Origin of the sequence: Candidatus Rickettsia barbarica (assembly GCF_041477405.1) — a bacterium.
GTDB lineage: Bacteria > Pseudomonadota > Alphaproteobacteria > Rickettsiales > Rickettsiaceae > Rickettsia > Rickettsia rickettsii.
Genome location: NZ_JBEWYL010000005.1, coordinates 1 through 57,671, shown reverse-complemented (window position 1 = coordinate 57,671; position 57,671 = coordinate 1). Strand labels below are relative to the sequence as shown.

Below are 57,671 nucleotides of genomic sequence, written 5' to 3'. Positions count from 1 at the left end.
CGCTGATACTTGTTAAGACTCGTGCCGATCAAGCCGAAGTGGCTTTAATTAGTAGATTACCGAAAGAGCATGTGGTTATAAAGGCTGATCCAAAAAGGCTAAAACAAGTATTCTTAAATCTTTTATCAAATGCCGTGAAATTTACGAATTCCGGAGGAAGTGTTACTATTGCACTTGAAAAAGATGAGTTAGCAAAATTAGTATATATAAAAGTTATAGATACCGGTATCGGTATTGAGGAAAAAGATATCCCAAAAACTTTATCGGCGTTCGGTCAAATTGATAGTGAGCTTAGTAGAAAATATGAAGGTACCGGTCTTGGGTTGCCGCTTACTAAAAAGCTGGTTGAACTTATGAACGGTAAATTTGATTTGCAAAGTAAGATAAATGAAGGTACCACCATAACAATAACGTTTACATATGACTGTAGTATTGAAATATAAAAAATTGTGTGGAATATTAAAAAAATTTCGGTATTATAAAAAAATTATAAATTTTTAAAAAATATATGAAACTGATTGTCTTATTAGTTACTTTTTTATTTTCTATGTTTTCTTTCGGAGAAAGCGAAACTATTAAAGGAAAGCCTTTAAAATATGTAGCAAATAATGATTTTGAAAATAGACTAGATGAACAGGAACAAGAAATCAGAAGGCTAATCGGTAAAGTTGAGGTTTTACAGCATAAAATTGATATGCTAACACAGAACTCAAATATTTCAAATCAAGAAAAAAATACTGAAGTTTTAGAAGCCGGTGATTCAAAAAAACAAGATGTTTTTGATATAGCTTTGCTTAAAGATATGCCGGATAATGCGCCTAAAAAACCTATTGCGGTTAATAAGGATATAGCTCCTGATAAGCAAGCCTACGATTTGGCTCTTGCTGCTTATAAAGATAATAAACTTACTGAAGCAAAAGATAAGTTTAAACATTTTATCCAAAAATATCCTAACAGTTTGCTAATTAGTAATGCTTATTTCTGGTATGGGGAATGCTTTTTTAAACAAAAAGACTATAACGGGGCAGCGGTTAACTATTTAAAAGGCTATAAAGAGTTACCGAAAGGGGCAAAATCTTCCGATGGGTTATTGAAGTTAGCGCTTTCCTTAGGCGAACTAAAAAAAACTCAGGAAGCATGTAATATGCTCGCTAAGTTTGATAAGGAATTTCCAACTAATAGAACTGTCGCATCCAAGAAAATGGCAGAAGATGCTAAGATTAAATTTGGCTGTAAAAATAAATAAAAATAATAAAATATGACTGATATTTTGGATGAAGTACTGAGTGATAACAATGAAGCAAAAAGGTTAATTTTTTTCAAAAAGCTTTTACCTATAATAATAATCATTTCTATAATAGCTATTACTATAATGGTTGTTATTAATAATAATAAAGATAAAAGAATTAAAAATAACCAAAAAAACGGAGATATTCTTGTTAAGACTGTTGGTTTGGAAACAACAAAAGATAATGAAGAATTAGCTTTTAATACTTTAGAGAATTTAGTTACTACTAGTAATACTAAAATCAAAGAAATAGCTGCATTAGAACAAGTAGCCATAAAGATTTCAAAAAAAAAATATTCAGAAGCGAAAGACCTGTTTAATAAAATTATTGAAAATAAAGAATATTCCGAAATTTCTACTTCTTATGCACGTATTTCATGGTGTAGTCTTGTTATTGATGATCACAATCTAGATATTCAAGATAAAGAGAAATTAACCAAATATTTAAATTATTTTGATGACAAGAAAAAACCTTTTTGGGCTACAGCAACTATTATAAAAGCTATGTGGGATATTAAGAATAATATGAAACCGCAAGCAGAAAAAAATCTAAAAAATTTATTAATTTCAAATAATGTATCTGATCTAATAAAAGATCAGGCTAAAGCATTGCTTGTAAATTTAAATAAATAATAATTCGTACTTAAGGAAAAATATGACAAAAAAAATAGCACTTCTGTTATTACCGTTTATTTTAATTTCATGTAACGGGCTTGGACCAAAAAGGGTAAAAAATATTGTTGAGTTGACTTCTAAATTAGCAATTCAGACTCATGAGCCTATATATTTAGATTCTAATGCAAATATATATGCATTTAATGCAAATATGCTTAAGAATAAACAGTATAGTTTCGCTAGAAGTAAAACGATTACCGAGCCGGTTTTTATAGGCGATATGATTTATGCATTGGATATTAGATCGAATATTTCTGCATTTTCTATAGAGAAAAATAAGATTATTTGGTCTTATAATTTAAGTAGACATAAAAAAGATAATTATATAGGCGGCGGAATTTTACACCATAACGGAAAATTATACGTAACATACGGTTCAAGGTTGTTAGTAGTGCTAGATGCAAAATCAGGTTATGAAATAATTCGAAAAGAACTTCCAGATATTATTAGAATTAAGCCTATTGTGCTCAATGATAATACTGTCTTAGTGCAAACTATCAGTAATCAAACTATTGCTTTAAATGCAGAAACTTTAAAAACCGTATGGGAACATGAAAGCCTAGCGGAAGTTTTGTCGGCTAGTTATTTTATGACGCCGATAGTACAGTATGACAATGTAATAGTAACTTATAATTCCGGGCAAATACTTGCCTTAAATATAACAAACGGTGAAGTAAAATGGAATTTTGAGTTTACAAATCTTAATGATCGTACAGCTATACCAAATTTTGACGAATCAAGTATTTTATGTACTCCCGTTCATGATAATATGAATCTGTATATAGCAACCGGTCTTGGTAAGCTTATTAAGCTTAATGTAGCAACCGGCAGTGTGATTTGGCAGGTAAATGCCGAGGATATTCAATCAATGTCTTTAATCGGTAATAGTCTATTTGTAACAAATAATGCTAGACAAATAGCAGCATTTAATCCTGAAACAGGGAAAGTAAAGTTTGTAGCTGATTTAAATGATGGACAAGATCCTAAGAAACTAAAATCTGCTGCTTTTTTAGTGCCTTTTGTTGGAGTTAATAATAACAATAAGCGAAGTTTAAATGTTATTTCCGTTAACGGTGTTTTATATAGTTTTGATGTTGATAATAATGGATTAAACATGATACCTCATGTTGTCAAAATTATAAAAAATATTCGTTATTATGGGCTAAGCGCAAATAATAATTTATATTTTGTTACCGATAGAAAAATAATATTCGGAAGTAAATAAATTATATTTAGCTTGACAGATAGCGGGTATTAATGCTATTAAGCATGTTGCTTGATTCTTTAATTTTAAATTCTAATTAAAAAGATACTATTGTGAAAACTTACTCGGCAAAGCCATCGGAAATTGAAAAGAAATGGTGGGTCATAGACGCAAAAAATATTGTACTAGGACGACTCGCTAGCAGAGTTGCTAATATGCTATGTGGTAAGCATAAGCCTAGCTTTACACCTCATTTAGATTGTGGTGATAATATAATCATAATAAATGCGGAGCATGTAAAATTAACAGGTAAAAAAGCAAATCCCAAAGACGGAAAAATATATTACAGATATACAGGATTTCCAGGTGGGATAAAAGATACTACGGCAGGTAAAATCTTAAGTGGTAAACACCCTGAGAGAGTTATTAAAATGGCCGTAAAAAGAATGATTACAAGAAATACTTTAGGTGCTAAGCAAATGAGTAATTTGTATGTTTATGCAAATGGTGATCATCCTCATATGGCACAGCAACCTACTGTTTATGATTTTGCAAGCCAAAATCCAAAAAATAAAAAGTAGTAGAATATGCCCGAGTTAAAAATTAAAACAGAAAAAGTAGAAAAGCAGTTAGCTAAAGCACCTTTAGTATTAAAAACTCCTAAAGAAAAAATAGATAATTTAGGCAAGTTTTATGCTACAGGTAAAAGAAAAAATGCTATAGCACGAGTATGGCTTAAAGTAGGAAAAGGAAAAATAGTTGTTAATAAAAAAACAATAGCCCAGTACTTTCCTTCTGAAACTTATGTAAAAACTATCTTAAAGCCGTTTGTCTTAACAAAAACTATTGATCAGTATGATATAATTTGTACTGTTAGAGGTGGAGGAATTTCAGGACAGAAAGGTGCTATTTTACATGGAATTTCTAAAGCTTTAGATAAATCTGCTCCGGATTTTCATGCTATTTTGCGTAAAGATGGTCTTTTAACACGTGATTCTAGGGTAGTAGAGCGTAAGAAATACGGACAACGTAAAGCACGTAAGAAAACACAATTCTCTAAACGTTAAGATACAATTTGAGAAGTTGCTAGTCAATTGTTGCATGGATCAATTTTTTATGGTCATCCCGCGACTTGATTGTGGGACCCAGCTTAAAATATTTAAATTAATTAATATCTTAAGTTATTTTTTGGGATACCGTGGTCAAGCCACGGTATGACACTAAGTACATTTTCCAAGCCATGCAACCGCTTTTATCTAGAATGACACTTCTTAACAAATTATATAAACACTTTTCCCCTGGCGGGGTAGCTCAGCTGGTTAGAGCGACGGAATCATAATCCGTGTGTCGGGGGTTCAAATCCCTCCCTCGCTACCATTCATCCGTCTTTTTGACAGTTCTATAGTAAACTGATTTGAACTTTGTGCTTCGTTGTTCATCCTCTCGTCTATTATATATATAGGCTCTACCTTCGTGCCTGGCACAAAATGGGGGTGAGTTTACTATAGTACTGTTAATAGTCCCATAGTTTTTAATAAAATTTTGTATAAGATAAATATTAGACTTCGTGCATAACCTATTTTATAAAGAGGAATTTGAAGGAGGCACGGAACATAGAACCGGAGCGTAGCCAACAAATCTATGTAAGGATTCGAGTACCAGATCCAAATTACCTTTAGAAAGAGATTATGCCAAGGAGTCTATTTTATATTAGGTTCTGTGAAGATCTCTAAAACGATTTGATTTGCACTAAAAAATATCTCAAAATAAAGTCAATTAGAAATCTTTACAAAGTCTAGCATTTTATGAAATTGATTTTAACAAGTTTAATTTTTATATTTATGAGCTTTCTTCCAATATATGCTAAATCCTTACTTAAAGGGTTCATGTATCTGAAAGATATCGACCCTACAATTATTCAAAATATGCATTATTATTCAGATGAAAATTTTGTTGGTAAAAAGGTAGATGGTTATAAAGCACCGGAAGCAATTTTAACCATATAAGCTGTTAAGGCTCTTAAAGTAGTACAAGCTGAGGTACAAAAAGATGGTTATTCACTGATTATATGCATATAGACCACAAAAAGCTGTACAACATTTTTAAGATGGAGCAAAGATAATATTGATCAAAAAAATAAGGAAAGCTTTTACCCATATACAGATAAGTCTAAATGTTTTATATTATGTTATATAACTGAAAGATCTAGTCATAGTAGGAGTACTGTAGATTGATCAATAATAAAGCTTCAGAAGGAAGTTAATAATAATTCTGAAGTCATTATTAAGAGAAAGCTGAAAGACGCGCGTGTTATAAAATCCTCTTTAGATGACAATACGGTAGACATGTGTACTTCTTTTGACTTATTTGATGAAGCTTTACCTCATGATAGTAAATTAATTGATACGCAATATTTAGCAAAACGTAATTATTTATGTTCTAAGATGCAAAACCATAATTTTAAAGCATGTAAAATTGAGTGGTGGCATTATACAACTTGCAGATGAGCCTTATAAAGATCAATATTTTAACTTTGATATAGAAAAAAAACTATGACAGTATTAAGTGATAATAATAAGACATGTTATAATAAACAGAAAGTAACGTTATGCCAAATTATCATATTAAATTTTTACCAAATAGAGTTAAGTTAATCGGTTATTTTTGTAGACTTATTTTATTACCAAATTTAATATCAGCTGATTCTAGTGAAAATAGTTATGACCAAAGCCTTGATAGAAATAAGGTATATTCTGTACATTTAAAACCTTTTTCTAATACCTCTACATATTTTTTAGATGAGCATCCTGATCATACCTTTGTACATATTGCTGATAAAAAATATATTTTATATGGATTGGTTAGAGAGCTAAAATTTGCGTTTGAAGATATAAATTCATGATTTTTAATGCCGGAAACTCAAATTGATACGGTTAATTGGGAAACTGAAACAACAACAAATTACTGTCTAAGTAATTTCATTATAAACTTATTTCATATAAGAGAAGTAAAAGATTTTATTGCTAATATAACTATATCTAATCTAGCAAATGCATTTACTGCACATATAATCGGTGATAATAATTATAACCTAATAAAGAATGATAGTACGTACATATTATATGATTGAATCTAGTTGCGATAAAGATTAGTTTATTGTCTAGAGGAACAAATGAGTGTGCTGTATTTACTTTAGGCAATAATACGGATATTTCATTATTTAGTGCTATAAATGAATGAATTGAAGGTGATAAAGAGGTAAATAGTGCTGTTCTACAAGTACTATATATATAAAATTTTTACTGAATTAATGATTCAAATTCTTTTACGACGGCTTGGTAAAGTTTACGTTTAAACGGTATTATAATAGATAAGAGTTCATCAAGTGATGCCCAACGCCATTGGTCAAATTCCGGATTAGAGGTATTTATATTAATATCTTCGTTATTTCCGGTAAACCTAATTAAAAACCAGCGTTGTTTTTGTCCACGAAAATTACCGTTCCACAGTTTAGGTATTAAAAAGCTTGGTACATCATAACTATACCAGAATTTGCTTTCGGCAATAATATATCCTTTATCGCTGCCTATTTCTTCTAACATCTCACGCATTGCTGCAATACTTGGTGTTTCGCCGGGAACTATCCCACCTTGCGGCATTTGCCATGCAGATATTTTTGTATCTATTCTTTTACCGACGAATATATGGTTATCGGCATTTAATATCATCATGCCGACCCCTGGTCTATATGGTAAATCAAGATGTTTTTTGGAAGAATTGCTCATTATTTTTTTACTTTAAAAAATCAATTATAATTTTACTACTTTATTTTTACCCGTTGTTTTAGCTTCATACATAGCTTTGTCAGCACGTTCAATGAAAGATTCTATTGATTCTTCTTTTTTATATTTCGTAACTCCGATTGAAATAGTTGTTTTTAAAGGTTCAATTTGATCTTCAATGTGAAAATTCATACATTCTATTTTAACTCTAACTCTCTCCGCAGTTTCAATTGCTTTAGAAATATCTATATCCGTTAAGAGTATAGTAAATTCTTCACCGCCGAATCTTGCTATTAAGTCTGTTACTCTGAGAGTATTCTTCAAAATACGGGATACAATTGTTAAAACCTTATCGCCTGCTTGATGACCGTAAGTATCGTTTACATGTTTAAAATTGTCGATATCGCACATAAGTAAATATAATGTAATACTTTCTTTATTAGTTTTCTCAATAATTTGTTTGAGATGTATATCGAAATAGCGACGATTAAATAAGCCGGTTAGATCGTCTTTAACTGCTAAATTGACACTTTGTTCAAGATCATTACGTAAATTATCTTGATATTGCTTACGTCTTAATTGTGTTCTAATTCTAGCAAGCAATTCGCTTTCCTCTATAGGATAAACGAAATAATCATTAATACCGAGTTCAATACCTTTCACAACCAAAGGCATACCGTCTTCATCAATTTGTAAAATTATTACTACGCCGCTTATTTCTGCTTTACCTCTTAAAATAACACTGATCCTCAAAGGATCGTCATTTTCGAGCGTACTACTGATAATTACTAAATCGGGGGTATATTCATTTATAATATCTAATTCATCGGAATTACTTATTACCTTTACGTTTTGGGTAAGCTTAAGTAACATTTTTTTTATATTTTTAGCTTGTACCATATCATCATTAATTAGTAATATTTTTTTATCTGCAAAAGTGTCATGCATTTCGATATTTGTTACGCCTAATAATGCATTAGTGCTATTACGAAGCTTTAACTCATCAATTAAGCTTTTCATTCTAGATAGCGATTTAAGTCTTACAAATAGAGCAGTATCGTTAATCGGCTTTGTTAAAAACTCATCAGCTCCTGCCTCAAGACCTTTAACTCGATCATCAATATCGGAAAGTGCAGTTACCATTACAACCGGTATATGAGTAGTTTCCGGATCGGTTTTTATCGTTTTACATACCTCACATCCATCCATTTCCGGCATCATAACATCAAGTAGTATAATATCAATTTTTTCTTTTTTAAGAATTGCTAGTGCTTCTTTACCGCTATTTGCAGTAAGAACCGTATAATACTCTTTTAAAAGTTTGGCTGTTAGTAACTTAATATTGGGTTCTATATCATCTACTACTAATATTGTGGTCATAAGATTAAATTCTTGTTTTTAAAGGAAATAATTTGTATATTTATACTTTAATTTTAAGTCTTAAATGTAAGATATATGAAAATTTCAGTAAATTCAATTAGAACAGGTAACATATTAGTGTATAATAATGATTTATGGGTTGTCAGCAAAACACCGGAACATACTCAACCCGGGAAAGGTGGAGCTTATGTACAAGTTGAGATGAAAAATTTAAAAACAGGGACAAAGCGTAACGAAAGATTCAGTTCTGCCAATTATTTAGAAAAAGCTGAACTTGAACAAAAAGATTATCAATTTTTATATTTTGAAGGTGATGATTTGGTATTAATGGATACCAAACATTTTGATCAAATAAATATTTCCAAGGAAATGTTAGAAGAAAAATTATCTTTCTTAACTGAAAATATGATTGTTAAAGTCGAATTTTATAATGACAAGCCTTTAAATATTGAGCTTCCTCCAACTGTTATACTTGAAATTAGTGAAACTGATCCGGTAATAAAAGGAGCAACCGCTACCGCTTCTTATAAACCAGCAATTTTAGAAAACGGTATTAAAGTTAAGGTCCCGCAATATTTAGAAATAGGAGAAAAAATTGTGGTTAAAACTGATGATATGACATATGTCGAGCGAGCGAAGTAAGCTGTTTTATTGAACTATGGATACCACCCCGTCATTGCGAGCAGCCGTAGGCTGCGTGGCAATCTCGTCAAATATCCTGAGATTGCTTAGTCAAAACTTACAGTTTTGCCTCGCAATGACGACTTTCAGCATCCACTCAGGCAATGCTTTTAGCTAGGAATGGTATCAATTTTTTAAAGCCATACGACATAATTTCTAAAACTAATAATTAAAAATATCAAATGCAACCTATAACTAATTTATTAATTAATGCCCTGCGTAAAGCTGTTAAGTTTTTGCATAGAGATTTTTTAGAACTTGAAATGCTACAAAAAAACTCTGTAAGAAATGAAGAATTTTGTAAGCGATCTTATTTAAAATTAAAAACTTTATTATGTGAAGAATTACAAAAATATACACAATATTTATTTTTTCCGGAGGATAAATTCGATTTAAATAATAATTATGAGAGTGTTTTTTTAATTAATCCTATAGATAGCCCAAATAATTTCGCCAGAAGCATACCTTTTTTTGCGATATCCGTAACTTATTTAAAAAGGAATCAAGAAGTTTTAATTCCTACTTCTACAGTAATATATTTTCCTGCTCTTAATGAAATTTATTATGCTGAAAAAGGTAAGGGAGCTTGGATAGAAAAAAATAATTTAAACTCTAATTATCAAGGATTAAGACTTAGAGTTTCCGATAATGCCGATTTAAAAAACTGTTTAGCAATTATTGAAGGTGTAAATCATAATGATTTGGAGGAGATAGAGGTCGCTAATATTAGATCTTTTGGTTCTCTTTGCTATGGGGCTACGCTTGTAGCGTCAGGTAAAGCGGATTTAATATGTTTATCATTATTAAATTTTACATTATATTATGCATTTGAGCTTTTTATTAAGGAAGCAGGTGGGATAATTATAGATTCTAGCGATAAATTTCTATATTCAAATCGTTATATTGCTAAAAAACTTAAAAAATATTAGACAAGAAGTTATTTTAGATTTGCATTTTTATTGTTATAATAATATTAATATAATTATTAATTCATAAAGTTATGGCACATTATAAAGAGTTTGAATTTGACTGCGATTTTAGTGGACAAAGAGCCAAGTTTAAGTTTTATATAGGTACGCCTCAAGAAGGGCATCATCCGCTACAATTTCAGGCAAAATGGTTATCTGACGAAAGAGGCGGTACTATTCCTGATGATGTTATGAAAGCAATATCACAGCTAAATGATCTTGCCAAAAAAAATGGTGTTCCACTCCCGGATTTATGTGTATATGCTCTTGGTTCTGCGCAAGAAGTCTAAGCTACTCCTCAAGACGAAGATGAAAACGAGAGTGAGAACCAAGAGGATAAAGCAGAGCAGGCATAGTTAAAAATAATAAGGAGATTCATAGAGATTAAAATGAAACAATATAATGATTTATTTAAAATGATTCACCGCGAAGGATATATATTTATTGCTAGCTTTGCATTAGTAAGTTTTTTATTAGCATCATTTAATGAAAAACTTGGCTGTATTGGATGTATTGCTACTGCTTGGTGTATTTATTTTTTCCGTAATCCTGATCGCTTTGTGCCTATAAGTGATGATCTGGTAATAAGTCCTGCAGATGGAATAATTCAAGAAATTAAGGAAGCATTGCCGCCTCCGGAATTAGGACTTGGTGATGTGGAAATGATTAGAGTTAGTATTTTTCTAAATATTTTTAATGTCCATGTTAATAGAATCCCGGCAAACGGAAAAATTTTAGCACTTCATTATAATCCAGGAAAATTTTTTAATGCTTCACTCGATAAAGCTAGTATTTATAATGAGCGTCAATCAGTATTAATGGAAACTGCTCAAGGTCAGAAAATTGTTTTTGTTCAAATAGCCGGACTTATAGCAAGGCGTATAGTTTGTGATTTAGAAGAGGGTAATGAAGTTAAAACGGGCGAGCGATACGGTATAATTCGTTTCGGTAGCAGAGTAGATGTTTATTTACCTTTGAAAACAGCTTTATTAGTGAGTAAAGGGCAGACTGCTATAGGCGGTGAAACTATCATTGCTGATTTTGGACGTAAAAAGACAACAGAATTTAAGTTTGAGAGGCAGTAGCCTCATCACTTTAAAACCGTCATTGCAAGCAGCTGTAGGCATGGTTTGTTTATGTCATTCCCGCATAGGCGGGAGGGGGAATCGAGTGAAACGTATAAAAAACAAGTTTTTTATCTGTTTATTTTATCAAATTAAGATTATTTTTTGCTGGATTCCTGCTTTTGCAGGAAGTGAGACATTGACAGCCATGCAACCACACTGTTTTTTCCTTGCAATGACGTGATAAATACATTTTGAGTATAAAAATTGTTAAAAATTCGTAAATCTATAATAACTAAGCCTGTACCTCTAATAAAATTAATTCCCAACTTTATTACGTTGCTTGGTTTAGTAACCGGTATGAGTTCTATAAAATTTGCTTTGGATAGCAGATGGGAACTTGCGGTATATTGCATTATAGTAGCGGCAATTATTGACGGTATCGACGGTAGAATAGCAAGGATGCTAAATTCAGTTAGTCCATTTGGTGCAGAGCTTGATTCATTATGCGATTTTGCTAATTTCGGTATAGCTCCTGCCTATCTGATATATTTATGGTCTTTTCAACAATATGAGTATAAGGTATTTTCATCAGCGGTAATGTTATTATTTATAGTGTGTATGGCACTACGTTTAGCTCGCTTTAACGTTGGTATTTATCAACCGCAACAAGATAAAACTGACTATTTTTTTACCGGTGTACCTGCCCCATGCGGTGCTTTACTTGCTTTAATGCCTGTAATGATAGATTTTGAAATCGGTACGTTATTAAATATCCATACCCGTACTCATACTATAACAATTAATATATATTTGGCTATTATAGCTTTTCTACTTGCTAGTAGGCTTCCTACAATCTCAACAAAAAATTTGAGTATTAAACCTGAATATTTATCGCTTGCAATGATTTTAGTTGCTATTGTTATTATAAATCTTATCATATATCCATGGTATTCACTGCCGTTAATTGCAGTTATATATATTCTTTCTATACCAATTTGTTATTTTTTTAAACATAGAGGGTATTGGTAAAGTTAATTATGCCGAGTGTATTACAACAAGCTATCGACAAATATAAACATCATCCATTTACTAAATATGTAATTATTATAGCCTTAATCATATTTATTTATTTGGGATATAGAATTTATGTTTGGGCAAATACACAATCTACTGATAATGCTTACATAGATGCAGATATTTCAAATGTTAGTGCTGAAGTTAGCGGTGTTTTAACAAAGTTATTTGTTACCGATAATACTAAAGTTAATAAAGGCGATCTGATAGGTGAAATTGACGATAGAGATTATAAGGCAAAACTTGCAGTACTTGAAGCATCTATTGAAGCTTGCATAAAAAATATAGAAATTATAGAGCAAAAAATCTCAATAGGGCAGATTAGTCTAGAGCAAGCAGCTGAAAAATTAAAGCTTAATAAAATAAGCTTTGATATTGTTGCAACAGATTTTATGAGAGTACAGGAGTTAAATAAGGCAAAATTTGCTAGCTCTAAAACGTTAGATGATTCTAAAAACGCATATCAAAAAGCCAAAACGGATTATAAACAAGCACAGTTAGCTTTAGATATATCTAAGCAACATTTACAGCTTCTTGAGCTTGAAAAAGCAGCAGAACAGGAAAAACTTAAAGAGCTAACAGAAAATAAAAAAGTAACCTTAAGGAGCTTACAAAATACTAAACTTATTGCTATGGTACCCGGAATAGTAGTTTAGAAGTCGGAAATTACATAGTACCGGGTAGGGCGTTGTTTTCTATAGTTCAAGATAATACTATGTATATTCAGGCTAATTTTAAAGAAACACAAATTCAGAAATTTAAGTCCGGTATGAAAGTCAAAATTGAATTTGATGCTTTGCCTAAAAAGGTAATTTACGGGAAGATTCGTAATATTGCTCCTGCGACCGGCTCTAAATTTAGCTTAATCCCACCAGATCATGCTACCGGTAATTTTACTAAAAGCGTACAACGTGTACCTGTTTAATAGATTTTGAATCCCCAAATGCTAAGCTAGTTCCCGGCATGTCAGCAATCGTATCCATTAGAACAGATCAAAGTACTTAATTTTTGTTAAAAAATAGCAATAATTATTCTATTAAAAGTACATATTCTAGTATTATTTACTGATTACTTAAAAAGCTATATAATATGAGTAATACCAAAAGTAATAATTAATATGCAAAGATATTTAGATCCCACTAATTGATAGTGTGTTTAAAAAAATCTTTCGTGATTTAGAGAGGTTCAAGGAATTTATCAATGCAGTTTTTGAACTACCTGAGGGGCTTAGAATTAAAGCAATAGAATTTATACCTGTAGAGCAAGTACCTATGCGCGATAAAGGGAACAAAAAGCATATTTGATTTAAAGGTTAAAGATGAAGCCGGTAGTTGGTATATAATCGAGCTTACAACTTATACAAGGAATAAAGCATAAAGAGTTATTACCGAAACAAATAAGCAATATTTATTTGATTTTTCCTATGTATTTATAGAGCTTAAAATTTTGATAAAGATAAGCTTGAAACTACTATAGATGAGTGGCTACATTTATTTAAGTGTGCAGAAACAGAAAACAGCCCACCTGCAAATATAAAGAGCGAGAAGGTATTAGATGCATACAATATAATAGAAATGCATTACCTCACCGCCGAAGAATATGATGCCTATATAAGAGCGAAATTAATGGAAGATGCCCCGAGGAAATAGCTTTAGGAAGAACAGTGTGAAAAAGGGAAAGAAAGAAGCATAGAAATAGCAAAGAACTTGTGACTTAAAGATATAGATGTCACAATATAATAGCAGATTCAACAGGGCTAACTATAGAAGAAATAGAAGAGTTAAAAGCAAAAATAGAAAATTCTGAAACTAGTTGATTAATTATTTGCTCTTTAACTCTGCTAATTCTTTCTTGAGTTTTATTACTAAAGTTTGTAATTTTTCAAATTCTTCGCGAGTGACGTAATTACCTTTAAGTATTTTATCCTCAATTATGCCACAGCTTTTATCCGTTATACTATTTAAGGCTTTTTGTGCTACGCTGCTAGCTCCAACGACTACTTTTAAAATATTATTTGTTTTCATAGTACCTCTATCGATAAAGCATGCAAGCCGCTATTAAATTCATCGGCAAGTAAGTTATTAATAGTGCGATGATTGGCAATTAGGCTTTTCCCCTGTAATGTTTCTGCAGAAATTCTTATTTTTATATGGCTGTGAATTCCGTTATAATGACTAGCATGTTTATAGCTTTCATCTATTATTTCTTGAAAATGTGGTTTTAACACACTTAATTTGTCGTGTATCCTTTCTATACGGTTCATATTTTTATTTCATTTACAGTAAAAATACCCTAATATTCTTAAGTATATAATTTTATGATACACATGGCAATGTCGGAATTAAGAACGAATTATAAAGATTTACAAGATGCGATAGATAAATTGGAAAAAGGCGTATGTTTTGCTTGTAGATTAGTTAATTATGATGAAATAGAATTTATAGAGCAGGGTAAGCATTTTATAATTGAAGATTTAGATCAAATCATTGAAGATGTAAGCAAAGAACTTAATATTTTTTCAAAGTTTAAGAAAATAAAGAAAGATAGAATATTATTTATCCTAAATACTACTGATTCTGACTTAATTAAAAATTTTGCTAGAAAATTATATTTATTTTTGCAGCTTTATATTAATGAACAGAAGCCGGCAATTTATATGAATTGTTATATTGCTAGTATTAAATTTCCAAAAAAAGTAAGTAATAATGCTAAAGAAATTGAAAAAACATTAAATATGTTACTTTCACAAAATAATAATTATTATTACCGTGAATATAGCAGTACAGAACATGATTTGGAAAATATAAGAAAATCTAATCTTCAGCTTAACTTACTACGACAAGCCTTAGCAAAAAAGACTATGCGATTTGCTTATCAGCCTATAATAGATCGTAATACTATGAAGATTCATTATTATGAATGTCTGCTTCGTATACCTGACGAGAACGGTGTTTATATTTCCGTAGGTCCTATAATCCCTATTGCTGAAAATAAAGGATTAATTTTTATAATTGATCAAATTGTTTTAGAAATGACTGTGAATGAACTTGCCCGTAACCCAAACTTAATGTTAGCCGTTAATATTTCAAATATAGGAACATGCGATGAAGCTTTATGGGAAATAGCAGAAAACTTATTAAAAGCTCATAATGTTGGGGATCGTTTAATTATTGAAATTACGGAAACTTCTTTCAATCAGAATTACGATAAAATAACTTTATTTATTAATAAAATACATAAGTACGGATGTAAATTTGCATTAGACGATTTTGGTGCGGGTTTTACTTCTTTTAAACAACTTCAAAGCTTACCAATTGATATTATCAAAATTGACGGTAAATATGTGCGTAGTATTACAAGTGATGTACAAAGTAGGTATTTCGTAGAAAGATTAATTAAAATTTCAGAAGATTTAGGTATTGAAACGGTAGCTGAATTCGTAGAAAACGGAGAAATAGCTAAATTTTTAATTGATCTAAAAGTCGGTGGGCTACAAGGAAACTTCTATTCCGAACCAAAATTTGATAGGGTGGATGAGGTTTAATGATTGTCATACTGAACCGGTTTTGTTGTATGGCTCTTGAAAAAGACTCCGATGTCATGCCGTGATTTGACCACGGTATCCATAAAAATAACTTTTAATATCAATGATTTTAATATTTTAAACTGGATACCGCGATCAAGTCGTGGTATGATACAGTTAGTGCTTGACAATGTTACTTAAAACCTATATGCAGAACTCAATTTTAAATGATTAAACTTAAATGCTGTTACTTGAATTAAAAAAAACTCATCAAACCTTAGAAACTATACATTTTATAGGTATCGGCGGCGTTGGCATGAGCGGTATTGCCGAGATATTATATAATCTAGGTTATAAAGTACAAGGTTCCGATTTAGTAGAAAATTATAATACTAAAAGACTTGAGTCATACGGTATTAAAATATTTTTAGGACACGCCGAGCAGAACATTACCAATGTGTCGTATGTTGTTATTTCATCGGCAATTAATCCAAAGAATCCTGAAATAAAAGAAGCTTTGGAGCGTAAAATTCCAATTATTAGACGTGCGGATATGCTTGCTGAACTTATGAGATTAAAATATTCAGTAGCAGTTTCGGGATCGCACGGTAAAACTACTACTACTTCTTTAGTTGCTTGTTTATTTGAGGCAGCTGGTTTATGTCCTACGGTTATTAATGGTGGGATCATCAATAATAAATCGACTAATGCATATCTTGGTTCAAGTAATTATTTAATTGCGGAGGCCGATGAATCGGATGCAACGTTTATTCATATTCCATCAACTATTGCGATAATAACTAACATTGATCCTGAACATTTAGATTATTATAGAGATTTTGAAACATTAATTGGTGCTTTTAGAAGCTTTATTACTAATTTGCCGTTTTACGGTTTTGCCGTTTGTTGTATCGATCATAAAATAGTTCGTAAGTTAGTAGACGATATTACTGAAAGGAAGATTGTTACTTATGGCATCGATTCGGAAGATGCTCATATTATAGCGTTTAATATTAACACTGATATTGCCTCCTCTACTTTTGACGTAAAAATTAGTCTACCAAATGTACTAGGTATAACGATTATTGAAAAAATTACTATTCCAACGCCCGGAAGACATAATATTTTAAATAGTCTTGCTGCAATTGCCGTTGGGATAGAATTAGATTTCGGTATTAAAGCTATTAAAAACGGTTTTAATAATTTTAAAGGAGTGAAGAGGAGATTTACCAAAGTAGCTGAATATAATAACGCTTCAATTATCGATGATTACGCTCATCACCCTGAGGAAATCAAAGCAACGCTTGCGACGGCTAAAAATATAGCAAATAAACAAAACGGTAAAGTTATTGCTATTTTTCAGCCTCACAGATATTCAAGAATGCAGTATTTATTTGATGATTTTATGTTGTGCTTTGCTGATGCCGATATACTCTATATTACTGATATATATGCTGCAGGTGAAAACCCTATAGAGGGAATTACAGGACGAAGTTTAGTTAATAAGATTACTAAGCGTAAACATCACGATAAAGCAAATTTTCTAGCAGAGCTAGATGATGCGGTTGGAGTTATTATAGATAATGCAGCTTCTGGTGATATGATAATTATGATGGGAGCAGGTAATATTTCAAGTTTTGCTAATGAATTAGAGGGGAGATTGTCATCCCGTGGCTTTAGCTGTCATACCGTGGTTTGACTGGTATTGTTGCATAGCTCTTATGTCATTCCTGCGAAAGCGGGAATGACATCTGTTCGTATAACATAGGGTCAAGCGAACTAAGGGACAAAAGAGTGAAGATAACAGTAAAGCAAATAGCAGGACTAAATATGTTAATTTTACCGATAGTAAAAGGTGAGTATAAAAAAGATTATAATTTAAAACACTTAACATGGTTTAAAGTAGGCGGTAATGCTGAAATTTTCTTTAAACCTTTAGATAGCGAAGATTTAAAAAGTTTCTTAATACAAAATAAGCAAAAATTACCTATAAAGACTTTTGGAGCAGGCTCAAATGTTATTATAAGAGACGGCGGCATAGAAGGGGTCGTTATAAAACTTGGTCAGAATTTTAGCAATATTGAGTTTATAGATAATTATTTAATAGTAGGTAGTAGCTGCCTTAATTATAATTTAGCAAAATTTTGTCAAGCAAATGCTATTTCCGGTTTTGAGTTTTTAGTAGGTATTCCAGGGACTATCGGCGGTGGTGTTGCTATGAATGCCGGTGCTTACGGCTCTGAATTTAAAGATATTGTAGTGCAGATTGAAGCGATTGACTTTGCAGGAAACTTTTTAACATTCACAAATGAAGAAATCGGTTTTAAATATCGCAGTAATAATTTACCAAAGAATTTAATTATTCTCAAAGCTGTTTTTAAAATAAATAAAGGCGATAGTGAAAATATATTATTACGGATGAATGAAATAAATAATGCAAGATCATCTACACAGCCTATTAAAGAGCGTACGGGCGGTAGTACTTTTGCAAATCCTGAAGGGCGTAAAGCTTGGGAACTTATTGACAAAGTGGGGCTTAGAGGTTATAGAATAGGCGGTGCTTCGATGTCAGAACTTCATTGTAATTTTATGATAAATAATGGTGATGCTACCGCTAAGGATTTAGAAGATTTAGGTGATTTTGTCCGGCAGAAAGTATGTGAAGATAGCGAGGTTAAGTTAGAGTGGGAGATTAAGAGAATCGGACGTCATCCCTAATTAAAAAGGGCGTTGTTGCAGCTAGTTTTATGTCATTCCTGCGGAAGGCGGGAATCCAGTAAAACATATAAAAAACAAGTTTTTTATATGTTTATTTTATAATATGTAACTTCTATATCAATATTGAAGTTATTTTTCTGGATCCCCGCGTAGGCGGGGATGACATCGAGTAGGTTTTTCGAGCTATGCAACAAGGCCGCTTTTAGTTAGGAATTACAATGGATTTAATAAGAAAGGAAAAAACATGCATAAATATCAAACACATTGGGTAGAACACTCTATAGTCAAAATATTAAGTAGTACCGGTAAAAAGCATATAGCATTAATGGCAGGCGGTATGTCTGCTGAGCGTGAAGTATCGTTAGTGTCAAGTGAAGGAGTTAGTAAAGCTTTAATTGAATTAGGATATAGAGTTACCTTTATTGATATGGGAGCGGATATTGCAGTTAGATTACAAGAAATAAAACCTGATATCGTTTTTAATTGCCTGCACGGTACATATGGTGAAGACGGTTGTTTACCAGGATTACTTAATATAATGCGGATTCCTTATACTCATAGCGGCGTGTTATCTTCAGCTTTAGCATTCGCTAAAATACATTCTAGGAGCTGGTTTTTAACGAATAATATTAATATGGCAGAAAGCATTGTTGTAAATAAAAGCGATAATATAAAAAATGATCCTATGAAACGACCGTACGTTATTAAGCCTCTTACGCAAGGTTCAAGTATTGGTGTTGAGGTGATATTTGCAGAAGACGATTTTAACTTTGCCGATTATGATTTTCCTTACGGTGATCAGGTAATAATAGAACAATATATAAAAGGGCGAGAATTGCAAGTAGTGGTATTAAACGGCAAAGCTCTTGGAGCTTTAGAGATTAAATTACTAAAGAATCGTTTCTATGATTATGAAACTAAATATACCGAAGGATTTGCTGATCATCTTTGTCCTGCTCCGCTACCTGCTAATTTATATGAGAAATTACTTATAGAGTCAGAAAAAATTTATAAAACAATGAATTGTAAAGGTCCTGCTAGAGCAGAGTTTATTTTAGAAGAGCAGACAAACAAGTTATATGCTTTGGAGGTAAATACTCACCCAGGTATGATGCCTTTATCAATAGTGCCGGAAATTGCAGCTTATGCAGGGATAAATTTTACTAACTTAATTGAAGAAATTATAAAGACGGCAAGCTTTGAATCATGAGAAAAAAAACAAGCTCCAATAAAAAAAAACAAACAAAAAAAACTAATAATATCTCATTACGCCGAAAATTAGGACTAATTTACAAAAAAGCAATATTAGGGCTTAAGATTGCTTTAATTATCTTTGTATGTCTATTTGTTTTTACAAAATATTTTGCCGGCATAAAAACCTACTTAACAACAAATATATACCAAACAACAACAAAACTTGGGTTTAAACTTGAGAATGTTATCATTGAAGGACAGCAAAATGTTGATGAGCCTACAATATTAAAGGTTTTAAATGCGAATAAGGGCAGTCCTATTTTTGCTCTTAAATTAGACGAAATTAGAAATAATTTAAAGAAAAATAAATGGATCAAGGAAGTATATGTCAGTAGAAGATTACCAAATACGGTATATATAAAATTATTTGAAAGAGAACCTATTGCTATTTGGCAAATTAATAATCAGCTTTTCTTAGTCGATGAAGAAGGTTACGAAATTAGTAAAAATATTCAACCTTTTCCTCATTTATTACATGTTGTAGGGGAAGGGGCGAATATCTATGCAGGTACATTAGTATTAGAGCTGCAGAAATATCCGGCATTAATGAATAAAACTTCAGCTGTTGTAAGACTCGGAGATAGAAGGTGGGATTTAAAGCTTAAAGGTAATATAAGTATTAAGTTACCTGAAAAAGAGTTTGAAGAAGCATTAAAATATGTCGATGCACTAAATAAAGCTAATAAGCTATTTAACCAAAATTATAAGGTTTTGGATTTAAGGGATAAGAATAAGTATTATATAGAGAAGTACTGAGAATCGTCATTGCGAAGAGAAACGTAGTTTCGACGTGGTACTCTTGTCAAGCATCCTGAGCTTGCTTCGTCTCATTACTTTGTAATTCTTCGCGCAATGACGTTTTTGGAATAACAAGCATAAAAAAATGAAAGACAAAATATCAAATTTTGTTACACTTGATTGCGGTAGTAGTAAGATTGCCGTAATTGCTGCCTATATTAGTAAAAAAGGTGAAATTAAAGTAGCTAGCCAAAATTTGCATCATTCTAAAGGTATTAAATCAGGAGTTATATCAGATTTAAAAAATGCTGAAACTAGCATTGTTTCAGCAATTTACGCACTTGAAAAAGATTGCAGTAAAAATGTAAAAAAAGTTATATTATCGTTATCAGGTGCCGACACTAAATCTTATTATATTAATTATACCATTAAAGTTAACGGGCAAACCGTAACGCAGCAGGATATTAAAAAGTTACTACAAAAAGCATTACTTGAATTTAAAGTTAAAAACCAGGAAATTATTCATTATTTTCCTCTTGAATTTACCCTTGATAATAATTCAGTCGAGAATCCTATAGGTATGTACGGTAGAGAACTTAGTTGTGAATTACATATTATTGCTGCTAGTTCAAATATGTTATCAAATATTGTACAATGCTTCGCTAAATGTCATGTTGAAGTCACAAATATTACTCTAGCAATTTATGCTTCTGCTATTAGCTGTCTTACGAATGATGAAAAAAATCTAGGTTCGCTTATCATCGACATGGGGGATAAAACTACCTCTTTCGGCATTTTTTTTGCCGGTAAATTAATATATACGGGGCATGTAAATATAGGTAGTTTTCATATTAGCTCGGATATTGCTAAAGTCTTTGGTATTGATCTTGTTACGGCAGAGAAATTAAAAATTTTATACGGTAATGCAATGATACCTTTATTTGAGAAAGATAGTATTGTAAATATGGAGGATTTTCAGGTTGATACTCATCATACTTTAAATACTTCCGTAACAATTTATAAATTGGCTGAGGTAATAAGAGCAAGAGCCGAAGAAATATTATCAATGGTAAAAGCCGAATATAATAAAGCAACAAAAGGGCAGGTTGAAGTTTTTAGAGTTGTAATTACCGGCGGCGGGTCTCAGCTTAGAGGACTTAAAGAGCTTTCAAATAAAATTTTTGAAAAACAGAGTAGAATCGGTAAACCGGAGATTATTGCCGGTTTTATAGAAGACTATAATCCGGCTATGTATTCAGCAACTATAGGAATGCTAAAAATTCATGCTCTAAAACAGCAAAAAGAATTTGCTCATATTAGACTTGATGCAAATAGTAGCTTCTTTAAAAAAGTTTTTGATTGGTTTAAAGAGAATATTTAGAGAGGTTGCCCGCGTTGGACTGGAAAATGCATTTAGTGTCATTCCCGCTTCCGTGGGAATGACATAAAATGATCCACGCAACAATACCTACTTGCAATGAGGAATTGTATTTACGCGGGCAATGTCATTTAGAAATATTTTGCTAAGAATTATTATTAGGTTTTTCTCTAGAACAAATTAGTACATTCCCTTTAACTTCGATAATAAAAAGTCGGTCGCCTGTTTTTGCATCGATTTCATTTGGAACAAGGTAAGCATTCATAATAGCACCGGACCATCTTACTTGTCCTATAGTATCAGAAGAAACTGTAGCACTATAAACCTCTACCGTTTTGCCTATCAGATCCGAGTAATTTTTTGTTTTATCAGTTTTATTATAAACATATTTTTTAAGAGGATAATATAATATGCAAAACCAAATAAGTGATAATATACCAAAAAATGTTATTTGATTTGTTAAGCTAACTAGAGGGTAATTATATACCACAAGCGTGTTTGATAACGCTCCAAGCCCAAAGAATAAGAATCCAATACTTGGAACTGTAAAGAATTCAACAACTATGCAAATTATACCTATTATTAACCATATTTCGGTGAGATAATTATTTATCATGAACATAAGTTTTTAAAAATAATATTACGTCAGCTATGTCTTGTGGTTTTGAGATACCGGCAAAGGACATTTTAGTTCCTGGTGCATAGCTACTTGGTTTATGTAAGAAAGCAAATAAACTATCATCATCCCATACGTCGCCAAGTTTTGATAGAGCAGGGGAATATTTATAGTTTGCTATGCTTGCTTTTGGTCTGCCTGCGACATCCCAAAGATGCGGTCCTAGTTTATTTGGACCGTCTTTATCAAGAGAATGACACATTAAACATTTCTTGGCTATTTCACGACCGTTATCGGTGTTAGCAGTCTTCATTAATTCCGGTATATTTACCGGTGCTTGCTCTAGTGCGGTAGTATTTTGATTTTCTGATGATTCTTGAACCGCAACGCTATAGCCGCGATGTTGTAACTCTAGAGTGGGCTTGTATAATATATTTGCAACAAAGCTAACCATCATAGCAATTAAACTAGCAAATAAGATGGCTGCAACAATTTTATTTAATTCTTTTCCAGACATTTATTTTGTTTTTTTATTAGAGTTTATACTATAATTTCAGTTGTAAGAGAAGTTAATTAAATAAATAAAAGAAAAATTTATAAAAATATTTGTTCTTTGGAGAGAAAAATAAATGTCAAAAAAATCAAGGGTTAGAAAAATATTTAATAAGTTAAAATCTTATTGGACTAGTTTTAGACAAAGTAAAATCGGTAAAATATTATTTAGCAATAGTTTAAGTTATGCAGTTTCCATAGCTTCTATAGCAATTACAGTTTCTGGACTTTTTACTCCTATATCACCGATAATTATAGCTGTAGCTGTTGTTTCAGGAGTTAGCGTAGGAATTCAAGCTGTAAATGAGACTTTGAAAGTGCATGATTTGCGTAAACTTCATAAAGAGAATAATTTATTAGTACATAACAGAAATGCTAAAAGTCAGCAAGATTATATATTATCATTAGAACCGAGCTTAAAAGATATTTTGAAAAATGAATTATATACGCCGCAAACGGCAGGTAAGGATGCTACTCAAGATAAGTATGAGTTAAATGTAAATAAATTGAAAAGTACAGGACGAATATTTGGCAATAATTTAGGTGGAGCCGCAAATGGGGCCGCTTCTATTATTAAAGGTGCGAGCGGTAATATGCTTGATATATTAAAAGCTATGGGTTACGGTGTAGTTACGACCGCATCATTAATTATCGACGGTCTTACTGAAAAGGAAAAAATAGAAATAAAAGCAATTTTAAATTAAATATAAATGAAGAATATAAAAAACAAGATACTCCTATATATAAAAATTTAGAACAATTAGAGAATTATACTAAGAATCAAGTATTGCAAACATTAGCTTTAAAAAAATTAATAACGGATAAGAATTATTGGAGTATGAATAAAGACCAAACAATACAAAAATTTCGAGAAATAATAGGCAGTTTTAATTCTGAAATAAAAAGAAACGGTTTAGAAGAATTTTTTAGAGAAAATAAAATAACAATGGATAATAGCGAAGAGAGCTATGTTAAAGATATTAAAAATGTAATGAATCCATTTTATGAAAATCCTAGTAAAGCCGAAGGATATAATCCTTTAACTAAAGCTATGGATAAAGATAACGTTAATAATGCTGAAATAAAAACGACAAAAAGTGAAAATTTAAAAAGGATGCAAAAAAGAAAGCGAAATTTAACAATATGAAATGATTATTATAACTCACTGCTAGTTACAAATTTGTAAGAGGTAGTATCGCTAAATATTCTATGCAATAGTTCATTATTAAGAGCATGGCTAGTTTTGTAGCCTTTAATTGCACTTACAATGCTAGTGCCGTTGGTATATAAATCACCGAATAAATCTAATAGTTTATGGCGAACAAATTCATCTTTATAACGTAAGCCGTTTGGGTTTAAGATTTTATCCTGCTCATCTATTCCTATAGCATTCTCAAATGAGGCACCTTGGGCAAGCCCTTTGCTTTTCAAATAATCAACATCTCTTATAAAGCCAAAAGTTCTAGCATCCGCAATATTTTTAGTAAAAGATTCTTGATCCCTAAAACTTAGATTTTGTCTGCCTATAGCTTTACTACTAAAATCAATGGTTAAATCTACAGTCATGTGATCGGAAGGAGTACAATATAATTCACAATCTTTATGAACTACTTTTATATCTTTTAAAATTTTTAGATATTTTTTAGGAGCATTTTGTAATTTTTGTCCTGCACACTCAATCATAAACACAAAAGGTTTACTACTGCCGTCCATAATTGGTACTTCAGGACCGTCAATTTTAATAATTGCATTATCAATGCTGCATCCCCAAAGTGCTGCCATTAAATGTTCAATTGTTGAAATTTGAACTTTATGATCATTACTGATAGTGGTAGATAACAAGGTATCGGAAACATTGAAATAGCTAGCTTCAATATAATTATTTTCAGAAGATATATCGGTTCTAATGAATATAATTCCGGTATTTTCTTTAGCGGGCTCTATAGTTAACTGGGTACGTTTTCCTGAGTGGACCCCGATTCCGTAACAACTAACCGGTTTTAATAATGTACTTTGCTGCATTTTAGGCATTGTAAAAATATATTTAGATATTAATATTTAATGCCAAATTATACAAGTTATAGTATGTTACAGAATATTACACATATACTCGATGAACTTCAAAAATTGGCTGTGTCATCCTACAAGAGTTGCGATACTCACGTATTAATTATACGCGCTGCTCCTCACCTTGTGGATTCCTTGCTCTTTTTGAAGTTGATCTTCGTCTGTTAGTATAAGACTTCTTGCATAACTTGCTAATAAGGAGAAATTTGAAGGAGACACAGAACGCAGAACCGCAGCGTACACGTAAGTAACGTGACGATTCGAGTACCGGATCGACGTACAAATTACCTTTATTAGCAAGTTATGCAAGAAGTCTTATTAAAATCTATATAATGTATACTTAATACAATACCAAAAATGATAAGCTACAAAACTACCGACTACGGCAAAAATAGAAAATAAGAAATCACTGCCGTTAATAGTGCCGTAAGGTACATGAGATGATAAAGCTCCGGCATATGTACCGATGCTGCACATTGAAAAATACGAAAATAAAGCTGTTCTAAGTTCGTAATCCCTAAATTTATCAATTAGTATTAAAATATTGCAAATATAAATAGATCCTAAACAACTACCGATTAGTATTATATATAATATATTAAGGTTTTTATTAGTTCCATGAAGCGGTAGTAAAATAAAGCAGACGAGCAGAATTATAGTTAGTGATAAATTAGCCAAATATTTATTTACTTTGCTTAATATATAGCATATAGGAATTATAGAAAAACATATTGCTAGAAAAATATATTTTAGTATAAGTCTTAAATTAATTAATGCTAATTCTTTCTTTAATGCAAAAGCTTCATAATACCATAATATATCCAAGGTGACATAAGCAACTACGAAGCCTGTCAATAATTGTAATTCGACATTTTTTATTAAGGATGAAAATTTGGAATTTAAATTTAATTTATGAGATGTAGGATTATAATGCAGAAATTCGGTTAGTATATTGATACAATATAACAATGCACAAATTACTATAGTATTATTTGTCGGTGTTATAAATGGATTTAATAAATCTACCATTAAGTTTCCACCCGCCCATAACAACATTATACAAGCTAAAAAAAAATATTTCTTTTCTTTGCTACTCTCAATAATGTCTAATGTTATAGAAGTGAAATATGAAAATGTTCCAAAATTAATTACAATAAAATTAATTTTAATTAGAGTATAATTATTTAATAAAGTTAGGTTTATTGTACAAATAATTAATAAAGATAAGCTAATTAAAATAATTTTTTGATTACTTAACTTATTAATTAACTGTGTTAAGGCAAAGCCTGCGATTATCGAACCTATAAATTTAGTTTGATTGATATGATTTATTTGTTCTCCGCCTAGATTTTTATTTAGCAGTAAAAAGATTTTAAAATTATAAAAATTTATAGCATTGATACAGGAAAAAATAAATATTCCCAAAAGTGAGAAAAAAATAGTTTTGTAATCGTTTTTTAAAGTCATAAATTAAGTGTTTGCTAAACATAAATACATGGTATATAACTCATAATTATAATGATTAAGCTTACTATCTTAAAAATTAAAGAGATTCATAATTCCATTATTTAAGTATATATGGATAGTTATTAGATTATCAGCTTTTAATCAAGTATGGTAGTCTTATTTGTAATTTGTATATAATTATTGTTGAATTTTTAAAAAAATTAATGAATTAAATAATATGAAAATATTTTAATGTAAGGAAAATAATAATATATTTTTTAGTATTTTAAAGAGGTGTTATTTGAAGTTTATCTAGAATTTCATTTTTGCTCTTTACTCATAGATAAATTATCTATTTAAATAAATTAATACAAGATAAACAATGATTTTTCTTAAGATGCAAGTATTATATTAATTATTTGTTCTTCAAGTTAGTGAGCAAGATAAATGAATAAAAAGATTATAATTGATGCTAATTTTCCAAGCGAAACAAGAGTAGTTTTATTAGGACAAAGCAACAATATAGAAGATATTGAATTTCAAACAACCGTAAGACAACAAAATAAAGGTAACATTTATTTAGCAAAAGTTACAAGAATAGAACCGTCGCTACAAGCTGTTTTTATAGAGTACGGAATGGATAAAAGCGGTTTTTTACCGTTTAGTGAAATCCATCCTAACTATTACAATTTGTCTACCTCGGAGAGAAATTTTCCGGTTAATGCTTTTCCTGAAATAGCTCTTTCAAATATTACGGTTGAGGATGATAAAGAGAAACCGGCTGTTATATATGATGCTTTGGTTGATAGTGAAGAAATTGACCTAAAAACCATAGAAGATTTAGTAGAGAGTACGTTCCAGTCAGAACTTAATTTAGAAGCGGCTGATGATATTGAAATGATTCAAAGCGGTACCCCTGAGTCAAATATTCCACAATATAAACAATATAAAGTTCAAGAAGTAATAAGAAAAAACCAAATATTATTAGTGCAGGTTACTAAGGAAGAACGAGGAAATAAGTGCGCCGCTTTTACTACTTATATATCCTTGGCTGGTAAATATTGTGTTTTAATGCCTAATAAAGGTTTGCAAAACGGTATATCGCGTAAAATATCAAACGGGGAAGAAAGAAAAAGACTGAAAGATATTTTAAATAAAATAGTAAGCGGTGACAAAAATGCTTATAGCGTCATTGTTAGAACCGCAGGTAGAGGAAGTAGCACCTTAGATTTAAAGAAAGACTATAATTATTTAGCAAGGTTATGGAATAAAATTCGTAAAAGTACTATTAAATTTCCGGCTCCGTGTTTTATTCATGAGGAAGATAGTATAATACGTAAAACCATACGTGATATGTGCGATCACAATGTTAAAGAGGTGGTAATTCAAGGACAAGAGGGTTATGCAGATGCTTCAAAATTTATGCAGGATTTATTACCTTCAGAGCTTGTAAAGCTGAAAGAGCATAAAAGTAAAACTCCTATATTTACTAAGTTTCAAGTAGAAGAGCAATTAGTTAAATTATATCAGCCTGTAGTGACGTTACCTTCAGGAGGATATATCGTTATTAATCCCACGGAAGCTCTTATTGCAATTGATGTAAATTCCGGTAAATCAACTTCTGAACAAAATATTGAAGAAACGGCACTAAAAACTAATTTAGAAGCAGCCAAAGAAGTAGCAAAGCAAGTAAAGCTTAGAGATCTATCAGGTTTGATAGTTGTTGATTTTATAGACATGAGCGAAGCTAAGAATCGTAAAATTATTGAACGATCCTTTAAAGAGTTTTTAAGTCGTGATCGTGCTCGTATACAAACCGGTAATATTAGTCAGTTTGGACTACTTGAATTCTCAAGGCAGAGATTACGTTCTTCTTTCTTAGAAACTAATGCGGCAATTTGTTCTCATTGTAACGGTAAAGGAGTCATTAGAGCAAGTGACGCTAATGCTATGTTAATTTTACGTACTATAGAGAATGAAATTTTTGAAGAAAGAATTGATGTAATAAATGTTTTTACCAATATCGTTTCAGTTCTTTATCTACTTAATAATAAACGTGCTGAGATAAAATTTATTGAAGAAAAATATAATATAAAGCTTAATTTTTATTCCGATCCTAATGCTACATCAGATAGTTATTCGATTGAAAAAGTGAAGCTGTTTAAGAAGAATAACAATAATTTTAATTCTGTTAAGCCGGTAATTCAGAATCATAATGCCGATTATACTGAAGAAGATCTGAAAAAAGAACAGTTACGCAAAAATAAACATAAATGGAAAACAGCTAATAATAGTAATAATGTTGCTAATGAAGTAAAAGATAAGAGTTTAGAGGTAGAAGAATCGGTGGAGCAAACCGTAAGCGTTGTGGAAGAGGTGCAAGTTGTGGAAAGTAATGCCGGCTTAGAAGAAGCACAAGCTGCTCCAAAAAAGACAAAACGTAGATATCGTAATAAAACATCAAATAAGAAATGTCCTTCTAATACCGTCGAAGATATGGAAACGAATGCAGAGTCTTGATTTGAGGGCTAATATGTCATTCCTGCGAAAGCAGGAATCCAGTAATCCTTAATGTCACCCCGTGGTCAAGCCCACGGGGTCCATAAAAATAATAAAAAATACTAATAATATTAGTATTTTTAGCTGGATCCCGCGATCAAGTTGCGGGATGATAAATGATAAACCTATCCACGCCACAAGGCCTACGCGGGGATGACATAGTAATGCTGTAATGACGCGATAAAAAACATAAACTTAAAATAAAAGTGCAGAAAAGTTTAATTACAAAATGGTTGTGTATAAGTTGTATAATGGTCATAGCGACGATTGTTATAGGGGGGATAACAAGGCTTACCGGTGCTGGTTTATCTATAGTTGAGTGGCGTCCGGTAACCGGTATTTTGCCGCCTTTTAGTTTTGAAAGCTGGCAATCGGAATTTGCTAAATATAAAGCTTTTCCTGAATATAACTCTGTTAATTACGGAATTACTTTATCACAGTTTAAGTTTATTTATCTGTTAGAGTTTATACATCGATTACTCGGTAGAATTACAGCTTTAATATATATTGTACCTTTAATATATTTTTATTTTAAAGATGTTATAAAAAATCGTGACATGCTACCTTATATAATTGCTTTGTTGTTATTTTGCGTACAAGGCTTTATAGGGTGGTATATGGTTAAAAGCGGTTTGTTGAATAGCCCGTATGTTAGTCATTTTCGACTTGCTTTTCATTTAATGATCGCCGTAATTATTTATCACATACTTTTTTATCAACTAATAAAAAATCGTTGTGATATGTTGTTAATCCTGTCACAAACAGATTTTAAATTACCATTAATATTTTCCGGTATTGCTATTACTGTAGTATATGTGCAAATTTTTTTAGGTGCTTTAGTTGCAGGGCTTGATGCAGGGCTGATATATAATAGTTTTCCGCTAATGGATGATAGATTTATTCCGATGGAGATAAAAGATAATTTCTTTGATCTTAAAAATTGGTATGATCCGGTTTTTATACAATTCATACATCGTTTAGTCGGCTATAGCGTATTTTTGGTTGTTGTAGTTTTGATAATTTGCTTGTTAAAAATAGAGCATCCGAAATTAAATAAGATAGCGTATTTTCTAATGATTGCATTATTTATGCAGGTATCTACCGGAATAATTACTCTTTTATACTCTGTACCTATAATAATTGCCTCTATACATCAGCTTTTTGCTATAATCCTTTTATCTATAATAATTTGGTGCTATTTTTTAATAAAAAGTTCCTAATTTATTAAAAATATGATCATCGATGTCAATACTCCTATTTCTTCTAGATTAGATAAATATTTAAAACGTCTATATCCCTTATTGACTCAAGGAGTAATAGAGAAAGCATTACGTCAAAAACAAATTACCGTTAATGCTCAGAAAGCAGAAGCGAGTTTAAGAGTAAAGGGCGGCGATAAAATTTTTATTAACGATAAGTTTAATTTACCTGTTAAGCAACCTGAAAAATTAGTTTTTACCGACGCTGAAATTAAGCTAGCGAAGAAAATTACTACCGATTATTTGATATATGCAGATGATAATTTAATAGCTATAAATAAACCTGCAGGTCTTGCTACTCAAGGTGGCACTAAAATAAATTTATCTATTGACTCTGCATTAAAATATTTGAATTATAAAGGTGCTGATTTTAAGCTAGTACATAGATTAGATAAAAAAACAAGTGGTTTGCTCTTAATAGCCAAAAATTATTTAAGTAGTGTAAAACTTCATGATGCTTTTAAAGAAAAATTGGTTGTAAAAACATATTTTGCCGTAACCTATGGGAAGCCAATTAAAAATGTAGGCGAAGTTAGAAGTAATATAGAAAAGAGTAAAGGAAGTACACCTAAAATTACTGATATTGATGGTGAAAATGGTAAACTTGCCATTACTTATTATAAAGTACTTAAATCACTTGATAATAACTTATTTTTAATTGAATTTACGCCGGTTACAGGTAGAATGCATCAATTAAGGTTGCATGCTAAATTATTAGGTTGTCCGATACTGGGAGATGATAAATATGGTAATAAAGAAATAATGCCATATAGTAAATATATGTTCTTGCATGCTAATAATATATGTTTATCTGAAAAAATTTTTGGTCAAGAGAGTAAGTTAGAAGCAAAATTACCGTTTTATTTTACTAGACGTCTTACATAACTTGCTTCTAAAGGTAATTTGTACGTCGATCCGGTACTCGAATCCTCATGTCAAGTGTATACGCTGTGGTTCTGCGTTCCGTGTCTCCTTCAAGTTTCTTTTTATTAGCTGCGTTATGTAAGACGTCTATTGATAAGTTTGTGGAGTGTTGCAGTTATGATGTATAGATATTTGTTATTGTTGCTTTTTTTTATTACTAATTGTATTGATTGTTTTGCAGATATACAGCAAAGAATCAATGAAGCAGAAAAAGAATATATCAGTAATAGATTTTTAAATGCCGTTTTTATGTTTGCCGATGATTATAAACCTTTATTAACCGGTGCTAAAGGAATTTTTGCTTTAAATGGTGAGCAATTAAAAGCAAATGAAATGATGCCTATTGCTTCTGCTACAAAGCCTTTTACAGCAGCGGGAATCTTAAAATTACAAGAACAGGCATTATTAAATATTAACGATAAAATTTATAAATATCTTGATCCAGAAATGTGGGGTGGAAAAGTGCCGGATTGGGCATATAAAATATCTATCCATAATTTATTAACGCATAGTAGCGGTATTGCTGAATATTTTAGTTTTGTTAAACTTGATTTAAATATGCCTAAGAAAGAGATTCACAAGAAAATATTACAATTTGTTTCTTCTAAGCCTTTAGAAATATCTATAGGGAAAAAATTTAAATATAGTAATACTAATTTTGTTATACTCGGTATGATTATAGAAAAGCTGGCTAAAAAAGATTTAGCTAACTTTTTTTATGATGAATTTTTTAAACCGCTTAATATGAAATCTACTAGTTGTGCTTCATATAGTGAAGCCGCTAGAATCCAAAAAAACGTTATTAGTTCTAATTATCCGGTAAGATATTTTTTAACGCCTAATAATAGTAATAAACCTATATTTACTCCTGTAACTGCTGATTTTTTAGCAGTTCCTTGTGCTGACGGTGGTATAATATCAACACCGGTTGATCTTATTAGATGGTATAGGGCATTAAATGAGGAGAAAATTCTTGCTAAGAAGTCGTATAAACTTATGACTACTAAATATTTTTTAGCACAAGATATAGAAGGGCGTAAGTCTTATATGGGCTACGGTATTTTTCTTACTGATCTTGATTCTAAGCGTTTAATGATTCATTATACGGGAAAGGCCCTTGGAATACAAAGTGAAGCAGGATATGTTTTGCCTGATAATCTTTATTTTGCTATACTCAGTAATACTATGATAAAAATTCCTGAAGAAGAAAAAGATAAAATTGACATGAAAAATCCTTTAAATCAACTTGGAATAAGTTATTTTAGAGATGCAATAATAGGGGCAGCTATAAAAAATTAAATAGACTTGTTGTGTAACCTATCGTATAAAGAGGAATTTGAAAGCAACACGGAACGCAGCACCGCAGCGTACACTTAGTACGTGAGGATGCGAGTACCGGATTGACATACAAATTACCTTTAGAAGGAGGTTATACAACAAGTCTAATGAAGATAGTTACTTGGAATATTAATTCATTGCGTCTACGGATCGATTTATTAAGAAAATTAGCATATGAACATAAGCCGGATATTATTTTACTTCAAGAAACAAAGGTAGCTGACTCATTATTTCCTCTTGAAGTTATTAAAAATATAGGCTATGAACATGTAATATATTCAGGGCAGAAATCATATAACGGTGTTGCTATTATTTCAAAATTTCCTTTGAATAATGTTTTTTCATTGGAGTTATATAATAGTGATAAAAGGCATATAGCAGCTATAGTTAATGATATAGAAATACATAATTTTTATGTTCCTGCCGGCGGTGATATACCTGATATCGAGGTAAATACAAAATTTAAGCATAAGCTCGAATATGTAAGGTTAATGCAGGAATGGTTAACGACTAACCGTACTAAAAACGATAAAATGATTATTGTTGGGGACTTGAACATTGCTCCGCATGAACATGATGTATGGTCTAGTAAGCAGTTGCGAAATGTTATCAGCCATACCGATATTGAACGCTCGTTATTGGTAGAGCTACAAAATGTGTTAGGTTTTATTGATAGTAGCAGACATTTCGTATCGCTTGACGAAAAATTTTATACTTGGTGGAGTTATAGAAATATAGATTGGAAAAAATCTAGCAGAGGTAGAAGACTTGATCATATTTGGGTTAGCGATAATTTAAAAGGTGCATTATTTTCTATGCATTTACTATCAGAAGCACGTGATTGGTCTTCACCTTCGGATCATGTACCATATTTTGTGACTTTTAATTTACAGATGTCATCCCGTGGTCAAGCCACGGGATGACAATAGTCTTAAGGAGTAATTAGTGGATATTAAGTTAGGAAAATATAAGCCGACAAAGGAAGAATATATAAAAAGCTTTAAAGATATGCTCCTACTGCGTCGTTTTGAAGAAAAATGCGGTCAGTTATACGGAATGGGAGAAATCGGTGGTTTTTGTCATTTATATATAGGGCAAGAAGCAGTAATTGCTGCGGTAGATATGGTTAAACAAAAAGGTGATAGCACTATTACTAGCTATCGTGACCATGCTCATATTATTTTAGCAGGCACTGAGCCTAAGTATGTTCTTGCCGAGCTTATGGGGCGTGCTACAGGTTGTTCGAAAGGTAAGGGTGGCTCGATGCATTTATTTAATGTACCAAACAAATTTTACGGTGGACACGGTATAGTAGGGGCTCAAGTACCGATAGGCACAGGGCTTGCGTTTGCTGAAAAATATAACGATACGCATAATATCTGTTTTACTTTTTTAGGTGACGGTGCCGTTAATCAAGGTCAGGTATATGAAGCTTTTAATATGGCTGCTTTATGGGGTTTGCCGGTAGTTTATATTATTGAAAATAACGAATATTCGATGGGGACGTCTGTAGCACGTTCTACCTTTATGCGTGATTTATATACGAAAGGGGCATCGTTTGGGATTAAAGGATTTCAGCTAGACGGTATGGATTTTGAAGAAATGTATGACGGCTCTAAGCAAGCAGCCGAGTATGTTAGAGAAAATAGCTTTCCTCTGATATTAGAGGTAAAAACTTATCGTTATCGTGGGCATTCGATGTCCGACCCGGCAAAATATCGTAGTAAAGAAGAAGTTGAGCAATATAAAGAGCGTGATCCGTTGGTAATAATAAGAAAAACGATACTCGACAATAAATATGTAACCGAAGCGGATTTAAAAGCAATAGAACAGTCGGTAAAAGAAATTGTGAAAGAAGCAGTAGCATTCTCAGAAAATTCACCGCTACCTGATGAAGGGGAGTTGTATACACAGGTGTACTGTTAAGGCGTCATTGCGAGGAAAAACTGTAAGTTTTGACGAAGCAATCTCAGGAATTTGTTATTATTTCATGAGATTGTCACGCAGCCTACGGCTGCTCGCAATGACGTTCACATAGGCAAGCCTCCTTGCAATAACGTTTAATTTAATCAAATAATAAAAAAGAAAAATGCAAATAACGGTACGTGAAGCATTGCGTGATGCCATGCAAGAAGAGATGATAAGAGACGACAAGGTTTTCGTCATAGGTGAGGAAGTTGCAGAATATCAAGGAGCTTATAAGGTAACTCAAGGATTACTAGAGCAATTTGGTCCTAAGAGGGTAATTGATACACCGATAACGGAATATGGTTTTGCAGGGCTTGCAGTCGGAGCAGCTTTTGCAGGACTGCGCCCGATCGTAGAGTTTATGACTTTTAACTTTGCTATGCAAGCATTCGATCACATAGTTAATTCAGCTGCAAAAACGCATTACATGTCAGGCGGGCAGGTCAAATGTCCGATAGTATTTAGAGGACCAAACGGAGCAGCAAGTAGAGTAGCTGCACAACATAGCCAAAATTATACAGCTTGCTATTCCCACATTCCGGGATTAAAAGTAGTAGCTCCTTATAGTGCAGAAGATCATAAAGGACTTATGCTTACAGCTATTAGGGACGATAATCCCGTTGTTTTTTTAGAAAATGAAATTTTATACGGTCATAGTTTTGACGTGCCGAAAACAATCGAGCCTATACCCTTTGGTCAGGCAAAAATTTTAAGAGAGGGTAGTAGTGTCACTATAGTAACTTTCTCGATTCAAGTAAAACTTGCCTTAGATGCTGCAAATGTTGTGCAGAATGATAATATTGATTGTGAGGTTATTGATCTTCGCACTATTAAACCGCTTGATACTGAGACAATAATAGAATCAGTGAAAAAAACTAATCGTTTAGTTGTAGTGGAAGAAGGGTGGTTTTTTGCAGGTGTTGGTGCAAGTATAGCTTCTATTGTTATGAAAGAAGCATTTGATTATTTAGATGCTCCAATAGAGATTGTAAGCGGCAAAAATCTTCCCCTTCCTTATGCTGTTAATTTAGAAACACTAGCTCTGCCGAGTGAGAGCGATGTAATAGAAGCCGTTAAAAAGGTTTGTTATTATAGTATTTAATGTATTAGCTTAGTTTTTTCGTCATTGTGAGCAACTGAAAGAAGCGTAGCAATCTCATAAAGCAAGATTCCAGAGATTGCTTTGTCAAAACTTACAGTTTTTCCTCGCAATGACGATGTCAACTTTTTTAGGCATATCTACTTTGCAGCTCTTTTACGGTCGTTAGGGTCAAGTAGAGCTTTACGTAAACGAATAGATTTCGGTGTGACTTCAACTCGCTCGTCATCTTGTATATAGCTGATTGCCTGCTCTAACGTTAAAAGCATTGGCGGAGTTAGCCTTATGGCTTCGTCTTTACCTGTTGCTCTAACGTTGCTCAGTTGTTTCGCTTTTAGTGGGTTTACCTCTAAATCATTATCACGATTATGTTCGCCGATAATCATGCCTCTATATACTTTGTCACTAGGGTTTATAAACATTTTGCCCCTTTCTTCTAGATTCCATAGAGCATATGCGACTGCTGCCCCGTCACCGTTAGAGATAAGCACACCGTTACGTCTTCCCTCGATATTTCCTTTATAATCAGCATATCCATGGAAAATACGATTCATAATCCCTGTGCCTCGTGTTTCGGTTAAAAACTGGCTGTGATAGCCGATTAACCCTCTAGACGGTCCGATAAACGTAACACGGCTTTTACCGCCGCCTGACGGTCTCATATCAGTCATTTCGGCTTTTCTCAGTGCTAAAGATTTTACGACTACTCCAACATAATCATCATCAACGTCAACTTGGAGTTCTTCCATCGGTTCTTGCTTATTACCTTTCTCATCAGTTTGGAATAATACTTCGGGTCTGCTAATAGATAGCTCAAATCCTTCACGACGCATAGTTTCAATTAAGATACCAAGTTGTAACTCACCACGTCCTGCAACTTGGAAAGCATTTTTCTCGGCAGCTTCAGTAACTTTTAAGGCAATGTTACTTTCAAGCTCACGCATTAACCTAGCTCCAATTAAGCTCGACGTAACTTTTGTCCCTTCACTTCCTGCAAGCGGTGAGTCATTAACGCTAAAAGTCATGGATAAAGTCGGCGGATCGATAGGTAGAGACGGTACGGCCTCGGTTACCTCAGGGGAGCAGATAGTATCGGCAACGTTGGCGTTTTCAACGCCTGCTACGGCAATAATATCGCCGGCTGTAGCATCATTTATAGCGATTCGCTCTAAGCCTCTAAAGGCTAATATTTTAGTGATACGTCCGGTTTCAAGTACTTTATTCTCACGATTTAATACTTTTACGTTTTGGTTAATTTTGACAGTGCCGCTTTGTACACGACCTGTTAAAACCCTACCGAAGAAAGAGTTATATTCTCTAGTAGTCACAAGCATAGAAAACGGTGCTTTGTCATCGGCTAAGGGTTTTGGTACATGCTGTACTATAAGATCGAAAAGCGGTGCTAAATCATCTGCTAAATTGTCTAAAGGATTAATTTTATCATCAAAGGTTAAAGATGCTCTACCTGCTCTACCTGATGCATAAACTATAGGGAAGTCAAGTTGATCGTTGTTTGCTTCAAGTGCCACAAATAGCTCAAATACTTCATCGATAACTTCTTTAATTCTTTGGTCATCTCTATCGATTTTATTAATAACGACAATAGGTTTTAAGCTGAGATTTAACGCTTTAGAAAGCACGAATTTTGTTTGCGGCATTGGTCCTTCCGATGCATCGACAAGTAGCACTACACCGTCAACCATGCTAAGGATGCGTTCTACTTCACCGCCAAAATCGGCGTGTCCTGGCGTATCAACTATATTGATACGGATATCGTTCCACATAAGAGCAGTGCATTTGGCAAGTATCGTGATTCCACGCTCACGCTCAAGATCGTTAGAGTCCATAGCACGCTCAGCAACTGCTTGGTTAGCTCTAAATGTTCCGCTTTGTTTAAGCATGTTATCAACAAGCGTAGTTTTTCCATGATCAACGTGGGCAATAATTGCTATATTACGAATAGATGTCATCTTTAAAAATTCTCACAAGTTTACAATAGTTTTTCGTATTATACACTAAAATACCAAAAATTGGAATATAAGTTCTTGAAAAAGAAATTGATTTAACTGTAGAATAAAAATTACTAAGAATTTTTAAACTTTAAAATAAGAGAAATTAATGAACGATAATACAGTTTTATTTATATTTGATTGTAACAATACTTTAGTTGGACATTTGCATAATTATATTGGAGAGAGGTTAGGAGGTTTAATAGCACGTAATATATACAACATCGCTTTTTTAGCTCCTATGAAGAACGAGAGCAAGAAAAAGTTAGGCTTGAGCAAAAATTTGCTATAGAGCTGATGGAGAAATTCCTAGATAATGAAAATTTAGGTTGGAAAATGAAGAGCAAATAACACGCCTAAGAATATTATATTATCCGGTCATAAAATAGCTATAGCATTATTTAATGATTATCCTCATGCTGTAAAATATGCATTAGCAAGGTTACTAGGAAAGGAAGATGCAGCAAAAATTTATATAAAATCAGCTTTACCTTCTAATAATTTTGAAGAAATACAAAATTGTACTAAAAAAGAATATATAAGAGCAATAATTAATAATACCGCAATAACTGTCAATGCTGCAAAAGATTATGGTATTACAGTAGTTTTGGTTAAGAACAAAGGAACAGAGCATATTCATGAAGCTTTTTGTATATGAATTTAATGAAATGAACAGCATGAAATTTATGTTGAGCTAGAAGAACCGGCTACTGAACCTTTGCTTAGTGATGGAGAGAGTACCTATTTAAGTCCTGAAGCAATAAAAGCTATTTCGTTTGAACCTATTTCTAGTGATTATTATTCGGATGGCGAATATATACCATGGGGAGGTGGGAATGTGCCAATGTTAGGTAAAGGTTAAGTTTTTAATTATAGACAAATTGCTTGATATTATTTATTCTTAGATTAATAAGGGTGTTGCTCCAGTGTCATTCCCACATAGGCGGGAATCCAGTCATCTTGAATGTCATCCTGCGACTTGATTGCGGAATTTCAGGATACTGCCTGTGATACAAGATCCCGTGGTCAAGCCACGGGATGACAATTCTAGCCGATACCGTTTAACCTAAAAGGATCAAAGGATGATATACCGAATATTATGTTTATGCATATTCATAATAAATTTCTCAACGATTACGGAGGCACAAAGTGTGCCAATTAAAGAAGATAATTTTAAAGTTAGAGTAGCTGTTGCTGATGTACAATCTATATTGGAAGGTTCGATCGCTATAAAAGATTTGCGTAATAAAATCGAAAAGCTTAATCATAAAATTCAAGAGAATATTGCTGCAAAAGAAGCAGAATTTAAACCGCTGGAAGAGAAGCTGCTAAATGAGCGTTCTCATTTAAGTGAAACTGAATTTGAGCATAAAGTAAACGCATTTAATGCAAAAGTTAGCCACGTTAGAAAAGAAATTCAGATTAAGAAAACAAAGCTTGAACAAGCTCACGCTGAGGCTATGAGTAGAGTCCATGAAACAACTATTACAATAATTAGTGAACTTGCCGAGAAATATAACCTTAATTTGGTAATTCCAAGTGCTCAAGTCTTATATGCCAAAAATAATTTGAATATAACTTCCGAAGTGACTTTTATGTTGAATGAGAGATTAAAAGAAGTAACGATAAACTATTGATAGTGTTTTATGGATTTTTGTGTATCATTCCCGCGTAGGTGGTAATTCAGAAAAATAACTTCAATATTGATACAGAAGTTACATATTTGATAAAATAAATCTATAAAAACTAGTTTTTATAGATTTTACTGGATTCCCGCCTACGCGGGAATGATATAAACAAGAGAGTATTTAATTTAATATGGCAGAATTTACACCGATTACAATTGCATACGGGGACGGTATAGGTCCTGAAATAATGGAGGCAGTGCTTTATATATTACGTAAAGCCAAGGCTCGTATTTGTTTAGAAACCATTGAAGTAGGTGAAAAGCTTTACAAGAAGCATTATACTTCAGGCATAAGCGAGGAAAGCTGGGAATCAATACAACGCACCGGTATTATACTTAAAGCCCCGATTACTACTCCGCAAGGTGGAGGATATAAAAGTTTAAATGTCACGATTCGTAAAACATTACAGCTTTTTGCTAATATTCGTCCTGCCGTTTCGTTTCATCCTTTTACTAGAACATTACATCCAAATTTGAACCTAACTATTATACGTGAGAATGAGGAAGATTTATACGCAGGTATAGAGTACCGTCAAACGCATAATATGTATGAGTCAATGAAGTTGATAAGTCATACAGGATGTGAGAAGATTATTAGATATGCTTTTGAATATGCAGTAAAAAATAACCGTAAAAAAGTCATGTGTTTAAGCAAAGATAATATTATGAAATTTTCCGATGGGATTTTGCATAAAGTATTTAATGAGATTGCAAAAGAATACCCGCAAATTAATAACGCGCATTATATTATCGATATTGGGACGGCAAGGCTTGCTACCAAACCGGAAATATTTGACGTTATCGTAACTTCTAATTTATACGGTGATATCATATCTGACGTAGCTGCTGAAATTTCAGGCTCGGTAGGTCTTGCAGGTTCTGCAAATATTGGGCAGCATTATGCGATGTTTGAAGCGGTACATGGAAGTGCTCCCGATATTGCCGGTAAAGATATCGCAAATCCTTCAGGGCTTTTAAATGCTGCAATAATGATGCTAGTACATATAGGGCAGGGTGATATCGCTACATTAATCGAAAATGCTTGGAAAAAAACTATAGAGGATGGCGTTCATACAGCCGATATATATAACGAGCAGAGTTCTAGTAAAAAAGTCGGTACAAAAGAATTTGCCGCAGAAGTAACGAAAAGATTAGGACAGTTACCGACAAAGCTACCTAAAGCAGATTATCCCTTAATTGCTGAGCAGCAAGAAAGCAATATAGATTATAAAATTGATACTAAAGAAGTTAAGAAATTGGTTGGTACGGATATATTTGTGAATATGAATGTATCTTCCGCTCATGATATAGCAGATAAAATTAATAAACTTGATCTTGGCAATTTTGAGTTAAAAACAATCTCGTCAAAAGGATTAAAGCTGTGGCCTCGTGATACAAGGTTTGAAACTGTTTCCGATCATTGGTGTTGTCGTTTTATGAATAAAGACGGCACAGAAATAAAGCATTTAGATATAACAAGATTGCTTGAAGCTTTAAGCACAGCAAATATCGATTTTATCAAAGTAGAGAATCTGTTTGAATTTGACGGGGTTGCAGGTTATAGCTTGGCTCAAGGTGAGTAAAAACGTCATTGCGAGTGAACTTTAGTTCGTGAGGCAATCTCAGGACTTGTGCATGAGATTGCTTCGTCAATTATTTCATAATTTCCTCGCAATGATGAAAAAAGGATAAACACAATGACACTATACTATATAGGAATTTTATTAGTAATTATTGGATTATTTGCTATATTTTCAGGAATAATCGGTTTTTTTAGATTTCCTGATTTTTATACTAAATTACATGCAGCAAGTGTTATTGAGAGTTTCGGCGTGCCTATTTGCTTAATAGGTTTTGCGTGCATTGAAGCAGATATTGTGAACTCTGTTAAATTAATTTTAGCGGCTTTATTGATTTTTATACTAAATCCGGTAGCAACTCATGCACTTGGTAAAGCATCTTTATTTATGAAAATTAGAGCTGATAGTACCGTCATTGCGAAGAAAATTACGAAGTAATTGACGAAGCAATCTCATGATGCTTGATAAGGTTGCCACGTCGAAATTACGTTTCTCTTCGCAATGACGTTAAATTTTAATAACCATATGACAGTAAAGACAGCTTTAAATTTTGAGCTCGGCAATTACCTACTTAACTTAATTGCTTTTTTATTGATCTTAATCTCGATAAAAATAATTTTTGCTAAAGATTTACTAAATGCAGTGATTGCTGCTTCTGTATTTAGCTTATTAATTGGTGTATCCTATCTTATTATGGATGCTCCTGATGTCGCAATGACCGAGGCAGCACTTGGAGCTTGCGTATCAACATGCGTATATTTAAATTTGTTGCGTAAATTACCTTCGGATTTAAAGAATATTGAGAGAACTAATATTATTCCAGCAAGTTTAATATGTTTATTGTTTGTAGTAACGCTTGCTTATATGGGACTAGAATTACCGAATTACGGTGATGATAATGTTCCTATTCATATGCATTCAAGTAAATATTATATCGAAAATACCTCTAGAGATATAGGTATACCTTCTTTTGTTGCGGCTATTCTTGCAAGTTATCGTGGATATGATACTTTAGGTGAAACTAGCGTAATTTTAATTGCAGGAATTGCCGTACTGTTGATATTTTCAAGAAAGTCTGATGATGCCATACCGCGACTTGATCTCGGTATCTCAGGACACAGCAGGCGATACAAGATCCCGTGGTCAAGCCACGGGATGACAAATCCAATAATAAAATATATTACTAGTTTTATAATACCTTATATAATTTTATATAGTATATATATTCAGCTTAACGGTGAGTCTTCGCCGGGTGGTGGGTTTCAAGCAGGTGTTATATTTGCATCTAGCCTTATTGCTTATGATTTAGTTTACGGTAATCGAAAATTAAGCCGATATTTTCCTCCTAACGTGCTAGTTTGTATTGCGGTTTTAGGTGTAGCAATATATGCAATTGTAGGAACAATATCACTCTTTTTTAACGATAATTATTTAAATTATTATGCACTAACAAATTTTATCAATGATAAGCTACTTGCTCAGCATATTGCGATAGTTATTGTTGAAATTGGTATAGGTTTAACTGTTGCAGCTATTATGTACTTAATTTACAACGTATTTAATAATTATGAATAGTCTATTTGTACTAATTAAGCGTGAATTGATAGTGCAGAATCGCATTAATAATATAATTAAATATCTAGTTATATTTTTTTTATTTTGCATAATTAGTACTGTTTTAATTAATAGTGAAAGGGATATTAACAAATTCGGTTTAATTTTTTCGGTCATTTGTTTATTAATTTCATTAATCGGTTTTTCTTCGGTTATATTTAAATCTGATTTGGAAGACGGAAGCTTAGAGTTATTATTATCAATTGTTAGTCATGAAAAAATTATATTGGCTAAATTTTTTGCTATATTTATCAGTAGTACGATAGGGCTGGTTTTTGTTTTACCCATTATTTATGTCTTGTTTGATAAAACTTTGCTTGAGATGATATTTTTCTTTATTAGTGTATGGATGATATTAGTGTTATCAAGTAGTTTAGTAGTGTTATCCGGTAGCGTGCAATGTTATTTTAAGAAGAATGCTAACTTTGTCGGTACGTTTATCATGCCGTTATTAATTCCGAATATTATAATGACAGGTTTAATATTACAAGATAATAACTTACAATTAATTTTTATTATGATAGGAATTAATTTAGTATTTTTACCGATTTCATTCTTCTTGAGTTCCTGTTTAATGAAAAATATTTATAATATTACGTGATTTTGCTTTATTTTTACTAATGTAGTGATATAAAATAAGATGAATATTATTAATAAATTTTTTGAGCAAAATATATGTGGCAGGCTTTACGAAGGTTAATAGCAGCAAATCCTATGGGATTTTTTCTGTGGTCTATTATCACTAAATGGTATTTAATTATAGCAGTTGCTTCCTTAATTACTTTATATTATACAGTATTGGGCTTAAAAAAAATTGGGTTTATAGATTATTTTACTGAAACTACAGTCGAGATATTAGATACAACTAAAGCAGTTGCTCAAAATTGTACTACAAAACTCGGTCCTAATTGGAATCGTTTAGTTAGTTTTTGGAATTGCTTAAGTGATTCTGGCGAATATAAGCATGAAGAAGGGACAGGAGCAAAAGTGTTAGAAGATAAAATCAATAAACTTACGCCAAAACAAGCAGATAGTGCTGCAGACGCTGAACGTCCTATAATAAATCCTTATGAAGCACTAGCAAATCCAAATAATCTTAATAATACCCCAAGCGGTAGTAATGATGATAGTTAATTTATGTCACTTTAATATTATATGTCGGATACTGAAGATAATAAAAACAAACAAACAACACGTCGTGATTTTATGGTTCTAACGGCTAGTAGTGTTGCAGCAATTGGGGCAGCATGTACTCTTTGGCCTCTCGTTGATTCTTTGAACCCTTCTGTGGACGTGCTAGCTTTATCATCAATTGAGGTTGATTTATCAAATATTGCGGTAGGTCAAACAGTTACGGTTAAATGGCAAGGTAAACCGGTTTTTATCACTAACCGTACGCCTGACAAAATAGCTGAAGCAAGAGCCGTTAAAATGTCAGAGCTGATTGATCCTGAAGCAGATGAAGCACGTGTGAAAGCAGGGCATGATAATTGGCTGGTGACGATCGGGATCTGCACGCATTTAGGTTGTGTACCGCTTGCTAATCAAGGTGAATATGATGGATGGTTCTGTCCGTGCCATGGTTCACAATATGATTCTTCAGGTAGAGTTAGAAGAGGTCCTGCTCCTTTAAATTTAGCTGTGCCGCCTTACACTTTTATTAGCGACAAAAAAATTAGAATAGGGTAATTATTTATGAATGAAGATATTACCCCTAAAAAGCCTAATGCTATTATAGAATGGATAGATTATCGTCTTCCTATTTTTGCATTCCTAAAGCATTTTAGTCATTATCAAACTCCGAAAAATCTTAGCTATTTGTGGAATTTAGGCTCTATTGCCGGTATTGCGTTAGTGATTCAGATAATCACCGGCGTCATACTTGCTATGCACTATACTCCGCATGTTGATCATGCTTTCGATAGTGTTGAGCGAATCATGCGTAACGTGAATTACGGTTGGTTACTGCGTTATACTCATGCGGTAGGTGCATCGATGTTTTTTGCCGTCGTATACTTACACATAGCAAGAGGTTTGTATTACGGCTCTTATAAAGCACCTAGAGAACTGCTTTGGCATATCGGTATCATCATTTTTCTAACCATGATGGCTACTGCTTTCATGGGTTACGTGCTTCCTTGGGGGCAGATGAGCTACTGGGGAGCAACGGTTATTACTAATTTATTTTCCGCTATTCCGTTAATAGGGGAATTCATAGTTACGTGGTTATGGGGTGGTTTTTCTGTTGATAACCCGACATTAAATAGGTTCTTCTCACTGCATTATTTATTGCCGTTTATTATTGTTGCTTTAGTGATGCTGCATTTAGTGGCCTTGCATCAGCATGGTTCAAATAACCCAAAAGGTATAGATGTTAAAAGCCCTAAAGACACTATTCCGTTCCACCCTTATTATACCGTAAAGGATTTTGTCGGTTTCGGAGTTTATTTCATAATATTTGCCTATTTTATTTTTTACGAACCTAATTATTTAGGACATCCCGACAATTACATTCCAGCAAATCCGTTAGTTACGCCTGCCCACATTGTCCCTGAATGGTATTTTTTGCCGTTTTATGCAATACTTAGAGCCATGCCGTATAAGCTCGGTGGGGTGCTATTAATGTTCGGAAGTATATTTGTGTTATTTTTACTACCTTGGCTTGATACTTCAAAAGTTAGAAGTAGCAATTATAGACCGATATACCGAATGGCTTTTTGGATATTTATGGCAGATTGTTTATTGCTTGGTTATTTAGGTGGGCAGCCGGCAGAAGAGCCGTATATTACCATTAGCCGTTTTGCTGCTTGTTATTACTTTTTTCATGTCTTAGTAGCTCTGCCGTTGATAGGTAAATATGAAAAACCGCTGCCCTTGCCGGAGGAGTTGTAAGAGTTAAGTCATTGCGAAGAGATGTCATTGCGAGGAAATTGCATAGCAATTGACGAAGCAATCTCAGGAGTTTGTTATTATTTCATGAGATTGCCGTGCAGCCTATGGCTGCTCGTAATGACGTTTTTTGTATTATACAAATTTATGAAGTAACCAATAGTATATTATAGTAACTAATAAGAAAAATGGTATACTCTATACTGGTGTTACTTTTAATTTAATAAAAAGAATATATCAACACAAAAATGATACAATTAAGGAGTTTAGTAAAAATTGCTATTTTATGAGGTTCATCAACTATGAATTCAGCAATAAATAGAGAAAAACAAATTAAAGCTGGTTTAAGAAACAAAAAAATAAAATTAATAGAATAAATTGGAAGGAAAGACAAACTCTCAACACAACAATCTTATAAAATAATATATAAACTCCTGAGATTGCTTCGTCAACATTTTCAATTTTTCCTTGCAATGACGACTCAAAAAAATTTATGAAAACTGAACTACTTATCTCTATCATCATACTACTAACTTCGTGCTTAAGTTTAGCCAACGAAGGAGTATTACATCCAAAAAAGATGAAATGGTCGTTTGACGGCGTATTTGGTACAGTTAATCGTGAAGCAGCACAAAGAGGTTTTCAGGTCTATAAAGAAGTTTGTAGTGTCTGCCACGGTTTAAACAATTTATATTACCGTAATCTTAAAGATATCGGCTTTTCGGATGACGAGATAAAAGAGATTGCCAAAGGCTATACGATACAAGACGGACCTAATGATGATGGTGAGATGTTTGACCGCCCCGCTCTTCCCTCTGATCGTTTTGTACCTCCTTACCCTAATGAGCAAGCAGCAAGAGCAGCTAATAACGGTGCCCATCCTCCTGATTTATCGTTGATAATAAAAGCACGTCATGACGGAGCTAATTATATATATTCGCTACTTACCGGCTATACCGAACCGCCTGCAGATTTTAAGTTGATGCAGGGAACTCATTATAATCCCTATTTCCCTGGCGAGCAAATAGCAATGCCGCCGCCGCTTACAGATGGGCAGGTAACCTATATGGACGGTACTAACGCAAGTGTAGAGCAGATGTCGCAAGACATTGTGGTATTTCTACAATGGGCAGCTGAGCCGGAAATGGAACATCGTAAATCTATGGGTCTTAAAGTTATGATGTTTTTAGCGGTATTTACTATCTTTTTCTATATTGCAAAAAACCGCATTTGGTCTAATTTAAAGTAATTGTTGAGTGAAGCAGTTTTCCTATTATTGGCGTTGTTGCATGGATCATTAAACATGTTCAATGTCATTTCTGCGAAAGCAGGAATCTAGTTTTTTAATCTAATTATATACTAAATTTTTATATAGTTTGCTGTGTTTTTATCATTTTTTACTGGATTCCTGCTTTCGCAGAAATGACATAAATAATCAGTCCATGCTGCCCCTTTTTGCCTCTTTCTTAGTATAATTGACTTATCTTTGCTATACTTATCCTAAAATTTATATAGATAGGTATTTATGATTACTTTACTTGTGGCGATAACAGGATTTATGAGTTCAATAATTCCTGAAATTTTGAAAATATATAAAGATATTAACGACAAAAAACACGAGATAAATATTTTAGACCGTCAAATTGCTAATAACAAAAACTTAATCAGTCTAAAACTTTTACAGAGCTTACCATATCACAAGAAATGGCAGAGTAATATTCTCTTTACTCCACTTATAAATCAGGTGTTAGTTGGGTTGATGTTTTAAATGGCTCGGTAAGATCCGTGCTTGCCTATAGCTTTTTTGTAATGTATGGAGGAGTTAAATATGTTCAATATAAATCATTAAAAAGTTCTGTTCTGCTAGTTGAATATCTAGATATATTATGGAGCATAGAAGATCAAACTATTTTTGCGGAGATTATTAGTTTTTATTTTGGGCAGCGTACTTTCAGCAAATTATGGAAATATAAGACTTGAATTTTAAATAGATAATTTTATATATTTAAGTATATAACTAACAAAATTAATGGTGGTTTTATGTTAAAGAGCGTAAGATTATATATTCCGTCTATAGCAGCTATGATTTTATCTAGTAATATTGCAATAGCTAATAAGAATTATGATGCCGGTAATGCAACGCCACTGCGTCAGGTAGCAGATTTAATAGATAATCAAATTACAAATATTGATAATTTATTTAAAAATAGATTGCCGCTTTATGAATCTAATAGCATAAAAAGCAATTTTATTACTAAAGATAAGCAGTATATTATTGTTATGGAAGTACCTGGCTTTGATAAAAGTCAAATTAAGGTTAAAGTAAACAGTAATAAATTATTTATTACAGGGAAGATAGAAGAAAAAAATAAAGCTGATTATTCAGATAATTATATGAATAAAAATTTTAATTATGTAATATCATTATATGAAGATGTAGATCAGGCAAATATCTCTTCAAGCCTTAAGAATGGAATACTTACTATTATTCTCCCTCGTATTGAGATTAAAGAACAAGAAGCAAGAGAGATAGTCATTAATTAATCAAGCATTGCTAATTTTTCTGAAACAAAACCTTTCTCTATATATAGTTAGGTAGTTTTATTAGCTCATGCTTTAGTTCATTATCTACTCCTATGGTTTCAAATTTTCGATCGACTAAGAAAATTATAGGTTTAGTGTTATGAATAAAGAAGAAGTCAAAATTCGGTTTGTTATCAAAATATCGATTAACACGCGGAAAATGATAAGTGTGAGTAACAATAGCAATTTCGGCATTACTTAAGTCAATATTACCGTTTTCATGCTCTTTATATAGAGTGTTAAATTGTCCGCGCCGGTATTGGTTTGGTATTCCGGCAGCGTAAAAATATAAAAATTTTCTTTTGGATAATCGGTAATAATATTTTTATCAAGCGCTTCCTGTAGTAATTTATTATCATACGCTCCGCCGTTAAACAAAATCATCGGTCCGTATTTTTACAATTCTTCATATGTTAGGCTAGATATTTGCTTATCAAGTTTTTTATTTGCTACTTCTCTTGAAATCTCTATCTATGCCAAGTCTCATCCTATTATATCCGTCCTCTTTATCTGCAGCCTCTATATTTTGAGTATCGGAATTGATAGGTATTGTGATATAAGAATGTCTTGCGGATTTTTTCATTAGCAGGATCAAACTCTAGATTATTTACGGTTATTACCTGCTCAAAATGTTTATCTTGAGTAAATTTTTGATAACTCTGAAATCCTAGAACCGAGGCTATAGCTATAATAAATATAGAAATAGCAGTAGTAAAGTTTTTCTAGTTTTTCATGTTGCGATAAAAATAATAAGGTTGAAATATGAAGAGGTCATACCAAGGCTTGACCATGGTATCAAGAAAAATAACTTTTAGTGATTTATTTGCTTTTTAGCTTTGCTAGATCTTGAGGGGTAGGCAGGAATTTTTCAAGCTTTTTAGGTAATGTTGCTGTAAGCTTAAATTGTGATACTCCTATTGGTTTTTGGATGCCTTCTATAGCGTATTCTACAGTAATACCTTGTTTTTCTTCGCACAAAATTACCAATTGTAGGATTGTCCGAATTATCTTTAATTGTGCGCTCTATTAAATTAAGATAAAAATTTAGTTTACCGGCATATTCCGGCTTAAACTTGCCGGTTTTTAATTCAATAACAACATACATAGCATTTGAGTTTTATGTGATAAAAAACTAAATCCAAATAATAATCTTCTCCCTCAAGTTCTATATGATACTGATTGCCAATAAATGCAAAACCTTGTCCTAACTCTAATAAAAAATTTTTTTTAATATTATCTATCAATTTATTTTCTAAATCTCGTTCTATTATTTTACCTTGAATATCTAAAAATTCTAAGTTATATGGTGCTTTTATAATCGACCTGGCTAAATCGGACTGTAGCTCAGGTAAAGTATTGGAAAAGTTATTTATATCTTTTTCGCTGACCTTTCATGTAAATTACTTTTAATTTGCAAAGATAATACATTTCTTGACCAACCATTTTCGATGGTTTGTTGTGCATACCAAATTCTTTGATCTATATTTTTTAGTTTTGAAAAAATAATAATATTATGACTCCATGGGATTTCTCCAACCGCCTGTTGGAGAATTTGGTCATTATTATATTCTGCAAAAAACTGACGCATATAAGAAAGGTGTTGATATGATAATCCTTTCATTTTAGGAAATTCTTTACGCAAATCATCAGAAATATTTTGCATCACTTTTGATCCCCATTTTTCTTTATTCTGACGTTCTAAAATTAATTTTCCTATATGCAAATAAAGAACTATCAATTCTTTATTTGCTGCTAAATGGGCTCTAATACGAGCTTTGCTAATTTCTTGTTTTAAATTTTTAATTAAATTAGTATATGATTCATTACTTAAAGTATTGCTCATTGATTTTCACTACTTCTTACCACCCACATTCATAGCAAGGTTTGCGGAAACAAATTCTTCAAGGTCACCGTCAAGCACTCCTTTAGTATCGGAAGTTGCATAATCAGTGCGTAAATCTTTTACCATGTGATAAGGTTGCAAAACATATGATCTAATTTGATGTCCCCAGCTATTATCGGTTTTAGCGGCATTCTGCTCGTTAACGCTATCGGTACGTTTTTGCATTTCAAGCTCATAGAGTTTGGCTTGAAGCATTTTCATAGCTTGAGCTTTATTTTTATGCTGCGATCTATCGCTTTGGCATTGTGTTACCGTACCGGTCGGTATATGAGTGATACGTACAGCTGAATCGGTAGTATTAACGTGCTGCCCGCCGGCTCCCGATGCTCTAAAAGTATCGATTCTTAAATCTTTATCCTCAATAGTAATTGCTATATTATCATCAATTTCGGGATATACCCAGCTACTTGCAAAGCTAGTCATTCTTTTACCGGCTGCATTAAACGGAGAAATACGCACTAATCTGTGAACGCCAGTTTCGGTCTTAAACCAGCCGTAAGCACGCTTTCCTATTATCCTAATCGTGCATGATTTAATGCCTGCCTCTTCGCCGTTAATCATATTGATTATTTCGGTTTTAAAGCCGAGTCTTTCGGCAAAACGCAAATACATACGCATCATAATGGACGCCCAGTCATGGCTTTCAGTTCCCCCGGCTCCAGCATTAATCTCTAAAAAGCAATTATTACCGTCTGCTTCACCTGAAAACAAACATTCCGTTTCAAATTTGGCAGCAATGATGCTTAAATTTTTCAAGTCCTGTTCAATTTGTGAAAGTGTTTCTAAGTCGTTTTCAGCTTCAGCCATTTCTTCAAGTTCTAAAGCATCTTTTAAATTGGATTTGAGTTTATTAAAAGCGTTTAGTTTTTCTTCTAGATTACTTTTTTCTCGCAGTAATTTTTGAGCATTAGCCTGATCATTCCATAAACTAGGATCGGCTGTTAACTCTTCTAACGCGTTCAGTCTTTCAGTTGATGCTTCAACATCAAAGTGACCTCCAAAGTAGTTCTAAAGACTGCTCAATTTTTTTTACATAATTTTCTATTTCAGCTCGCATTATTTTTTCCTGTTATAAATTTTGATTTTGTTATATATTATCGTGGTTTAGTGTCATTCTGCGACTTGATCGCGGGATAACAGACAATAAACAAATGCAAATTATATCACAATAATTATGAATCATCAAAAATATATAAGGAACTTCTCAATAATCGCCCATATTGATCACGGTAAATCTACGTTAGCCGATAGGTTAATTGAACATTGCGGCGGCTTGCAGGCTAGGGAAATGAGCCAGCAAGTGCTAGATTCGATGGATATTGAAAAAGAGAGAGGTATAACTATTAAGGCACAAACCGTGCGGCTTGTATATAAAGCTAAAGACGGTAACACCTACTATTTGAATCTAATGGACACTCCCGGGCATGTCGATTTTGCTTATGAAGTTAGTAGGTCACTTGCTGCTTGTGAAGGCTCGTTATTGGTAGTTGATAGTACGCAAGGCGTAGAAGCACAAACGCTTGCCAATGTTTACCAAGCAATCGAGAATGATCATGAGATTGTACTGGTGCTTAACAAGCTTGACCTACCGGCGTCAGAACCTGAACAGGTTAAGCAGCAAATAGAGGATATAATCGGAATCGATACAAGTGAGGCTGTACTAATCTCTGCTAAAAGCGGTATAGGGATTGATTTAGTTTTAGAGGCTATAGTAAATAAATTACCTCCGCCAAAAGAAAGTAGTTCTGATATTTTGAAAGCTTTGCTTGTTGATAGTTGGTATGACCCATATCTTGGCGTGGTTATTTTAGTACGTGTTATTGATGGCTACTTACGTAAGAATATGCGTATTAAAATGATGGCTACTAACTCAGTTTATACCGTTGAGAATGTTGGCTATTTTACTCCGAAAAAACATATTTCGGATGTTCTGCATGCAGGCGAAATCGGCTTCTTTACTGCGGCTATAAAGCAAGTAGCGGATTGTAAAGTTGGGGATACTATCACTGATGAAAAAAAGCCTTGTGAACAAGCTCTACCGGGTTTTAAACCAAACTTACCCGTAGTGTTTTGTGGTCTTTATCCAACGGATAGCTCGGAATTTGAGCATCTAAAGGATTCACTGGCTAAATTACGCCTTAATGATGCTAGTTTTGAGTATGAAATGGAAAGCTCTGCGGTACTCGGAGTAGGTTTTAGATGCGGCTTTTTAGGGCTGTTACATTTAGAGATAATCCAAGAACGTTTAAGTAGGGAATTCGATTTAGATTTAATCACTACCGCTCCAAGTGTGGTGTATAAAATTCATATGCGGGACGGTGAGAACTTAGAGATACATAACCCAGCAGATTTGCCTGATTTACAAAAAATCGAATCAATGGAAGAGCCTTGGATTAAGGCAACTATAATGGTACCTGATGAGTTTTTAGGTGCGGTACTATCGCTTTGTACGGAAAAGAGAGGGATGCAGCTTGATCATAGCTATATAGCAAATAGGGCTAAAATAATTTATAAATTACCGCTAAATGAGGTAGTTTACGATTTCTACGATCGTTTAAAAAGCTGTTCTAAAGGTTATGCAAGTTTTGAATGGCAAATGGATGTTTATGAACCTTCCGAACTTGTTAAGCTTGGGATTTTGGTTAACACAGAGGTGGTTGATGCACTATCCACAATCGTACACCGCTCACGTGCCGAGCAAAGGGGGAGGGCATTATGCGTAAGGTTAAAGGATTTAATACCGAGACAGCAGATTGATATAGCAATTCAAGCAAGTATAGGTAGTCGTATTATCGCTCGTGAGACTATTAAAGCCCTACGTAAAGATGTTTTATCTAAATGTTACGGCGGTGATATAAGTCGTAAACGTAAATTACTTGAGAAACAAAAAGCAGGTAAAAAGAGAATGAGACAGTACGGTAATATCGAAATTCCGCAATCTGCGTTTATTGCAGCTTTAAAAATAGGTGATGAATAAAACTTTTTTATTTTATATAAAGAAAATGCTAGACGTTATAATAAACATTTGTTATAAGGAAGTATCTGAATCTTCCAGATGCTTCTAATGTTCCTCGGTAGCTTAGTGGTAGAGCAAACGGCTGTTAACCGTTCGGTCGCTGGTTCGAGTCCGGCCCGGGGAGCCATTCCTCAATTTTTGACAACTTTACGAATGAATCAAACGGCGAATGCAGTATAAAGTCAAGCTTTTTGCCTGTTAATTTCATTGAAAACACAGTTTTTATTAGGTGTCTTTTTCCCTCAGCATTCGACAAAACAAAATATTGATGTGCATTGGCAACTAAATTTAGTACATCTATCATTTTGTCCGTAAAACAATCATCACCTTTATTATGCTCTGCTATCTCTAACATTACTTTATCACGACGTGTTGTTAATTTATATTTATCTTCTTCGTATTCTTCATTTGTAAATATACCTTCTAAAAGTTTACTTCTAAGCTTATCAAGGCTATTTTTTCACTGATAAGCTCTTTATTTCATTCTGTTATTCTTGTGTTATAATAACCTTTTTCATATTTTGCCGATTCTTTAACACTTTTAATTATTTTGCTCAATAAATCAGGCTCAATATACATTGATGCAAAAACTTTTTCTATTTGTTCTATAATTCTTTAGTAACAATAGGCTTGTAAATATGAGGGTAGTATTTGTTGCCTTTTTTATAATGTATTACTCCGTGATAAAAAGTATTATTTAATATTTTATGTTGGGCAATGGGGAGTATTAGATGTGTTAGTTAACCCTTATGCACTTGGTACAAGCGACAGTATAAGAATAAGATTTATGCAGGATATCGATATTGCCATAAGACATCCTGAATCTTTTGCCGTTGCTAGGAAATGATCAACTAGTTTTTCTTGCTGCTTCCATAGTACGAATACGATTTTAATATGAGGCCATTCATTACGCTAGGCTAATTTTAAATCATATCTTGCTTGTAAATTAATCCATAACTGGGCTGAAGTGTGAAAATATTTACCTAATCTCAGTGCCATATCAGTCGTAAGAGTTCGTTTGCCATGCACTAGCAACGCCAAGTAAGAAATCATCGCCTATTCAACTATCAAAACCGACAGTACTGCTGGTTGAGTTATATTTATAACCGCTTAGATTATTTTATGCCTTTTGAGGACTATTGCCGACAAAAGGACTAGCCCACGTACCGAAATCTACTTCTGTCTCATTACCGGCAGAAATAGAGAATATTTTTAAAGCCATAGATACGGAAGAAAAGATAAGGGAGTTGTTTGATAAAAATTATCAAGTTCAAGAAGAAAAAATTGATAATATAGCTAAGTCACTAAATGAAGAAAATAAGTTTGCGATACTTCGCAGAAATCTAACTAATAAAAGTACCTCAGAAATAAAAAATATAGTTGAGAAAATAAACAGAATGCAAGTTGATATAGGTAAAGTATTGTTACTCGGTAGTGCAGGAATAGGTAAAACCACGTTAATGCATTATCTATCTTATAAATGGGGAAAAGAAAAACTATGGAACAACAAATTTGATTATGTATTTAGAATCAGGTTAAAGGAATTGTTAAACTGTACGTTATGGTACTAATATAGATGACGATATACTAAGTTGTTTTGTCCATTATTGTTTAGATTCTAACGATATAAAACTTGAAGATATAAAAAGCATACAAGATAAAGATAGGATATTATTACTACTGGATGGTTATGATGAGGTAGCGTTTTTATCACAGAGTAATCGTGATGACCGAGATATTATGGATTCGGTATTTCAGTATAAAAATATCGTAATGAGTTCTAGGCCTAATGCGGTTATAGAAGAAATGAGCAACAGATTTGAGCAGAAAGTAGACAATACAGGCTGGGATAGTGAGGGAATAGAGCAATATGTACATAAAAATTTTGAGTATGATAAAGAGCTGGGAACACCATTAAAAATCTTTTTGGATACTCATGGCCAAATAAAAGAAATATGTGCAGTTCCTATCAATACTGCATTAATATGTTTGATTTGGAGCGATCAAGAAATAAGGGATAAATTTCAAAAAAAACAGTAATCAAGATTTTAATATAAGTCGTTTATATAGTGAAATAATAATTTGTTTTTTTTCTAGATGCCTATTATTAAGCCAGTTTATTATTTCACTATATAAACGACTTATATATTATATATAAAAATAAAACTGAAGCTAATAATCACTTAAAAAACAAAATGAGTTTTTTAGAGCAAATAGCTTATGAGTCGTTTGTTGCAACAGGGAAGTGAGTAGAGAACGAAGTAGTAGAAAGCAAGAAAGATATATTAGATATAGACGAAGTTATAGAACAAGGGATATTAAGAATAGAAGGGCAAAATTTTCAATTTATTCATTTAACATTTCAAGAATATCTAGCTGCATGTTATTTAAAAAATCAGTTAGCAGATAACAACACAAAATATAAAGCAGTAAATTTTATAGGTGCGCATCGAAACGATTCGAAATATCTAATGACTCTGAAGTTTCTAGCAGGGATGGTAAGTAATGAAAATAATCAAGAGTTAATAGAAATATTTTGGAAAGCTGTAACATGTAATGTGGATAGGATATTAGAGTTAGGGATTGAAAGAAAGATTATACTCTTAATGCATTTATTAGCTCAAAGCAACATTAACAGGAAATTTGATAGTAGAATACCGAATTTAAAACAAATACAAAATTTAATAGATGAAGTTGTGCTAAAAGATATTACAGGTTGGGCACAACATATAATAGACAGTGGTTATTTATCGGAAGCGATTGTTAAAACAGTAAATGAAAAATTACAAAATAAAAAAACTGACCCTCAAGAATTTAAAAAAGTTATAGGAATCATCACAGGATTAGCAAATAAGAAATGAATGGGGCAGTAAAACAAAAATTTATAAGAAGTTAACAAGCCTATTAGAAATTAAAGATGGACAATTACAAAAATTAGCCCAAATATTAGATGAGACGATAGATAAGACAGTATTACAGGAAAGTTAAAAAAAATAATACCGTTATTAAATAAAAAGGTATTAAATGAATATGTAAATATAATATTGATTGAAATAATTAATATTATGCCTAATTTAGATATAAAAATATTAAATCAGGTAAAAAAAATTATACAACAAATACTTAGTTACTAAAAGCTTAGTTAAGATAGTAAATACAATACCTAATATAGCACCCAAGGCATTTAATGCACTGCAAGAATTATTTAATGATCCTATAGAAAATTTCAAGTTCGAGGCAGTTTCAGTTTTAGTTGAAATAGTAAAGGCAAAGCCTAGTTTAGTAAAAGAAGCATTGAACATATTGAAAACACTAATCCGTAATGCCTAATTATGTCAAATTTAATACTGTGCAATGTTTAAAATCAGAATAACTATTTGGTGACCCTAATAATGAAATTTTATATCAAGCTACTCAAGAAGCTTAACTGAAATGCTAAGTGTAATGTATGAACAATAAGCTTTAAATACATTGCAAGATCTACTAAATGATTCTAATATTTATATTAAGGCTACGGCTGTTGTAAGCTTATAGTTAATATATATTGTACCAAGTTTAACATTATTGTAGTTATTTGGAGCTTAACTGAAACAGTACGTATAAATCCTAGTTTAGCCCAAGAGACATTAAAAATATTGAATACACTACTTAATAACCCTAGTAATTATATTGAATTCACAATCGTCAAAATCCTAGGTTGGATAATACAAATAAACCCCAATATATCACATGACGCATCTAAAATACTGAAAAATTTATTTAGTAATTCTGACAAATCCGAGTCTGCTTTAAGTTTAGTTGAATTAGGAAAGGTAAAACCGGTAGAAGAAGCATTTAAAGTGTTCAAAGGTATACTCAGTGACCCTTATGTTGACAGATATGCTAAGTATGCAGTTGCTGTAAGTTTAATTAATATAATAAATGTAAGATCATTTGATAAAGCTAGTTATAAACAAGTTAATAGGTTAATAAAAATAATTGCTCTACATAGAACTCAAAATTTTGATAAGGATTTATATTTAGAAATAGACGCCAAAACTACTCTACACACAATAACCGATTACATCACTCAAGAATATGCAAAAAGTAAAAATCCTGAAGTAATAGAATGGTTTATTGCGAGTTTTAACGAATTACCGAATATAAGCGAAACGCAAATCTTTTTAAAAGAAATATGTAAAAGCATATTAAAAAGTGGTGTGATAAATGAGTTGAGCGTAAGTTTATTTTAAATGGTATAAAGAAATATAATTTTACTTTTACGGTATCGGTTAGTAAAGCACCAGGAATAGAAGGCAAGATAATATTTGAAGATAGAAACTATGAAATATTTACAACCGATAATTCAGCAAGCAAAATAGTAAGTTTAGAGGAGTTTATAACTAAATTACTTGCAGAAACAGACGATCCGTGAGCAGAACAATATAAAACTCTATTCCTAAACAAAGGATTAGCTCTTAAAATAGCAGCAAGTGATATTAATTACGTAAGTAGTATTACAACTGAAAATATATTTTATCTTATGCAGGTGATAATAAAGATAAGTGAAGTATTTTCAGTGATCATCTAATATATAAATTTGGTGAGGATAATTTAAAGAAAATAGCCACTATTTATCCAGCAGAAATTAACACAGAACTAAGAGGGCAACTATTTAACGAATTAGCAGCCCAAGAACAATGTGATTGCTTTATTAAGAATGAAAAGCTTAAGTCTGAAGAAGAAAAACAGATATTTAAATATAGTAGTAAGATGAAGTTTGCAAGTGAAATAAGTCAAGATGCAAAAATAAGGTTGAAAACCAGTAATTTTAAATTACTAGATGCCGGGGC

General features: G+C 32.4%; 60 protein-coding genes, 2 tRNA genes and 9 pseudogenes (1 of these 71 running past the window's edge). 54 read left to right on the top strand and 17 right to left on the bottom strand.

What is annotated here, in order from left to right; translation table 11 throughout:
• The 11 genes from ABVF33_RS06945 to ABVF33_RS06895 form a co-directional block, all read left to right on the top strand.
• Nucleotides 1–443: the 3' end of a sensor histidine kinase gene (locus ABVF33_RS06945; RefSeq protein ID WP_499706786.1), read on the top strand. Its footprint begins 1,051 nt before the window's first position; the window shows 443 of its 1,494 coding nt (coding positions 1,052–1,494); the start codon falls outside the window, past its left edge; its stop codon occupies nucleotides 441–443.
• Between the two features lie 65 nt (nucleotides 444–508).
• The gene (ybgF, locus tag ABVF33_RS06940; RefSeq protein ID WP_499706785.1) at nucleotides 509–1,246 is read left to right on the top strand and encodes a tol-pal system protein YbgF; all 738 of its coding nucleotides are present in this window, start codon (nucleotides 509–511) and stop codon (nucleotides 1,244–1,246) included.
• A 12-nt stretch (nucleotides 1,247–1,258) separates the two neighbouring features.
• Nucleotides 1,259–1,921 carry a DUF2659 family protein gene (locus ABVF33_RS06935; protein WP_499706784.1) on the top strand — a complete coding sequence of 221 codons (663 nt, stop codon included), beginning with the start codon at nucleotides 1,259–1,261 and terminating at the stop codon, nucleotides 1,919–1,921.
• Nucleotides 1,922–1,943: 22 nt separating this feature from the next.
• Nucleotides 1,944–3,188: an outer membrane protein assembly factor BamB gene (locus ABVF33_RS06930; protein ID WP_499706783.1), complete on the top strand. Its 1,245-nt coding sequence runs from the start codon at nucleotides 1,944–1,946 to the stop codon at nucleotides 3,186–3,188.
• A gap of 92 nt (nucleotides 3,189–3,280) precedes the next feature.
• A complete protein-coding gene (rplM, locus tag ABVF33_RS06925) occupies nucleotides 3,281–3,748 on the top strand; it encodes a 50S ribosomal protein L13 (protein WP_499706782.1) in 468 nt (155 codons plus the stop codon).
• A gap of 6 nt (nucleotides 3,749–3,754) precedes the next feature.
• Nucleotides 3,755–4,234: a 30S ribosomal protein S9 gene (gene rpsI / locus ABVF33_RS06920; protein ID WP_499706781.1), complete on the top strand. Its 480-nt coding sequence runs from the start codon at nucleotides 3,755–3,757 to the stop codon at nucleotides 4,232–4,234.
• 233 nt (nucleotides 4,235–4,467) lie between these two features.
• Nucleotides 4,468–4,544 (top strand) — tRNA-Met (locus ABVF33_RS06915).
• A 428-nt stretch (nucleotides 4,545–4,972) separates the two neighbouring features.
• Nucleotides 4,973–5,173 carry a M15 family metallopeptidase domain-containing protein gene (locus ABVF33_RS06910; protein WP_010976975.1) on the top strand — a complete coding sequence of 67 codons (201 nt, stop codon included), beginning with the start codon at nucleotides 4,973–4,975 and terminating at the stop codon, nucleotides 5,171–5,173.
• A gap of 339 nt (nucleotides 5,174–5,512) precedes the next feature.
• Nucleotides 5,513–5,674, top strand: coding sequence for a M15 family metallopeptidase domain-containing protein (locus tag ABVF33_RS06905; protein ID WP_499706780.1), 162 nt, complete (start codon nucleotides 5,513–5,515; stop codon nucleotides 5,672–5,674).
• Between the two features lie 101 nt (nucleotides 5,675–5,775).
• Nucleotides 5,776–6,069: a hypothetical protein gene (locus ABVF33_RS06900; protein WP_010976977.1), complete on the top strand. Its 294-nt coding sequence runs from the start codon at nucleotides 5,776–5,778 to the stop codon at nucleotides 6,067–6,069.
• Nucleotides 6,070–6,075: 6 nt separating this feature from the next.
• Complete coding sequence (locus ABVF33_RS06895; RefSeq protein WP_014273277.1) at nucleotides 6,076–6,297, top strand: hypothetical protein; 222 nt, start codon at nucleotides 6,076–6,078, stop codon at nucleotides 6,295–6,297.
• A gap of 169 nt (nucleotides 6,298–6,466) precedes the next feature.
• On the opposite strand, the gene ABVF33_RS06890 is transcribed toward ABVF33_RS06895, so the two are convergent.
• Together ABVF33_RS06890 and ABVF33_RS06885 are read right to left on the bottom strand one after the other, a co-directional pair.
• Nucleotides 6,467–6,952 (bottom strand): RNA pyrophosphohydrolase, encoded by a 486-nt coding sequence (locus tag ABVF33_RS06890; protein WP_004996360.1) that lies wholly within the window; start codon nucleotides 6,950–6,952, stop codon nucleotides 6,467–6,469.
• 24 nt (nucleotides 6,953–6,976) lie between these two features.
• Nucleotides 6,977–8,329, bottom strand: coding sequence for a PleD family two-component system response regulator (locus tag ABVF33_RS06885; RefSeq protein ID WP_499706779.1), 1,353 nt, complete (start codon nucleotides 8,327–8,329; stop codon nucleotides 6,977–6,979).
• Between the two features lie 75 nt (nucleotides 8,330–8,404).
• Between ABVF33_RS06885 and efp the strand changes: the two genes are divergently transcribed.
• The 7 genes and pseudogenes from efp to ABVF33_RS06850 all read left to right on the top strand — a co-directional run bounded on the left by efp (nucleotide 8,405) and on the right by ABVF33_RS06850 (nucleotide 13,423).
• Nucleotides 8,405–8,971, top strand: coding sequence for an elongation factor P (gene efp, locus ABVF33_RS06880; protein WP_499706778.1), 567 nt, complete (start codon nucleotides 8,405–8,407; stop codon nucleotides 8,969–8,971).
• Nucleotides 8,972–9,192: 221 nt separating this feature from the next.
• The gene (locus ABVF33_RS06875) at nucleotides 9,193–9,939 is read left to right on the top strand and encodes an inositol monophosphatase family protein (protein WP_499706777.1); all 747 of its coding nucleotides are present in this window, start codon (nucleotides 9,193–9,195) and stop codon (nucleotides 9,937–9,939) included.
• A gap of 71 nt (nucleotides 9,940–10,010) precedes the next feature.
• Nucleotides 10,011–10,334, top strand: a pseudogene (locus tag ABVF33_RS06870) (DUF2610 domain-containing protein).
• A gap of 33 nt (nucleotides 10,335–10,367) precedes the next feature.
• A complete protein-coding gene (locus ABVF33_RS06865; RefSeq protein WP_499706776.1) occupies nucleotides 10,368–11,063 on the top strand; it encodes a phosphatidylserine decarboxylase in 696 nt (231 codons plus the stop codon).
• Nucleotides 11,064–11,309: 246 nt separating this feature from the next.
• A complete protein-coding gene (gene pssA / locus ABVF33_RS06860) occupies nucleotides 11,310–12,074 on the top strand; it encodes a CDP-diacylglycerol--serine O-phosphatidyltransferase (protein WP_499706775.1) in 765 nt (254 codons plus the stop codon).
• Nucleotides 12,075–12,082: 8 nt separating this feature from the next.
• Nucleotides 12,083–13,124 (top strand): annotated as a pseudogene (locus tag ABVF33_RS06855) (HlyD family secretion protein).
• A 146-nt stretch (nucleotides 13,125–13,270) separates the two neighbouring features.
• Entirely contained in the window at nucleotides 13,271–13,423 is a 153-nt protein-coding gene (locus ABVF33_RS06850) for a hypothetical protein (protein ID WP_499706774.1), read from the top strand.
• 516 nt (nucleotides 13,424–13,939) lie between these two features.
• Here ABVF33_RS06850 and ABVF33_RS06845 read toward each other — a convergent pair.
• On the bottom strand, nucleotides 13,940–14,143 hold the full coding sequence (locus ABVF33_RS06845; RefSeq protein ID WP_499706773.1) for a coiled-coil domain-containing protein: 204 nt from the start codon (nucleotides 14,141–14,143) through the stop codon (nucleotides 13,940–13,942).
• On the bottom strand, nucleotides 14,140–14,382 hold the full coding sequence (locus tag ABVF33_RS06840; RefSeq protein WP_499706771.1) for a BolA family protein: 243 nt from the start codon (nucleotides 14,380–14,382) through the stop codon (nucleotides 14,140–14,142). Before ABVF33_RS06840 ends, ABVF33_RS06845 begins: the two co-directional genes overlap by 4 nt.
• A gap of 54 nt (nucleotides 14,383–14,436) precedes the next feature.
• On the opposite strand from ABVF33_RS06840, the gene ABVF33_RS06835 reads away from it, so the two are divergent.
• The 6 genes from ABVF33_RS06835 to ftsA all read left to right on the top strand — a co-directional run bounded on the left by ABVF33_RS06835 (nucleotide 14,437) and on the right by ftsA (nucleotide 21,733).
• On the top strand, nucleotides 14,437–15,663 hold the full coding sequence (locus ABVF33_RS06835) for an EAL domain-containing protein (protein WP_499706770.1): 1,227 nt from the start codon (nucleotides 14,437–14,439) through the stop codon (nucleotides 15,661–15,663).
• 220 nt (nucleotides 15,664–15,883) lie between these two features.
• Nucleotides 15,884–17,341, top strand: a complete 1,458-nt coding sequence (gene murC / locus ABVF33_RS06830; RefSeq protein ID WP_499706769.1) for a UDP-N-acetylmuramate--L-alanine ligase — start codon at nucleotides 15,884–15,886, stop codon at nucleotides 17,339–17,341.
• 131 nt (nucleotides 17,342–17,472) lie between these two features.
• Complete coding sequence (gene murB, locus ABVF33_RS06825; RefSeq protein ID WP_499706812.1) at nucleotides 17,473–18,360, top strand: UDP-N-acetylmuramate dehydrogenase; 888 nt, start codon at nucleotides 17,473–17,475, stop codon at nucleotides 18,358–18,360.
• A 244-nt stretch (nucleotides 18,361–18,604) separates the two neighbouring features.
• Nucleotides 18,605–19,570 carry a D-alanine--D-alanine ligase gene (locus tag ABVF33_RS06820; RefSeq protein ID WP_499706768.1) on the top strand — a complete coding sequence of 322 codons (966 nt, stop codon included), beginning with the start codon at nucleotides 18,605–18,607 and terminating at the stop codon, nucleotides 19,568–19,570.
• Nucleotides 19,567–20,370: a cell division protein FtsQ/DivIB gene (locus ABVF33_RS06815; protein ID WP_499706767.1), complete on the top strand. Its 804-nt coding sequence runs from the start codon at nucleotides 19,567–19,569 to the stop codon at nucleotides 20,368–20,370. Before ABVF33_RS06820 ends, ABVF33_RS06815 begins: the two co-directional genes overlap by 4 nt.
• 127 nt (nucleotides 20,371–20,497) lie before the next feature.
• Complete coding sequence (gene ftsA / locus ABVF33_RS06810; protein WP_499706766.1) at nucleotides 20,498–21,733, top strand: cell division protein FtsA; 1,236 nt, start codon at nucleotides 20,498–20,500, stop codon at nucleotides 21,731–21,733.
• Between the two features lie 142 nt (nucleotides 21,734–21,875).
• Here the strand turns inward: ftsA and ABVF33_RS06805 are convergent, their stop codons facing one another.
• Both ABVF33_RS06805 and ABVF33_RS06800 read right to left on the bottom strand, forming a co-directional pair.
• Nucleotides 21,876–22,352, bottom strand: coding sequence for an NfeD family protein (locus tag ABVF33_RS06805; RefSeq protein WP_499706765.1), 477 nt, complete (start codon nucleotides 22,350–22,352; stop codon nucleotides 21,876–21,878).
• The gene (locus ABVF33_RS06800; protein WP_499706764.1) at nucleotides 22,336–22,863 is read right to left on the bottom strand and encodes a c-type cytochrome; all 528 of its coding nucleotides are present in this window, start codon (nucleotides 22,861–22,863) and stop codon (nucleotides 22,336–22,338) included. Before ABVF33_RS06800 ends, ABVF33_RS06805 begins: the two co-directional genes overlap by 17 nt.
• A gap of 112 nt (nucleotides 22,864–22,975) precedes the next feature.
• Between ABVF33_RS06800 and ABVF33_RS06795 the strand changes: the two are divergent.
• A pseudogene (locus ABVF33_RS06795) lies at nucleotides 22,976–24,045 on the top strand (hypothetical protein).
• An 8-nt stretch (nucleotides 24,046–24,053) separates the two neighbouring features.
• On the opposite strand, the gene lpxC reads toward ABVF33_RS06795, so the two are convergent.
• Nucleotides 24,054–24,920, bottom strand: a complete 867-nt coding sequence (lpxC, locus tag ABVF33_RS06790; RefSeq protein WP_499706763.1) for a UDP-3-O-acyl-N-acetylglucosamine deacetylase — start codon at nucleotides 24,918–24,920, stop codon at nucleotides 24,054–24,056.
• 224 nt (nucleotides 24,921–25,144) lie between these two features.
• On the opposite strand from lpxC, the pseudogene ABVF33_RS06785 reads away from it, so the two are divergent.
• Nucleotides 25,145–25,294: pseudogene (locus ABVF33_RS06785) on the top strand (palindromic element RPE1 domain-containing protein); the annotation flags it as partial.
• Here the strand turns inward: ABVF33_RS06785 and ABVF33_RS06780 are convergent.
• Complete coding sequence (locus tag ABVF33_RS06780) at nucleotides 25,284–26,432, bottom strand: MFS transporter (RefSeq protein ID WP_499706762.1); 1,149 nt, start codon at nucleotides 26,430–26,432, stop codon at nucleotides 25,284–25,286. The pseudogene ABVF33_RS06785 and the gene ABVF33_RS06780 sit on opposite strands and share 11 nt — an antisense overlap.
• Nucleotides 26,433–26,858: 426 nt before the next feature.
• Here ABVF33_RS06780 and ABVF33_RS06775 point away from each other — a divergent pair, with 426 nt between their 5' ends.
• From ABVF33_RS06775 to ABVF33_RS06765, 3 genes are all read left to right on the top strand, one after another.
• Entirely contained in the window at nucleotides 26,859–28,931 is a 2,073-nt protein-coding gene (locus ABVF33_RS06775; RefSeq protein ID WP_499706760.1) for an Rne/Rng family ribonuclease, read from the top strand.
• 245 nt (nucleotides 28,932–29,176) lie between these two features.
• Nucleotides 29,177–30,190 carry a COX15/CtaA family protein gene (locus tag ABVF33_RS06770; RefSeq protein WP_499706759.1) on the top strand — a complete coding sequence of 338 codons (1,014 nt, stop codon included), beginning with the start codon at nucleotides 29,177–29,179 and terminating at the stop codon, nucleotides 30,188–30,190.
• Between the two features lie 12 nt (nucleotides 30,191–30,202).
• Entirely contained in the window at nucleotides 30,203–31,114 is a 912-nt protein-coding gene (locus ABVF33_RS06765; RefSeq protein ID WP_499706758.1) for an RluA family pseudouridine synthase, read from the top strand.
• Here ABVF33_RS06765 and ABVF33_RS06760 read toward each other — a convergent pair.
• A pseudogene (locus tag ABVF33_RS06760) lies at nucleotides 31,096–31,226 on the bottom strand (palindromic element RPE1 domain-containing protein); the annotation flags it as partial. The gene ABVF33_RS06765 and the pseudogene ABVF33_RS06760 overlap by 19 nt on opposite strands.
• Nucleotides 31,227–31,270: 44 nt before the next feature.
• On the opposite strand from ABVF33_RS06760, the gene ABVF33_RS06755 reads away from it, so the two are divergent.
• From ABVF33_RS06755 to ABVF33_RS06735, 5 genes and pseudogenes are all read left to right on the top strand, one after another.
• A complete protein-coding gene (locus ABVF33_RS06755; RefSeq protein WP_499706757.1) occupies nucleotides 31,271–32,452 on the top strand; it encodes a serine hydrolase domain-containing protein in 1,182 nt (393 codons plus the stop codon).
• Nucleotides 32,453–32,467: 15 nt separating this feature from the next.
• Nucleotides 32,468–32,586, top strand: a pseudogene (locus tag ABVF33_RS06750) (palindromic element RPE1 domain-containing protein); the annotation flags it as partial.
• A gap of 12 nt (nucleotides 32,587–32,598) precedes the next feature.
• Nucleotides 32,599–33,414, top strand: a complete 816-nt coding sequence (gene xth / locus ABVF33_RS06745) for an exodeoxyribonuclease III (protein WP_499706811.1) — start codon at nucleotides 32,599–32,601, stop codon at nucleotides 33,412–33,414.
• 22 nt (nucleotides 33,415–33,436) lie between these two features.
• Nucleotides 33,437–34,417: a pyruvate dehydrogenase (acetyl-transferring) E1 component subunit alpha gene (gene pdhA / locus ABVF33_RS06740; RefSeq protein ID WP_499706756.1), complete on the top strand. Its 981-nt coding sequence runs from the start codon at nucleotides 33,437–33,439 to the stop codon at nucleotides 34,415–34,417.
• A gap of 163 nt (nucleotides 34,418–34,580) precedes the next feature.
• The gene (locus tag ABVF33_RS06735; RefSeq protein WP_499706755.1) at nucleotides 34,581–35,561 is read left to right on the top strand and encodes a pyruvate dehydrogenase complex E1 component subunit beta; all 981 of its coding nucleotides are present in this window, start codon (nucleotides 34,581–34,583) and stop codon (nucleotides 35,559–35,561) included.
• A 137-nt stretch (nucleotides 35,562–35,698) separates the two neighbouring features.
• Here the strand turns inward: ABVF33_RS06735 and typA are convergent, their stop codons facing one another.
• Entirely contained in the window at nucleotides 35,699–37,528 is a 1,830-nt protein-coding gene (gene typA, locus ABVF33_RS06730; protein WP_499706754.1) for a translational GTPase TypA, read from the bottom strand.
• Nucleotides 37,529–37,676: 148 nt separating this feature from the next.
• Here typA and ABVF33_RS06725 point away from each other — a divergent pair.
• The 14 genes and pseudogenes from ABVF33_RS06725 to ABVF33_RS06660 all read left to right on the top strand — a co-directional run bounded on the left by ABVF33_RS06725 (nucleotide 37,677) and on the right by ABVF33_RS06660 (nucleotide 47,881).
• Nucleotides 37,677–37,918: pseudogene (locus ABVF33_RS06725) on the top strand (hypothetical protein).
• Nucleotides 37,919–38,285: 367 nt separating this feature from the next.
• A complete protein-coding gene (locus ABVF33_RS06720; protein ID WP_014410497.1) occupies nucleotides 38,286–38,429 on the top strand; it encodes a hypothetical protein in 144 nt (47 codons plus the stop codon).
• Nucleotides 38,430–38,649: 220 nt separating this feature from the next.
• Complete coding sequence (locus tag ABVF33_RS06715) at nucleotides 38,650–39,204, top strand: OmpH family outer membrane protein (RefSeq protein WP_499706753.1); 555 nt, start codon at nucleotides 38,650–38,652, stop codon at nucleotides 39,202–39,204.
• Nucleotides 39,205–39,385: 181 nt separating this feature from the next.
• A complete protein-coding gene (locus ABVF33_RS06710) occupies nucleotides 39,386–40,837 on the top strand; it encodes an NADP-dependent isocitrate dehydrogenase (RefSeq protein WP_499706752.1) in 1,452 nt (483 codons plus the stop codon).
• A gap of 114 nt (nucleotides 40,838–40,951) precedes the next feature.
• A complete protein-coding gene (locus ABVF33_RS06705) occupies nucleotides 40,952–41,272 on the top strand; it encodes a Na+/H+ antiporter subunit G (protein ID WP_392506154.1) in 321 nt (106 codons plus the stop codon).
• A gap of 63 nt (nucleotides 41,273–41,335) precedes the next feature.
• Complete coding sequence (locus ABVF33_RS06700; protein WP_499706751.1) at nucleotides 41,336–42,409, top strand: DUF4040 domain-containing protein; 1,074 nt, start codon at nucleotides 41,336–41,338, stop codon at nucleotides 42,407–42,409.
• Complete coding sequence (locus ABVF33_RS06695) at nucleotides 42,402–43,049, top strand: heme exporter protein CcmB (RefSeq protein ID WP_499706750.1); 648 nt, start codon at nucleotides 42,402–42,404, stop codon at nucleotides 43,047–43,049. The genes ABVF33_RS06700 and ABVF33_RS06695 overlap by 8 nt, the downstream gene beginning before the upstream one ends.
• 74 nt (nucleotides 43,050–43,123) lie before the next feature.
• Entirely contained in the window at nucleotides 43,124–43,582 is a 459-nt protein-coding gene (locus ABVF33_RS06690) for a DUF2670 domain-containing protein (protein ID WP_499706749.1), read from the top strand.
• Between the two features lie 21 nt (nucleotides 43,583–43,603).
• The gene (gene petA / locus ABVF33_RS06685; protein ID WP_499706748.1) at nucleotides 43,604–44,137 is read left to right on the top strand and encodes a ubiquinol-cytochrome c reductase iron-sulfur subunit; all 534 of its coding nucleotides are present in this window, start codon (nucleotides 43,604–43,606) and stop codon (nucleotides 44,135–44,137) included.
• A 6-nt stretch (nucleotides 44,138–44,143) separates the two neighbouring features.
• Entirely contained in the window at nucleotides 44,144–45,340 is a 1,197-nt protein-coding gene (locus ABVF33_RS06680; RefSeq protein ID WP_499706747.1) for a cytochrome b, read from the top strand.
• Nucleotides 45,341–45,503: 163 nt separating this feature from the next.
• Nucleotides 45,504–45,659, top strand: coding sequence for a GIY-YIG nuclease family protein (locus ABVF33_RS06675; RefSeq protein ID WP_196792428.1), 156 nt, complete (start codon nucleotides 45,504–45,506; stop codon nucleotides 45,657–45,659).
• Nucleotides 45,660–45,830: 171 nt separating this feature from the next.
• Nucleotides 45,831–46,586, top strand: a complete 756-nt coding sequence (locus ABVF33_RS06670; protein ID WP_499706746.1) for a cytochrome c1 — start codon at nucleotides 45,831–45,833, stop codon at nucleotides 46,584–46,586.
• A gap of 309 nt (nucleotides 46,587–46,895) precedes the next feature.
• A complete protein-coding gene (locus tag ABVF33_RS06665; protein WP_499706745.1) occupies nucleotides 46,896–47,105 on the top strand; it encodes a hypothetical protein in 210 nt (69 codons plus the stop codon).
• A gap of 272 nt (nucleotides 47,106–47,377) precedes the next feature.
• Entirely contained in the window at nucleotides 47,378–47,881 is a 504-nt protein-coding gene (locus tag ABVF33_RS06660) for an Hsp20/alpha crystallin family protein (RefSeq protein WP_499706744.1), read from the top strand.
• 237 nt (nucleotides 47,882–48,118) lie between these two features.
• Here the strand turns inward: ABVF33_RS06660 and ABVF33_RS06655 are convergent, their stop codons facing one another.
• From ABVF33_RS06655 to prfB, 6 genes and pseudogenes are all read right to left on the bottom strand, one after another.
• Nucleotides 48,119–48,304, bottom strand: a complete 186-nt coding sequence (locus ABVF33_RS06655) for a hypothetical protein (RefSeq protein WP_012150576.1) — start codon at nucleotides 48,302–48,304, stop codon at nucleotides 48,119–48,121.
• Nucleotides 48,305–48,362: 58 nt separating this feature from the next.
• A complete protein-coding gene (locus ABVF33_RS06650; RefSeq protein WP_200858177.1) occupies nucleotides 48,363–48,503 on the bottom strand; it encodes a hypothetical protein in 141 nt (46 codons plus the stop codon).
• A gap of 236 nt (nucleotides 48,504–48,739) precedes the next feature.
• A pseudogene (locus ABVF33_RS06645) lies at nucleotides 48,740–49,062 on the bottom strand (PDDEXK nuclease domain-containing protein).
• 27 nt (nucleotides 49,063–49,089) lie between these two features.
• Nucleotides 49,090–49,188 (bottom strand): annotated as a pseudogene (locus tag ABVF33_RS06640) (PDDEXK nuclease domain-containing protein); the annotation flags it as partial.
• Nucleotides 49,189–49,289: 101 nt separating this feature from the next.
• The gene (locus tag ABVF33_RS06635) at nucleotides 49,290–49,763 is read right to left on the bottom strand and encodes a DUF1016 N-terminal domain-containing protein (RefSeq protein ID WP_499706743.1); all 474 of its coding nucleotides are present in this window, start codon (nucleotides 49,761–49,763) and stop codon (nucleotides 49,290–49,292) included.
• A 9-nt stretch (nucleotides 49,764–49,772) separates the two neighbouring features.
• A protein-coding gene (gene prfB / locus ABVF33_RS06630; protein WP_499706742.1) for a peptide chain release factor 2 occupies nucleotides 49,773–50,880 on the bottom strand; the annotation gives its coding sequence in 2 pieces (ribosomal slippage) (nucleotides 49,773–50,810 and nucleotides 50,812–50,880; 1,107 coding nt in all).
• A 117-nt stretch (nucleotides 50,881–50,997) separates the two neighbouring features.
• On the opposite strand from prfB, the gene lepA reads away from it, so the two are divergent.
• Together lepA and ABVF33_RS06620 are read left to right on the top strand one after the other, a co-directional pair.
• A complete protein-coding gene (gene lepA / locus ABVF33_RS06625) occupies nucleotides 50,998–52,800 on the top strand; it encodes a translation elongation factor 4 (protein ID WP_499706741.1) in 1,803 nt (600 codons plus the stop codon).
• A gap of 91 nt (nucleotides 52,801–52,891) precedes the next feature.
• Nucleotides 52,892–52,966 (top strand) — tRNA-Asn (locus ABVF33_RS06620).
• A 785-nt stretch (nucleotides 52,967–53,751) separates the two neighbouring features.
• On the opposite strand, the gene ABVF33_RS06615 is transcribed toward ABVF33_RS06620, so the two are convergent.
• Nucleotides 53,752–53,838 (bottom strand): helix-turn-helix transcriptional regulator, encoded by an 87-nt coding sequence (locus tag ABVF33_RS06615; RefSeq protein WP_231567160.1) that lies wholly within the window; start codon nucleotides 53,836–53,838, stop codon nucleotides 53,752–53,754.
• 398 nt (nucleotides 53,839–54,236) lie between these two features.
• Here ABVF33_RS06615 and ABVF33_RS06610 point away from each other — a divergent pair, with 398 nt between their 5' ends.
• The 4 genes from ABVF33_RS06610 (at nucleotide 54,237) to ABVF33_RS06595 (ending at nucleotide 57,071) form a co-directional block, all read left to right on the top strand.
• A complete protein-coding gene (locus ABVF33_RS06610) occupies nucleotides 54,237–54,410 on the top strand; it encodes an NACHT domain-containing protein (RefSeq protein WP_499706810.1) in 174 nt (57 codons plus the stop codon).
• A gap of 202 nt (nucleotides 54,411–54,612) precedes the next feature.
• Nucleotides 54,613–54,879 carry a hypothetical protein gene (locus ABVF33_RS06605; RefSeq protein ID WP_499706740.1) on the top strand — a complete coding sequence of 89 codons (267 nt, stop codon included), beginning with the start codon at nucleotides 54,613–54,615 and terminating at the stop codon, nucleotides 54,877–54,879.
• Between the two features lie 431 nt (nucleotides 54,880–55,310).
• Nucleotides 55,311–55,700 (top strand): hypothetical protein, encoded by a 390-nt coding sequence (locus ABVF33_RS06600; protein WP_499706739.1) that lies wholly within the window; start codon nucleotides 55,311–55,313, stop codon nucleotides 55,698–55,700.
• A 774-nt stretch (nucleotides 55,701–56,474) separates the two neighbouring features.
• Nucleotides 56,475–57,071, top strand: a complete 597-nt coding sequence (locus ABVF33_RS06595; RefSeq protein ID WP_499706738.1) for a hypothetical protein — start codon at nucleotides 56,475–56,477, stop codon at nucleotides 57,069–57,071.
• Nucleotides 57,072–57,671: the final 600 nt, after the last annotated feature.

Coding starts and splice junctions, on each gene's coding strand:
- ABVF33_RS06885 (WP_499706779.1), bottom strand. CDS start 8,329: ATGACCACAATATTAGTAGTAGATGATATAGAACCCAATATTAAGTTA.
- ABVF33_RS06765 (WP_499706758.1), top strand. CDS start 30,203: ATGATCATCGATGTCAATACTCCTATTTCTTCTAGATTAGATAAATAT.
- ABVF33_RS06890 (WP_004996360.1), bottom strand. CDS start 6,952: ATGAGCAATTCTTCCAAAAAACATCTTGATTTACCATATAGACCAGGG.
- ftsA (WP_499706766.1), top strand. CDS start 20,498: ATGAAAGACAAAATATCAAATTTTGTTACACTTGATTGCGGTAGTAGT.
- murC (WP_499706769.1), top strand. CDS start 15,884: ATGCTGTTACTTGAATTAAAAAAAACTCATCAAACCTTAGAAACTATA.
- ABVF33_RS06875 (WP_499706777.1), top strand. CDS start 9,193: ATGCAACCTATAACTAATTTATTAATTAATGCCCTGCGTAAAGCTGTT.
- ABVF33_RS06865 (WP_499706776.1), top strand. CDS start 10,368: ATGAAACAATATAATGATTTATTTAAAATGATTCACCGCGAAGGATAT.
- ABVF33_RS06695 (WP_499706750.1), top strand. CDS start 42,402: ATGAATAGTCTATTTGTACTAATTAAGCGTGAATTGATAGTGCAGAAT.
- ABVF33_RS06910 (WP_010976975.1), top strand. CDS start 4,973: ATGAAATTGATTTTAACAAGTTTAATTTTTATATTTATGAGCTTTCTT.
- ABVF33_RS06805 (WP_499706765.1), bottom strand. CDS start 22,352: ATGTTCATGATAAATAATTATCTCACCGAAATATGGTTAATAATAGGT.
- ABVF33_RS06605 (WP_499706740.1), top strand. CDS start 54,613: ATGAGTTCTAGGCCTAATGCGGTTATAGAAGAAATGAGCAACAGATTT.
- ABVF33_RS06650 (WP_200858177.1), bottom strand. CDS start 48,503: ATGAAAAAATCCGCAAGACATTCTTATATCACAATACCTATCAATTCC.
- ABVF33_RS06735 (WP_499706755.1), top strand. CDS start 34,581: ATGCAAATAACGGTACGTGAAGCATTGCGTGATGCCATGCAAGAAGAG.
- ABVF33_RS06930 (WP_499706783.1), top strand. CDS start 1,944: ATGACAAAAAAAATAGCACTTCTGTTATTACCGTTTATTTTAATTTCA.
- ybgF (WP_499706785.1), top strand. CDS start 509: ATGAAACTGATTGTCTTATTAGTTACTTTTTTATTTTCTATGTTTTCT.
- ABVF33_RS06690 (WP_499706749.1), top strand. CDS start 43,124: ATGTGGCAGGCTTTACGAAGGTTAATAGCAGCAAATCCTATGGGATTT.
- ABVF33_RS06835 (WP_499706770.1), top strand. CDS start 14,437: ATGATACACATGGCAATGTCGGAATTAAGAACGAATTATAAAGATTTA.
- ABVF33_RS06600 (WP_499706739.1), top strand. CDS start 55,311: ATGACTCTGAAGTTTCTAGCAGGGATGGTAAGTAATGAAAATAATCAA.
- ABVF33_RS06670 (WP_499706746.1), top strand. CDS start 45,831: ATGAAAACTGAACTACTTATCTCTATCATCATACTACTAACTTCGTGC.
- ABVF33_RS06815 (WP_499706767.1), top strand. CDS start 19,567: ATGAGAAAAAAAACAAGCTCCAATAAAAAAAAACAAACAAAAAAAACT.
- ABVF33_RS06800 (WP_499706764.1), bottom strand. CDS start 22,863: ATGTCTGGAAAAGAATTAAATAAAATTGTTGCAGCCATCTTATTTGCT.
- ABVF33_RS06635 (WP_499706743.1), bottom strand. CDS start 49,763: ATGAGCAATACTTTAAGTAATGAATCATATACTAATTTAATTAAAAAT.
- murB (WP_499706812.1), top strand. CDS start 17,473: ATGTTAATTTTACCGATAGTAAAAGGTGAGTATAAAAAAGATTATAAT.
- ABVF33_RS06680 (WP_499706747.1), top strand. CDS start 44,144: ATGAATGAAGATATTACCCCTAAAAAGCCTAATGCTATTATAGAATGG.
- efp (WP_499706778.1), top strand. CDS start 8,405: ATGAAAATTTCAGTAAATTCAATTAGAACAGGTAACATATTAGTGTAT.
- ABVF33_RS06845 (WP_499706773.1), bottom strand. CDS start 14,143: ATGAAAACAAATAATATTTTAAAAGTAGTCGTTGGAGCTAGCAGCGTA.
- petA (WP_499706748.1), top strand. CDS start 43,604: ATGTCGGATACTGAAGATAATAAAAACAAACAAACAACACGTCGTGAT.
- typA (WP_499706754.1), bottom strand. CDS start 37,528: ATGACATCTATTCGTAATATAGCAATTATTGCCCACGTTGATCATGGA.
- ABVF33_RS06665 (WP_499706745.1), top strand. CDS start 46,896: ATGAGTTCAATAATTCCTGAAATTTTGAAAATATATAAAGATATTAAC.
- ABVF33_RS06820 (WP_499706768.1), top strand. CDS start 18,605: ATGCATAAATATCAAACACATTGGGTAGAACACTCTATAGTCAAAATA.
- ABVF33_RS06895 (WP_014273277.1), top strand. CDS start 6,076: ATGCCGGAAACTCAAATTGATACGGTTAATTGGGAAACTGAAACAACA.
- xth (WP_499706811.1), top strand. CDS start 32,599: ATGAAGATAGTTACTTGGAATATTAATTCATTGCGTCTACGGATCGAT.
- ABVF33_RS06905 (WP_499706780.1), top strand. CDS start 5,513: ATGTGTACTTCTTTTGACTTATTTGATGAAGCTTTACCTCATGATAGT.
- ABVF33_RS06655 (WP_012150576.1), bottom strand. CDS start 48,304: ATGATTTTGTTTAACGGCGGAGCGTATGATAATAAATTACTACAGGAA.
- ABVF33_RS06660 (WP_499706744.1), top strand. CDS start 47,378: ATGTTAAAGAGCGTAAGATTATATATTCCGTCTATAGCAGCTATGATT.
- ABVF33_RS06780 (WP_499706762.1), bottom strand. CDS start 26,432: ATGACTTTAAAAAACGATTACAAAACTATTTTTTTCTCACTTTTGGGA.
- ABVF33_RS06840 (WP_499706771.1), bottom strand. CDS start 14,382: ATGAACCGTATAGAAAGGATACACGACAAATTAAGTGTGTTAAAACCA.
- ABVF33_RS06615 (WP_231567160.1), bottom strand. CDS start 53,838: ATGGCACTGAGATTAGGTAAATATTTTCACACTTCAGCCCAGTTATGG.
- rpsI (WP_499706781.1), top strand. CDS start 3,755: ATGCCCGAGTTAAAAATTAAAACAGAAAAAGTAGAAAAGCAGTTAGCT.
- ABVF33_RS06755 (WP_499706757.1), top strand. CDS start 31,271: ATGATGTATAGATATTTGTTATTGTTGCTTTTTTTTATTACTAATTGT.
- ABVF33_RS06900 (WP_010976977.1), top strand. CDS start 5,776: ATGCCAAATTATCATATTAAATTTTTACCAAATAGAGTTAAGTTAATC.
- ABVF33_RS06710 (WP_499706752.1), top strand. CDS start 39,386: ATGGCAGAATTTACACCGATTACAATTGCATACGGGGACGGTATAGGT.
- ABVF33_RS06775 (WP_499706760.1), top strand. CDS start 26,859: ATGAATAAAAAGATTATAATTGATGCTAATTTTCCAAGCGAAACAAGA.
- ABVF33_RS06610 (WP_499706810.1), top strand. CDS start 54,237: ATGCAAGTTGATATAGGTAAAGTATTGTTACTCGGTAGTGCAGGAATA.
- ABVF33_RS06935 (WP_499706784.1), top strand. CDS start 1,259: ATGACTGATATTTTGGATGAAGTACTGAGTGATAACAATGAAGCAAAA.
- ABVF33_RS06715 (WP_499706753.1), top strand. CDS start 38,650: ATGATATACCGAATATTATGTTTATGCATATTCATAATAAATTTCTCA.
- lpxC (WP_499706763.1), bottom strand. CDS start 24,920: ATGCAGCAAAGTACATTATTAAAACCGGTTAGTTGTTACGGAATCGGG.
- lepA (WP_499706741.1), top strand. CDS start 50,998: ATGAATCATCAAAAATATATAAGGAACTTCTCAATAATCGCCCATATT.
- ABVF33_RS06700 (WP_499706751.1), top strand. CDS start 41,336: ATGACGTTAAATTTTAATAACCATATGACAGTAAAGACAGCTTTAAAT.
- ABVF33_RS06705 (WP_392506154.1), top strand. CDS start 40,952: ATGACACTATACTATATAGGAATTTTATTAGTAATTATTGGATTATTT.